This is a genomic window from Sphingomonas sp. SFZ2018-12, from assembly GCF_022496715.1.
GTDB lineage: Bacteria > Pseudomonadota > Alphaproteobacteria > Sphingomonadales > Sphingomonadaceae > Sphingomonas.
Map to the genome: position 1 here is coordinate 1 of NZ_WTFM01000003.1, position 54,045 is coordinate 54,045.

Genomic DNA, 54,045 nt, shown 5'->3' on the forward strand with positions numbered 1-54,045 from the left:
CCGTCACCCCCACCGCCGAAATCACCTCCGATCGCAGCTCGTCCGCCAACTGGCGCAACTGGCCAGGCTTCAGCCTGCGAAGATCCTCGGGCGTGGCAACCGTATCCAGCAACGGCGTGTCGGGCGTGGTCGGCATGACGACTTCTCCGCATTCGTCCTTGACCCGGCGGCGACGCGGCCTGCCGGAATGCCGAAAGCTACCGAAACCGAGCCCGGCAAGTCCATGTCAACCGCACGGGACTTGCGGTTTGTCATCGCTTTTTGACAATAATCGACCAAGCGCCCGCCCGGGGTCGGGCCGCTACCGCTCGCGACGTGCCGCGACCGAGCGCAACTCGCCCAGCTGCCAAACAAGAAGCGCGGGGACATCGACGATCAGGTCGCGGGCACGCTTGGCAAGCGACAGCGCGAGTGCTGCCTCCGGCGGCAGGCCGAACAGCGGGCCGATCAGGACGTAAGCCCCCTCCTGCACCCCGACCCCGCCGGGGATGAGGAAGGCGGCGGTGCGCAGCGTGAAGATCAGGCTTTCGATGACGATCACCGCATGCAGCGAGATCTCGATCCCGATAAAGTCGAGGACGATCGCCGCGCCCGCCCCGCTCGCCACCCAGGCGAGAAGGTGGAGCAGGAAGCACGCGATCAGCCGCCCGCGCCGCGCATAGATCGCATCGAGCCGGGCGCGCACCTCGATCAGGGTCGCCGCCGATCCCGGCAGCATCGCGCCGCCGATCCGTGCGGCCAGCGCGAGCATCGGCCGCTGCGCGAACGCGAACGCCAGGATGATCGCGACGCTGGCCGCCAGCCCGACCAGCGCGAGCCGGCGCACGTCGCCGCCGCCGCCCGCCCCGTTGAGGACGAGCAGCAGCGCGGCGACGCCATAGAGCGTGTAGACCAGCTGCGCGGCCAGTTCGGCGGTCTGGTCCGCGACCTGGGACGCATAGGCGACCGGCTGGGGCACGCGCCCGGCCACCAGGACGCGCAGCCCGACGACGATCCCGCCGAATTGCGAAAAGGGCAGCAAGTTGGTCGCCGCCTCGCGCAGCGTCCGCGCCCAGACGAAGGTGGCGACGGGCAGGCCGGGGGTCAGCACCTGCCACGCCAGGCCGAGCACTGAGAGGATGAACAGCGTGTAGGCGGCGTAGACGAGGAAAGGGACGGCGCCGATCCGCGCCAGCACCGCCAGCACGTCACGCGCGCCGACCGCGCCGATCAGTGCCAGCGTGACCGCCAGGCCGAGCATGGTCACGCCAACGGCGGCGAGCAGCGCCCAATTGGCCCGGCTCATGTCGGAACGGCCCGGCCGCGACGGGTCAGGCCGCTTCCTTGCGGTCGCGCAGGAAGCGGAAGAATTCGACTCCTTCACGCAGCCGCCGCTTCATCATGTCGCCGTCGCGCACCATTTCGCCCACGATCGAGGCGATCTTGCTCGGGCGGAAATAGAAGCTCTTGTAGAAGACCTCGACCGCGTCGAAGATCTCGCCTGCCGACAGGTGATCGTAGCTCAGCTGCGCGATCTGGTTACCGTCGTCGTTGAGCAGATCGCCCGACGAATCGAACCAGCCATTCTCGGTCGCCTGGCGATGCAGGAAGGTGCCGGGATAGGGCGCGGCCAGCGACACCTGGATGGTGTGCGGATTGACCTCGCGCGCAAAGGCCATGGTCTCGCGGATCGTCTCATGCGTTTCGCCCGGCAGACCCAGGATGAAGGTGCCGTGGACGGCGATGCCGAGCTGGCGACAGTCTTTCGCGAACTGACGCGCGACTTCGACCCGCATCCCCTTTTTGATGTTGTGGAGGATCTGCTGGTTGCCGCTTTCGAAGCCGACGAGCAGCAAGCGCAGGCCGTTGTCGCGCATGATCTTCAACGTGCGGTACGGCACGTTCGCCTTGGCATTGCACGACCAGGTGACGCCGAGCTTGCCGAGTTCGACCGCAAGCGCCTCGACGCGCTGGGTATTGTCGGTCAGCGTGTCGTCGTCGAAGAACAATTCCTTCATCTGCGGGAAGGCGCCGAGGACGTACTTTACCTCGTCGATGACATGGCCGATCGAACGGACGCGGTAGTTGTGCCCGCCCACCGTCTGCGGCCACAGGCAGAAGGTGCAGCGCGATTTGCACCCCCGCCCGGTATAGAAGCTGACATATGGGTGCTTCAGATAGCCGCCATAATATTTCTCGATCACCAGGTCCCGCTTGTAGACCGGCGTCACGAAGGGCAGCTGATCCATATCGGTCAGCACGGCACGGTCGGGATTGTGGACGATCGCGCCGTTGCGGTCGCGATAGCTGATCCCGTCGACCCGGTCCCAGTCCATGCCGTCGGCGATGTCCTTGATCGTGAAGTCGAATTCGTTGCGACACACGAAGTCGATCGCATCGGAGGCCTTCAGGCTGCCCTCCGCCTCGACCGCGACCTTCGATCCGATCATGCCGATCTTGAGCGCGGGATTGAGCGCCTTCAGCATTTCGGCCGCGCGCACGTCCTGGCGGAACGACGGCGTCGAGGTATGGAGCACGACGAGATCGCGGCGCATCGCCTCCGGCGCGATGTCCTCGAACGACAGGTCGTGGGCCGGCGCGTCGATCAGCTTCGACCCCTCGACCAGCGCGGCGGGCTGCGCCAGCCAGGTCGGGTACCAGAAGGATTTCACCTCCCGCTTCATCTGATAGCGGGCGCCCGCGCCGCCGTCATAACCGTCAAACGACGGAGCCTGAAGGAAAAGCGCGCGCATCGTCATCGGGACCTCGTCGGGATCAGCCTGCCGTCGCGGGTCACCCTAAAGCGTGACCCGCGCCAATCAACGCGGCGCGTGAAAAACGTAGCAAGAAACACGGCAAATGAGAGCAGGTCGCGTGCGGGAAGCCACCAGGCGGGTGCCGCCCGAAAGCAGGCGACACGGTCGATCCGCCATTTGACCAGGTAACGGGCGGCCAGCGCGGCGACGACCAGCGCCGCCGCCGGCACGCTCCACCCCATCGCCGTCGCGGCGAGCAGCGCATTGGGCAGGACATGGGTGATCAGGCTGCCCGCAAAACCCGGCCGGTCGATCGTGAAGATCGTGCGCGACCAGCGCAGTTCGTGCCGGACCAATGCGGCCAGGCTGTCCTCGCTGCACCCATGGAGAACGAAGGGCCCGGTGAGCGCGACGCGGAGCCCCAGGGCCCGCACCGCCCGACCGAGTTCGAAATCGTCGGCCAGCACGTCCCTGAACCGGTCGAAGCCGCCGATCCGTTCGAGCGTGTCGGCCCGCAGCGCCATCATCGGGCCGAGCACGGGATGCGCGAGCCCGGCGCGCTGGCCCAGAATGACGCTGGGCATGAACCGATAACTGATGTCCATCGCCGCCAGCCGCGACCACCCGCCATTGTCGCCGCGCCCGAGATGCAGGCAGCTGACGATCCCGACCGCGGGATCGGCGAGCGTCGCCGCCAGCGCATCGAGCGTCCCGGGCGGCGTCGCCACGTCGCTGTCGCTGACGACGACCAGCGGATAGCGCACCCGGCCAGCCATGTTGAGCAGGTTCGACAGCTTGTTGTTGGCCCCGTGGCGCGCCGGATCCACGACCAACGCGACGTCGGCGTCGGGAAATTCGCGCCGGACATCGGCGAGGATGCCGAGCGCGGGATCATCCGCGTCGCGGGTGCCGAACACGAACTGGAGGCCGCCGGCATGGGTCTGGGCGAACAGCGTGCGCAGGTTCTCGGCGAGGGCGGGCTCGGCACCATGGAGCGGCTTCAGCACGCTGATCCCGACCTGACCGTCCCCCGCTCGGGGCGGGGGCGGGGCGCGCACCAGCATCGCCGCCACGAGCGTGTAGGCCAGCCCGAGACCCGCGAGCATTAGCAGCAGGATTTCAATAAAAAGCCCCAATTTCCGCCCTTTTCATCGGCTGTGCGGACCCGCCACCGGTTGCCATTGCACCGTCGCGAAGTCTAGTCTTCGGCGGCGACGGCAGCAGGAAAGCACGCTTGCGGCAGGCGCAGGCGGCGCGCGTGCCGACAGCGCGGGCGGCGCGTCCGCATGTCGTTCACGACGAATGGAATCGGGGTCCGCGACGGGAAGAATCGGGGTCGATGACGGCGCGAAAAATCCTTGTCACGGGCGCATCCGGTTTCGTCGGTTCGGCGGTGGCGCGTGCGTTGATCGCCCGGGGGGATCGCGTGCGGTTGGCCGTTCGCACGACGAGCCCGCGGACCAACATCGCCGAACTCGATGCCGAGATCGTGGCCTGCGACCTCAACGACGCCACGGCGGTCGATGCCGCGATGGCCGGGATGGAGGGCGTGTTCCACGTCGCCGCGGATTATCGCATCTGGGCCGCCGATCCGGGGGAGATCGTCCGCAACAACCTGACCACCACGCGCAACGTCATGGCGGCCGCGCGCGCGCATGCGGTGGACCGCATCGTCTATACCAGCAGCGTCGCCACGCTGAAGCCGTCTGCCGACGGCGCCCCGGTCGACGAGGAGGCCGCCGCGACCGCCGATCAGGCCGTCGGCAGCTACAAACGCTCAAAGGTCGAGGCCGAACGACTGGTCGAGGCGATGGTGGCGCGCGACGGGCTGCCGGCGGTCATCGTCAACCCGTCGACCCCGGTCGGACCGCGCGACGTCCGCCCGACGCCCACCGGCCGGATCATCGTCGCGGCTGCGTCGGGCCGGATGCCCGCCTATGTCGACAGCGGGCTGAACCTGGTCCATGTCGACGATGTCGCGGCGGGGCATCTAGCCGCATTCGATCATGGCCGGATCGGCGAGCGATACATTCTGGGCGGCCAGAATGTCAGCCTGAAAGCGCTGCTCGCCACCATCGCCGCCGCGGTCGGGCGCAAGCCGCCCAGCGTCGCGCTACCGCGCGCGCCGCTCTATCCCGTCGCAGTGGCCAGCGAGATCGCGGCCCGGATGACCGGACGCGAACCAATGCTGACCCGCGATTCGCTGCGAATGGCGGGCGACAGGATGTATTTCCGGTCGACCAAGGCGGAAACCGAACTGGGCTATCGCGCGCGGCCCTATGCGCGCGGCATCGAGGACGCGGTCGCCTGGTTTCGCGGCGCGGGGATGATCGCATGACAATCGCGCCGAACCTTCTGGGAGCCGTCGCGCTGGCGATCTGGCTGGCGATGCTGCTCGGACGCGACGGCTTCTGGCTGGCGCGGGCAACCGACCGCGTCTTGCCGCCCCTGCCCGACACACTGCCCAGCGTCACCGCGATCGTGCCGGCGCGCGACGAGGCGGAGTGCATCGGCGCAGCGGTCGCCAGCCTGGTGGCGCAACGCTATGCCGGGCGCTTCGACATTCTGGTCGTCGATGACGGGAGCAGCGACGGCACGGCACTGCTTGCACGGCGGGCGGCGGCGGGATCGCCGCGCCTGGCGGTGATGACCGCGGCACCGCTGGCCAATGGCTGGACCGGCAAGCTGGCGGCGATGGCGCAGGGCGTCGCGCATTCCGCGACGCATGAACCCAGCGACTTCATCTGGTTCACCGATGCCGATATCGTCCATGCGCCCGATACGCTGGCAAGTCTGGTCGCGCGCGCGCATCAGGACGGCCGGGTGCTCGTCTCGCTGATGGCGCGGCTGCGCTGCGAAAGCCTGGCAGAGCGAATGCTGGTCCCGGCCTTCGTCTTCTTCTTTCAGCTGCTCTATCCGTTCGCGGCGGTGTCCGATCCCCGACGGCGCGTGGCGGGGGCGGCGGGCGGGTGCATGCTGGTCGACCGTGCCGCGCTGGCGCGTGCGGGCGGGATCGCGGCGATCCGCAGCGCGCTGATCGACGACTGCGCGCTGGGTGCGCTGATGAAGCGCCAGGGACCGATCTGGCTCGGGCTGACCGATCGCGCGCGCAGCATCCGCCCCTATCCGGGGTTCGGCGACATCGGGGCGATGATCGCGCGATCGGCCTATGCCCAGCTCGGCTATCGCCCGTTGTGGCTGGCCGGCACCGTCGTCGGCATGGCGATCGTCTATGTCGCCCCGCCTGCGCTCGCGCTGTTCGCAACGGGATGGGCCCAGGCAGCCGGGCTGGCCGCCTGGACGCTGATGGCGCTGGCGCTGCTGCCGATGCTGCGCTTCTATCGCTGCTCGCCGCTCTGGGGGCTTGCCTTGCCGGGGATCGCCGCCTTCTACACCGGCGCGACGCTGTATTCGGCCTGGCAGTTCACGCGCGGTCGCGGCGGCGCGTGGAAGGGCCGCCATCAGGCGGTGATGCCATGATCGGCGCGCAGGGCCACGAACCGGCTATGCTGGCGTCGCACGATCTGGCGTCGGGCAAGGGGCATCGCGACGAGAATTTCCCGGTGGCGTCGCTGATCCTGCGCCCCGCGGTGCGCGCACCGGTGATGGCGTTCTATCGCTTTGCGCGCGCCGCCGACGACGTGGCGGATCATCCGGACGCGACTGCGCAGGAAAAGCTCGCTCTGCTCGCGACCATGCACGCGACGCTGGACGGGCGCAGCGACGCCGATCCTGCCGCGCTCGTGCTGCGCCGCGGATTGGCCGGGACCGGCGTGCCGCTCGACCATGCGCACGACCTGCTGCGCGCATTCGAACGCGATTGCGTCACGCCGCGCACCCGCGACTGGGACGCCCTGATCGATTATTGCCGGCTGTCGGCGATGCCGGTCGGGCGGTTCATGCTCGACGTGCATGGCGAAGCACGGACCTTGTGGCCGCAGTCCGACGCGCTGTGTGCCGCGCTTCAGGTCATCAACCATCTGCAGGATTGCGGGCGCGACCGTGCCGCGCTCGACCGTGTCTACCTGCCCGACGACTTGATGGCGGCGCATGGCGCGCGGATCGAGGATCTCGACGCGCCGACGGCGTCACCGGCCCTGCGCGCGGTGATCGTCGCGCTGGCGCGGCGCTGCGATGTGCTGCTCGACCAGGCATCGGGATTTGCGGGCGCGATCCGCGACCGGCGGCTCGGTGCGGAGGTCGCCGCGATGCTCGCGCTCGCCCGCGATCTCGTCCGCCTTCTGTCCACCCGCGACCCACTGGCGCAGCGCGTCCACCACCGCAAGTCGACCGCGGCGCGGATCGCGTTGTTCGCCGCCGGCCGCCATCTGGTGCTGGGCCGGTGAACGCGATCGCCCCGATCGACGCGGTGCCGGCGGCGCAGGCGGCGCGCAGTTCCTTTTATGCGGGGATGCGCGTGTTGCCGAAGGCGCGGCGCGAGGCGATGTACGCTATCTACGCCTTTTGCCGCGCGGTCGACGACATTGCCGACGATCAGGGCCGCGACCGGGCTGCGCGCGCTGCCGAGCTGCAGGCTTGGCGACGCGACATCGATGCGCTTTATGCCGGGGGGCCGCCCGGACGCGCCGCACTGCTCACCGCGGCGGTGGTGCGTTTCCAGCTTGATCGCGCCGATTTTCACGCGATCATCGACGGGATGATGATGGACGTGGACGCCGACATCCGCTGGCCCGATGCGGCGACGCTCGACCTCTATTGCGACCGGGTCGCCTCCGCGGTCGGGCGGCTTTCGGTGCGCACGTTCGGGATGGACGCAGAGCCCGGCCAGATGCTGGCCCACCATCTGGGCCGCGCGCTGCAACTGACCAACATCCTGCGCGACATCGACGAGGATGCCGCGATCGGCCGCGTCTACCTCCCGCGCGAAGCGCTGGCGGCGGCGGGGATTATCCCGACCACCCCTGCCCAGGTCGCCGCCGCGCCGGGGATCGACCCTGCCGCACGGTTGGTCGCGACCGAGGCGCGACGCCATTTCGCCGCCGCCCATGCCATCCTGACGACGAAGCCGCGCGGCCACCTGATCGCGCCCAGGCTGATGGACATCGCCTACGCCCGGCTGCTGCGGCGGATGGAGGAAACCGGCTGGGCTCCGCCGCGTCGCCGGCCGCGCACCAACAAGCTGTGGCTGATCGCAACGGTACTCAGGCTGCTCGTCTTCCGATGAGCGAAGGCGTCGTGCACATCATCGGCGCGGGCTTGGCGGGGCTGGGTGCGGCGGTGGCGATCAGCGCGCACGGCCGACAGGTCGTCGTGCACGAAAGCGCAGCGCACGCCGGCGGGCGATGCCGGTCCTATCACGACCCGCTGCTCGACCGGGTGATCGACAATGGCAATCACCTCGTCCTGTCGGGCAACCGCGCAGTGATGCGCTACCTTTGCGCCACCGGCGCCGCCGACACGCTGACCGGGCCGGCGGCGGCGTCCTACGACTTCTACGACGTCGGGTCGGGGGAACGCTGGACGGTGACCGCCAATGAGGGCGCGCTGCCCTGGTGGATCCTCGACCCCGCACGGCGGGTGCCGGGCACGCGCGCACGCGACTATCTGGGCCTCGCCCGGCTGTTCGTCGGCAATGACGGCGACGTGATCGCGGCGCGGGTCCGTCCGCAAGGGCGGCTGTGGTCGCACCTGATCGATCCGGTGCTGGTGGCCGCGCTCAACACCTCGGTCGCGGAAGCTTCCGCACCCCTCGCGGCGGCCGTGCTCCGCGAATCGCTTGCGCGCGGCGGCCGCGCCAGCCAGCCGCGGATCGCCGCGACCACCCTTGCCGCAACCTTCGTCGATCCCGCGCTTGCGACGCTCAACCGGCGGGGAGTGCGCGTGCGCTTCAACGCACGGCTGCACGGCATCGCGATGACCGACGATCGGGCGAGCGCGCTCGACTTCGCCGACGGCCCGGTCGGGCTGGGCCCGGCGGATCAGGTGGTCGTGGCAGTGCCCGCAGGCGTGGCGACCGACCTGTTGCCCGGCCTGTCCGCCCCCGACCAGTTCCGCGCGATCGTCAACGGCCACTTCGCGATGGCACCGCCCCCGGGAGCACCGGCGATGCTGGGACTGATCGGTGGAACGGCGGAATGGCTGTTCGCCTTTGGCGATCGCCTGTCGGTCACGGTCAGCGATGCCAACCGCCTGCTCGATCCGGATCGCGCGACACTGGCGGCGCGCTTCTGGGCGGATATCTGCGCCGCGCTGGCGATCGACGCGCCGATGCCGCCATGGCAGATCGTCAAGGAAAAGCGCGCCACCTTTGCCGCGACCCCCGATCAGGATGCCCGGCGGCCGGGTACCGCGACGCGCTGGCGCAACCTCGCGCTGGCGGGCGACTGGACCCGTACCGGACTGCCTGCGACGATCGAGGGGGCCTTGCGGTCGGGCGAGGCGGCCGCCGCACACGTCATGGCGCGCAGCTGATGCACATGATGACGGGTAACCGGGCCGCCACGCCCACCGATGACGACGCCATCGACCGCAGCGTCGATCGCGCGGCCGACGCACTTGCGCGCGCGCAGCGCGACGACGGCCACTGGGTATTCGAGCTGGAGGCGGACGCAACCATCCCGGCGGAATTCGTTCTGCTCAAACATTATCTGGGCGAACCGCGCGATCCGGTGCTCGAGGGCAAGATCGGCCATTATCTCCGCCGCATCCAGTCGGCGGAACATCATGGCTGGCCGCTGTTCCACGGCGGGGCGTTCGACACCTCCGCCAGCGTGAAGGCTTATTACGCGCTCAAGATGATCGGCGACGATCCACAGGCGCCGCACATGGCGCGCGCACGCGCGGCGATCCACGCGGCGGGCGGCGCGGCGGCGGTGAATGTCTTCACGCGCATCCAGCTGGCGCTGTTCGGCGCGGGCAGCTGGTCGGTGGTGCCGACGATGCCGGTCGAGCTGATCCTGCTGCCGCGCTGGTGCCCGGTGCATCTGTCGAAAATGAGCTATTGGGCGCGTACGGTCATCGTGCCGCTGCTCGTGCTCGCCGCAAAGCAGCCGGTGGCGAAGAACCCGTCGGGGGTGAAGGTCGATGAACTCTACACCCAAAGGGCAGCGCCGCTGAAAAGCCAGGCGGCGGGCGCGAAACGATCCTGGCAGATACTTTTCGGCGGACTCGACATCGTGCTCAAGCGGGTCGAGCCGCTGTGGCCCCGGGGATTAAGGGCGAAGGCGATGCAGGCCTGCGTCGATTTCGTCGTCGAACGGCTCAATGGCGAGGATGGCCTGGGCGCGATCTATCCGGCGATGGCGAACAGCGTGATGATGTTCGATTGCCTGGGCTATCCCGAAGATCATCCGCACCGGGCGATCGCGCGCAGGTCCGTGGAGAGGCTGCTCGTGGTGAAGGCCGACGAGGCCTATTGCCAGCCCTGCGTCTCGCCGGTCTGGGACACCGCGCTCGCTGCGCACGCGATGCTGGAGGCCGGTGGCGAAGCGAATGAGGCGCGCGCGAGGGCCGCACTCGCGTGGCTGAAACCGCTTCAGGTCACCGACGTGCGCGGCGACTGGGCAGAGGTGAAACCCGGCATTCGCCCCGGCGGCTGGGCGTTTCAGTACAACAACGCGCATTACCCCGATCTCGACGACACCGCCGTCGTGGTGATGGCGATGGATCGCGCGCGCGATAAGCTGGCACCTGCCGGTGTCGGTGCCGGGGGTTACGATGAGGCGATCGATCGCGGCAATGAATGGACGGTCGGGCTGCAATCGAAAAATGGCGGATTTGGCGCGTTCGATGCCGACAACACCCATGACTATCTCAACAACATCCCCTTTGCCGATCACGGCGCGCTGCTCGATCCGCCGACCAGCGACGTGACCGCGCGCTGCGTGTCGATGATGGCGCAGCTCGGCGAAACCGACAGCCCGCGAATGAAGGCTGCGCTCGGTTTCCTCGACGCCGAACAGATGGCGGATGGATCATGGTTCGGGCGCTGGGGGGTCAATTACATCTACGGCACCTGGTCGGTGATGTGCGCACTAAACGCAGCCGGGCGCGGCGGTGATCATCCGGGCATGCGCCGTGCCGCCGACTGGCTGGTGGCGATCCAGAATGCCGACGGCGGCTGGGGCGAGGATTGCGACAGCTATGCGCTCGACTATGCCGGCTACACTCCGGCACCGTCGACCGCATCGCAGACCGCCTGGGCGCTGCTCGCGCTCATGGCCGCGGGGTTGGTCGAACATCCCGCGGTCGCGCGCGGGGTCGAATGGCTGGTCGCCAACCAGGAAGCGGACGGGCTGTGGGGGCAGGAACAGCATACCGGCGGCGGCTTTCCGCGCGTGTTTTACCTGCGCTATCACGGCTACCCGAAATACTTCCCGCTCTGGGCAGTCGCGCGGTATCGGAATCTGAAGCGGTCGAACCAGAAGATCGTCGCATGGGGAATGTGAGCGGGCCGATCTTCGCGCTTTCCCCGACTCGTTTTCACCGTGATCCCGGGCTGGTTCCGGGGTGACGGCCGGGGCATGAGGGGCAGGCCGTGATCCTGATTGCCTGCGGGTTGCAGCGGGAAGCCAAGATCCTTGGCCGGCCCGGGGTCATCACCGTCCCCGGCGGCGGCGATGCGGCGCGGCTGGAGGCGATGCTCGAGGCACAAACGCCGGGCGCCACGATGGTGGTGTCGAGCGGCATCGCCGGCGCGCTCGATCCGGCGCTCATGGCGGGCGATATCGTGATCCACCTTCCAACCCCGTTCGTGCCGAGCGAAGTCGAGGGACGTGCCAGAAGCGCCGCGCCCGGAACACGCCCCTCGACTGCGCTCGGGGCGAACGGATCATGGAAGCACCGACTCAAAGCGGCCCTGCCCAACGCTCGCCAAGGCACGATCATCGGCCAGGATCGCATCGCCGCCACCGCCGCCGAAAAGGCCGCGCTTTACGCCGCCACGGGTGCGCTCGCGGTCGACATGGAATCGCACGTCGCCGCGCGGGTGGCGGCGCGGTACGGCCTGCCCTTCCTCGCCATCCGCGCCATATCCGACACGGCGCACGAAACCCTGCCCCCCGCCGCGCTGGTCGGGATGAACCCCGATGGATCGATGGCGCTGGGCAAGGTGCTGGCGTCGCTCGCACGGCGACCGGGGCAACTGCCGGCGCTGATCCGGACCGGGCGGAGCGCCGAGGCGGCGTTCACATCGCTGGCGCAGCTAAGTCAGGCCCTGCGCTTAACCCAACAGAACTGAGCGGTCATTGCGAGCGCAGCGAAGCAATCCAGCCGAGCCGCAAATGGTACCGCTGGATTGCTTCGCTGCGCTCGCAATGACGGTAATCTGGCTTCTGCCTCAAGCTGCGCGCTGCACCCGCTTGTAACCTTCGGGGTCCGCCGCCTTGATCCGCTCCAGCTCGCGCTCGACATGGCTGGAATGGACGTCCTGTGCCGGCCTTGCGTTGGACAGGTCGATATCGGGCGCCATCGGACCTTCGGTGCGCACGCCCTTGCGCCCGACCTTGAGCATCTTGAGCGGGTGGCGGATCGCATCGGTCGCCGCCGTGCCCTCGAACCCGCAATGGACCATGCAGTTCGAGCATTTCGCGTATTTGCCGACGCCATACTGGTCCCAGTCGGTGCCCTCCATCAGCTCGGCAAAGCTGTCGACATAGCCCTCGCCGACCAGATAGCAGGGTTTTTGCCAGCCGAACACGGTGCGCAACGGCATCGACCAGGGCGTGCATTCATAGGTCTGGTTGCCCGCGAGGAAATCGAGGAACAGGGGCGAGTTGGTGAACGCCCATTTGCGCCCGCCATCGCCCCGGCGGAACACGTCGCGGAAGAAATTCTTGGTGCGTTCGCGCGTCAGGAAATGCGCCTGATCGGCGGCACGCTCATAGGAATAGCCGGGCGAGATGGTGATCTCGACATCGCGCGCCGCCATTTCGTCGAAGAACGCCGCCAGCCGGTCGGGGTCTGCGCCGTCGAACACGGTGCAGTTGACCTGGACGCGAAAACCGCGCGCCTTTGCCATCTCGATCGCCTCAATCGCGACTTCATAGGTGCCGTCCTGATCGACCGCGTGGTCGTGCATGCCCTTGTCGCCATCGAGATGGATCGACCAGGTGAAAAAGGTCGACGGCCGGTAATCGTCGATCTTCTTCTTGAGCAGCAGCGCGTTGGTGCACAGGATCACGAACTTCTTCCGGCGCACATAACCTTCGACGATGCGCGGCATGTCGCGGTGGAGCAGCGGCTCGCCCCCCGCGATCGACACGGCGGGCGCGCCGCATTCGTCGATCGCCTGCATGCATTGGTCATAGCTCAGCCGCTGGTTGAGGATCGCGTCGGGATAATCGATCTTGCCACAGCCCGGGCAGGCGAGATTGCAGCGCAGCAGCGGCTCGAGCATCAGCACGAGTGGATATTTGCCCCCGGCCAGATGCCGCCGGAGCGTATAGCCGCCGATGCGGGCGAGGAGCGGAAGCGGCAGACCCATTTTTTCCAGCCCTATTCGGCGGCGATCGAGTTGGCCTGCACCACGTGGCGCAACTCGGGCGGCAGACTGAATTCCACCGTCTCGACGATGCCGTCGAGCGTCGAGACCTCGATCGGCGCAATCCGCCGCAACGCCGTGATGACATCCTCGACCAGCGTATCGGGGGCAGACGCACCTGCCGTCAAGCCGATGCGTTCGACCCCGTCGAACCAGGCGGGATCAAGCGCGCTGCCGTCGGCGACCAGATAGCTGGGCAAGCCGAGATCGACGCCGATCTCGCGCAGGCGATTGGAATTGGAGCTGTTCGGCGATCCGACGACCAGCAGTACGTCGGCGACGCGGCACAGGTCGCGCACCGCCGTCTGCCGGCTCTGCGTGGCATAGCAGATGTCGGAGACATTGGGGCCGACCACGTCGGAGAAGCGCCGCTCGAGCGCGGCGATGACATCGCGGGTGTCGTCGACGCTGAGCGTCGTTTGGGTGATGTACGCGATCGGTTCGTCGTCGGGCAGGTCGAGCTTCTCGATATCGGCACAGGTGCCGACCAGATGCACGGGCGCGTCGATCTGGCCGATCGTTCCCTCCACTTCGGCATGGCCCTCGTGCCCGATCAGCACGATGGTCCGTCCCGCCGCCGCATAGCGCCGCCCCTGCAGATGGACCTTGGTCACCAGCGGGCAGGTCGCGTCGAGGACCGGCAGCCGGCGTGACGCGGCCACCGCCTCCACCTCGCGCGCGACGCCATGGGCGCTGAAGATGGTGCGGCCGCCGTCCGGAATCTCGTCCAGTTCATCGACGAACACCGCGCCCTTGGCCTTCAGCGTGTCGACGACGTGCCGGTTGTGCACGATTTCATGGCGGACATAGACCGGCGCGCCGTAACGTTCGATCGCGCGCCCGACGATCTCGATCGCCCGCACCACCCCCGCGCAGAATCCACGCGGTTGCGCGAGGATGACCTGTATCGCCATTGCTCACCTCATTCCCCGCGCGGAGATGATCTCCGCGCCGTCGCATCCGAAACCCATTGCTCCGACGCGCCACTTTGCCCGTTTTTCAAAACAATGAACAAAATATTGCAATCGCAGACTAGAGCCGTCGTAAAAATTGTAGAACCAATCTATCCATGTCATCAATAGCGGTAGTCGAACGACGTGACAGGCTTACCGGACAGGCTATTCATTGGAGCAAGAAAATGAAACTTGCTGTTTTTTCGACAACGATCGTCGCTTTGACTTTGATATCTCCGACCATGGTCGCGGCCCAGACCGATGCGGCAGCGACGGTGCAGACGCTGAGCGACACCCTGATCGCGACGATGCGCGAGGGGCCGACGCTCGGTTTTGCCGGCCGGTCGGCGCGGCTGAAGCCCGTGATCGAACGCAGTTTCGACCTCGCCCTTGCCACCCGCCTGTCGATCGGCCCGAGCTGGACCAAGATGTCCGCGGCGGACCAGGCGGCGCTGACCGATGCGATCCGGCGCATGACGATCGCCGAATATGCCCGCAACTTCGCGCGCTGGAACGGCGAGGCGATCCGCGTCGATCCGCGCGTCACCACACGGGGTGCCGATGCGCTGGTTCGAACGACATTGACGCGGCGCGACGGCGATCCGGTCGTGCTCGCCTATCGCCTGCGCCAGACGGGCGGGACGTGGCGGATCATCGACGTCCTGTTCAACGGCTCGATCAGCCAGCTCGCGACGCGCCGCGCGGATTACGCGCGCATCCTGGCAAGCGGCGGCGCGCCCGCGCTGGTCCGTCACCTCGATCGAGCCACTGCCAATGCCGCGCGCTGAACGACGCCGCATCGCGACCGGCCGCAGCCTGATCCGCGACGCCGCGATCTGGCTGGCGCTGACGACGCTGGCGTTGGGTATGCCGGGATGCGCCAATCGGCCCGCGATCGAGCCGGCGGGTACGGCGGCACCCGCGGCACTGTCGGGCGATGCGGCGGCGCCGCGACCACCACGCACCCCGGGTGACCCGGTCGAGGCGACGAACCGCCGCTTCTTCCGTGCGCAAAGCGGCATCGATCGGGGCTTCTTCGGCCCGGTTGCGCGCTTCTACAAACGCGTCGTCCCGCGCGTCATCCGGTCGGGGCTGCGCAACATCATCCGCAACCTCACCGAGCCGGTGGTCTTCGTCAACGACGTGCTGCAGATCAAGCCGAAGCGCGCGGTGCGAACGCTCGGCCGTTTCGTCATCAATTCGACCGTCGGTGTGGCCGGCGCGATCGACGTCGCGAAGACCGCCGACCTGCCCTATCGCGCCAATGGCTTCGGCAACACGCTCGGGCGCTACGGCGTCGGCCCCGGCCCGTTCCTCTACCTGCCGCTGGTCGGCCCGACGACGCTGCGCGACCTGCTGGGCGGGCAGCTCGACGGACTGGTGCTGCCGGTCGGCGTCGGATTTCCGTTCGACCGGCTCGATTACCAGCTCAGTCGCGGGGTCGTGTCGACCCTGGACCGGCGGGCCGAGGCCGAGGACGACTTGAAGGCGCTGTTGTCGGGCGCCGCCGACCCCTATGCCACCCTTCGCTCGGTCTATCTGCAGAGCCGAGCCGCCGCGATCGCCGAGCTTCGCGGCAGCAGCGACGGAACGGAAGCCCTCGACGATCCGCTGCTCGATCCGGCGGAGTCCCCGCCCGACCCGACCGCCGGCGCCGCCCCCGAGGTGCCGGAGCAGACCGATTCGGCCGCGTGCGCCGATGCAGGCAGCTGTTCGCCCGCGCCCGCAGAGGGGGCAACGCCCGACGCGGCGCCGGAGACGCTGCCCGACCCGGCGGCCGGTGCGATCGCGGAGCCGATGGGGATGGCGGCGTGATGCCGCCCGGATCGGCGCGGATTATGCTGGCGGGCCGAGCGGGGCGGCCTCACTCCCACTCGATCGTGCCGGGCGGCTTGCTCGTATAGTCGTAGGTGACGCGGTTGATGCCGCGAACTTCGTTGATGATGCGCGTCGCGACGCGGGGCAGGAAGTCGCCGGGAAAGCTGAAAGCCTCCGCCGTCATCCCGTCGGTGCTAGTCACGGCACGCAGCGCCAGCACATTGTCGTACGTGCGCCCGTCGCCCATCACGCCGACGCTGCGCACCGGCAGCAGCACCGCGAACGCCTGCCAGATCGCATCGTACAGCCCGGCATTGCGGATTTCCTCCAGATAGATCGCATCCGCCTTGCGCAGGATGTCGCAGCGCGCCTTGGTGACTTCGCCGGGGATGCGGATGGCCAGGCCGGGCCCCGGAAACGGGTGCCGCCCGACGAAGATGTCGGGCAGCCCCAGCTCGCGACCCAGCGCGCGGACCTCGTCCTTGAACAGCTCGCGCAGCGGCTCGACCAGCTTCATGTTCATGCGTTCGGGCAGGCCACCGACATTGTGGTGGCTCTTGATCGTCACCGACGGGCCGCCCGTGAAGGAAACGCTCTCGATCACATCGGGATAGAGCGTGCCCTGCGCCAGGAACTCCGCCCCGCCGATCTTGCGCGCCTCGTCCTCGAACACGTCGATAAACGTCTTGCCGATGAACTTGCGCTTGGCCTCCGGGTCGGTGACGCCGGCCAGGCCATTGAGGAACAACGTCTCCGCATTCACATGGACGAGCGGGATGTTGTAATGGCCGCGGAACAGGCTGACGACCTGATCCGCCTCGCCCGCGCGCATCAGGCCATGGTCCACGAACACGCAGGTCAGCTGCTCGCCGATCGCCTCATGGATCAGCACCGCGGCGACCGCCGAGTCGACCCCGCCCGACAGGCCGCAGATCACCCGGCCCTTGCCGACCTGCGCGCGGATTTCGGCGATCTTGGCGGCGCGGAACTCGGCCATCGTCCAGTCGCCCTTGAGGCCGCAGACATGGCGGGCGAAATTGGCGATCAGCCGCGCGCCGTCGGGCGTATGAACCACCTCCGGGTGGAATTGCATCGCATAATAGCGCCGCGCATCGTCGGCGATCACGGCAAAGGGCGCGCCGGGGCTGGACGCGACGGCGCGGAACCCGGGGGCGAGCGCAGTAACCTTGTCGCCGTGGCTCATCCACACCTGGTGCGTCTCGCCTTCCGCCCACATGCCGTCGAACAGCGCGCAGCGATCGTCGATGGTGATGAAGGCGCGACCGAACTCGCCCGAATCGCCCAGCCGCACCTCGCCGCCCAGCTGATGCATCATCGTCTGCTGGCCGTAGCAGATGCCCAGCACCGGCAGGCCGCTGTCAAAGATCGCCTGGGGGGCGCGCGGGCTGCCCTCGTCCAGCACCGATGCCGGGCTGCCCGACAGGATGATGCCGGCGGGCTTCATCCGCGCAAAGGCGGCTTCCGCGGCGTTGAACGGTGCGATCTCGCTATAGACGCCGGCCTCGCGGACGCGGCGTGCGATCAACTGCGTCACCTGGCTGCCGAAATCGACGATCAGGATCGATTGCTGGGGAGTTTCCATGCCGCGACCCGATAACCGGGTCGCGGGCGTGTGGAAAGGGCGCAGGCGGATCAGCGAGACTGGGAAATGCCGTCCGCCCCGAAGTTGAAGTATCGCCGGGCACCGGGCTGCTGTGACCGCACGGGATGGGCGGTCACCTCAATCGCCACGCCGTCCAAATCGTCTGTCGGCTTGATGAAGCAATAGCCGAAGCGAATGTCGCGCGCGCGCTGCACTTCCATGAACTGGTTCAGCCAGCGGAGCCGCTCCGCGGGCAGCGGGACGTCATTCCATCTGAGCGACGTCACGCGCGTCCCTTGCAAGTCACGGGTCGATTCATATTTGATCTCGGCGATCCCGGCTGCGCAGCGCGCTGTCTCCGACCGCATTAGCCAGGGTATTTCGGGCTCATGCGTCGTGATGCCATGATAATCGCCACGAATCGTGACCGTCTGCACCGCTACCAGGAAAAACAGGCTCAACATCAACGCGACTCCGTGGGGCGGGTCGTCTACCCGATCATCGCGTCGACCTTAGATCAGCGCGCGGCGACGTCGAAGCCCTCGATCACCACGCGCGGATATTCGCCGGTCACGATCGTGCAGCGGAAACGCTGTTCCTGCCGATCCGCGTCGCGATAGCCGTCGCGCAGTTCGATCGTGCCCTGGACGTACCAGCTGCCGTCGCGGCGGGCGTCGACATCGGTGATGTCCTGCACGCGTGCGAGCGGCGCGAGGCGTCGGCCCTCGTCCTCCGCCGCGACCGCGCAGCTGTCGACGGCGGCGTCCTCGGTGTAGGTCGCGGGCGGTGCGGTGTCCTCGTTACCGGTTGCATCCCCAGCCAGGTCGGCGAAATCGTCGTCCGCCCGAGGATCGCGCGAACTGCGATCCCAGTCGGCGGGCGGCGGCAACGGCGGATCGATCGTGTCCCGCGGGATATTGCGGCGCTCACGGTCCGCGCGGCTCGCTGCCGAAATGGCGGCGATCAGGCCACCCGCGATGACCGCGCCCAGCAGCACGTCGCCCCCGTCGATCCGGTCGCCGCGATGATGCCAGCGCCCCCGCCCCCAGTCGCGCGCGTCCGCCGGGATCGCCGTCGCCAGCATCGCCGTCGTCGCCAACGCCGCACCCATGATCCGCAAGCTGTTCATTCGCGCGCCTCCCACTCGTCAGGACACTCCCATGCCCGATCCGCGCTGTCGCGCAGATGAACCGCCTCACAGCGCGTTGGCCGCCCACATAAATTGCGCGCGGAGCCAGGCGGTTGCGGAATCCGATCGAGCCATCGGATTCCACAGCATTTCGATATGCCATGCCGGCACGCCGACGGGCAGGTCAAAGCACTGAAGCCCCCACGCCGTCGCCCGATCAGCCATGCGCGACGGCAGCGCCCCGATCAGGTCGGTGCCGGCGATCACCGGGGGTAGCGCCAGCATGTGGGGCACGACCAGGGCGATCGTGCGGTGCAGGCCGGCATCGGCCAGCGCGCGATCGATCGCGCCGCGGCGGTCGCCACGAACCGACGTCAGCACGTGCCGCGCCTTTACGAAATCGTCGAGGCTGATCTTGCCGTCGCGGATGGCGGGATGCCCGGCCCGCGCGACGCCGACGAACCGTTCGGCGAGCAGCCGCTGCTGCACGGCATCTGGCGGTGGAGATGCAAAGGTGCCGATCGCAAGGTCGATATCGCCGCGCGCGACCATGGCTTCGATGTCGCGCTTGTCATAGCCGATGATCTCCACGCTCGATCCCGGGCTCAGCGCCGCGATCCGCGCCATGACGCGGGGAAGCAGCACCATCGTCGTATAATCGGTACTGGCGATGCGGAAACGCTGACTGGCGTGGGCGGGATCGAATGCCACGGCATCGTCCAGCGTTACGCGAAGCTGATCGAGCACAGCGGCGATAGGCATCATCAACCGCTGCGCAAGCGGTGTCGGCTGCATCGCACCATGGCTGCGCACGAACAGCCGGTCGCCGAACAGCGCCCTCAACCGCGCCAGCGTGGCGCTCATCGCGGGCTGACGTATGCCGAGGCGTTCGGCAGCGGCGCTGACGCTGCGCGTTTCGGCAAGCGCATGAAACGCAACGAGCAGATTCAGGTCGACACGCGCCAGATCCATCGACCCGATCGATACCAACTATTCGGGTGGCAGGATAGGGCGGCAATATCGTCCATGCTATTGCGCCGCGGGCAAAACCAGGAGGACCCGAACATGTCGAGCACCGTCGAACTCGTCACCCGCTTCATCACCCGTTTCCTCGGCGAAGCGGACCTGGCCGTCGCCGACGCGACCCTGCACGCGCGCGTACAGGGCATCACCGGCCTCAAGCCGACCGGGCCGATCGACGGGCGCGAAGAGTACAAGGCGACGATCGCCGGCTTTGTCGACGCCTTTCCCGCCGAATCGCCGGTCGAAATCATCGATCAATTCGCCTCCGCCGACGGCACCCGCGTCGTCACACGCTTTCACTCGCGCCAGCGTCACGCCAAGCCGTTCTTCGGAGTCGACGCGACCAACCGGGTCATCCTGTTCGACGAAACCCACGTCACGCGCGTCGAGGACGGCCTGATCGTCGAGAACATCGTCTCGGCAACCAATCTGGAGTTCGAGATGCTGATGGCGCCGGTGCTGACGCCGTTGATCCTGAAATGACCGCAGCCGGCGGCACGTCAGCTGGATGCGACGTGCCGCCTGGGTCGGAGGATCATTTCGCCGGCTTGATCTTCAGGCCGGTCCACTTGGCCGCAAACGCCCACAGGTCGGCATATTCCTCGATGATCTTGTCGGTGGGCTTGCCCGATCCGTGGCCGGCGCGGGTTTCGATGCGCACCAGATGCGGGCGATCGCCGATGTCGGTCGCCTGCAGCGCCGCGGTATATTTGAACGTGTGGCCCGGCACGACGCGGTCGTCGGTGTCGGCGGTGGTCGCAAGGATCGCGGGATAGCGCTGGCCCGCACGGATATTGTGATAGGGCGAATAGGCGTAGAGGTTCTTGAAATCGGCTTCCTTCGACGGATAGCCGTAATCGTCCACCCAGTAGCGCCCGGCGGTAAACCGGTCGAAACGGATCATGTCCATGACGCCCACCGCCGGCAGCGCCGCCGCGAACAGGTCGGGGCGCTGATTGGTCACCGCGCCGACGAGCAGCCCGCCGTTCGATCCGCCCTGGATCGCGAGCTGGTCCTTGCCGGTAATGCCCTTGGCGATCAGATATTCGCCCGCGGCGATGAAGTCGTCGAACACATTCTGCTTGTTGAGCAGGCGTCCGCCGTCATGCCACGCCTTGCCATATTCGCCGCCGCCGCGAATGTTGGCGACCGCGAGCACCCCGCCCTGTTCGATCCACGCCAGCCGCGTGACCGAAAATCCGGGGAGCTGGGGAATGTTGAATCCGCCATAGGCATAGAGCAGGGTCGGCGCGGGGCCGGTCACATCCTTGCGCTTGACGATGAAAATCGGCACCCGGGTGCCGTCCTTCGACGTATAGAATTGCTGGTCGACGACATAGTCCGCCGGGTCGAACGCGACCTTTGGCGCGGCCCAGGGCGTCGCCTGGCCGGTCTTTACGTCATAGCGATAGATGGTGGTCGGCGTCGCGAAGCTGGTGAAGGCGAAGAAGGTCTCGCTTTCATTCTGGTCGCCGCCGAAACCCGCGGCGGTGCCGATGCCGGGCAGCGCGACCTGGCCCAGCAGCTTGCCGTCGGGGGCATAGCGGCGCACCTCGGTCTTGGCGTCGACCAGATAGCTCGCGATGATCTGGCCGCCGATCAGCGTCGCGCCCTGCAGCACCGCCTGATCCTCGGGCACCACGTCGCGGGTGGCGAGGTCGGCGGATGCGACGTCCATCTCGACGATCTTCGATCGCGGTGCGCCCTTGTTGGTGTTCCACCAGAAACGGCTGCCGACATTGCCGACCACCGCCCATTCATTCTCCAGCCCCTTGACGATCGTCCGCGGCTTCGCGCCCGGCTTGGCCAGGTCGATCAGCGTCATTTCATAGCGATTGTCGGTGCCCTCGGTCGTGGTGATGACCAGCCATGCACCGTCATCGGTGACCTGCGCGAAATGGCCGCGCTTCGGCGTCTCCGGCGTCGCATAAACCAGCGTGTCGGCCGATTGCGGCGTGCCGAGCTTGTGGAAATAGACCGCCTGGTTCTCGTTCAGCGCCTGGAACTCCTGGCCCTTGGCGGGCTCCGGGAAGCGCGAATAGTAAAAACCGCTGCCGTCCTTGGCCCAGGCAAAGTTGGAGAACTTCACCCACTCGACCTTGTCGTCCATGGTCTTGCCGGTCGCGACGTCCAGCACCTTGACGATCCGCCAGTCGGTGCCGCCTTCCTGGATGGTATAGAGCAGCTTGGTGCCGTCCTCGCTCGGTGCCCATTCGCCCAGCGCGGTCGCGCCATCGGCCGACCAGCCATTGGGATCGATCAGCACCCGCCCCTCGCCATCCACACGGTCGCGGACGTACAGCACCGACTGGTTCTGCAGCCCCGAATTGCGGCTGTAGAAATAGCGCCCGCCCTGCTGCTGCGGGACGCCGAAGCGTTCATAATCATACAGCGCCTTCAGCCGCGCGGCGAACACGTCGCGGCCGGGCAGCGTCGCCAGATATGCGTCGGTCAGCTTGTTCTGTTCGGCAACCCAGTCGGCCACCGCCTTGTCGTTGCGGACGTCGTTTTCCAGCCAGCGATAGGGGTCGGCCACCTTCACGCCGAACTGCTCGTCGACCACGTCGACGCGGCGCGTGTCGGGATAGTCGATCGTGGCGGTCATGGCGGGGCGAGGCTCCGGGTCGGAAAGGGCAAAGGCGGGGGAAGCGAACAGCAGCGGCAGGGCGATCAGGGCGCGACGCATGGATGGACTCCAGCAGGAAATGAGAAAGGCCGCACCCTATGGGGGCGCGGCCTGTTGCTCAAGGGGCTGTCAACCATCACCGCCGTCACCGGCGGCGGGCACGATCACGCCGCGGCGTCGAAATCCTCGTCGTTCATCACCGGGCCCGAATCCTGGCCCTTGGCGCTGACGTCGCGATCGACGAACTCGATGATCGCCATCGGCGAGGCGTCCGACGCACGGATGCCCGCCTTGATGATGCGGGTATAGCCGCCGGCACGGTCGGCATAGCGCGGCGCGAGCACGTCGAACAGCTTGACCAGCTGCGCATCGTCCAGCAGGCGCGCATGCGCCAGGCGGCGATTGGACAGGCCGCCCTTCTTCGCCAGCGTCACCAGCTTTTCCACGTACGGACGCAGCTCCTTCGCCTTGGCGACGGTGGTGGTGATCTGCTCGTGCTTGATGAGCGCGGCCGCCATGTTGCGGAACAGGGCAATGCGGTGGGCCGAGGTCCGCTGCAGCTTACGACCGCCAACGCGATGACGCATGATCTTCTTCCTTCTCGTTCGTCTGGGGGCCGTGTCACGGAACCCCGAGCCAGGCGGCGCTTAAAAGGCGGCCGCCATCTGCCTTCTAGATCCTCCCCGAGCTTGCTCGGGGAGGGGGACCATCCAAAGGATGGTGGAGGGACGACGCGGGCAAAGCCCGCGTCGTCGGACGGGCCTTGCGGCCCGCCGGCCGGGCTCGGCGATCAACCCGAGATTAGCTGGCTAATCCCGGACGCCGAGCTCAGCCCATGATCTCCTGTTCCAGCTTCTTGGCCATTTCCTCGATATTCTCGGGCGGCCAGCCCGGGATTTCCATACCGAGGCGCAGGCCCATGCTGGACAGCACTTCCTTGATCTCGTTGAGCGACTTGCGGCCGAAATTCGGCGTGCGCAGCATCTCGGCTTCAGTCTTCTGGACTAGGTCGCCGATATAGATGATGTTGTCGTTCTTGAGGCAGTTGGCCGAACGGACCGACAGCTCGAGCTCGTCGACCTTCTTGAGCAGGTAACGGTTGATCGTCGCGGTGTCGCTGGTGCCTTCCGCCGCGGCGGGGGCCGCCGCCATGCCGATCGGCGCCGAACGCGTGATCGCCGAGTCGTCGAAATGGACGAACAGCGCCAGCTGGTCCTGAAGGATGCGCGCGGCATAGGCGAGCGCGTCCTCCGGCGACACCGTGCCGTCGGTCTCGATCGACAGCGTCAGCTTGTCATAATCGAGCTCCTGCCCAACGCGGGTGTTCTCGACCTTGTAGCTGACCTGGCGGACGGGCGAGTAGAGCGCGTCGACCGGGATCAGGCCGATCGGCGCGTCGGCCGGCCGGTTGGCGCTGGCGGGCAGATAGCCCTTCCCCGTGTCGGCGGTCAGCTCCATGTTGAGCGTCGCGCCTTCGTCGAGGTGGCAGATCAGCAGATTGGGGTTCATCACCTCGATGTCGCCCGACACCGCGATGTCGCCCGCGCGGACGTCCATCGGGCCGGTCGCCGACAGCTGGAGCCGCTTCGGCCCCTCGCCCTGCATGCGCAGTGCGATCTGCTTCACGTTCAGGACGATGTCGGTCACGTCCTCACGCACGCCGGCGAGCGACGAGAATTCGTGCAGGACGTTCTCGATCTTGATCGACGTCACCGCCGCGCCCTGCAGCGACGACAGCAGCACGCGACGCAGCGCGTTGCCGAGCGTCAGGCCGAAACCGCGCTCGAGCGGCTCGGCGACGAAGGTCGCCTTGCGCTTGGGATCGCCGCCGGGCTTCTTTTCGAGGCCATTGGGCTTCTTGAGTTCCTGCCAGTTCTTAGCGTTGACAGACACGGGCTTCCCCTAAGGTTGGGCGGGAAAGGAACAACTCCCGCCGATAAATCGGACCCGGCCGGCGCCGCCATCGCGACGCCCGGCCCGGCCAAGGCGGCAGATCAGACGCGACGGCGCTTGGACGGACGCACGCCATTATGCGGGATTGGCGTCACGTCGCGGATCGACGTGATCTGGAACCCGACCGCCTGCAGCGCGCGCAGCGCCGACTCGCGGCCCGATCCGGGACCCTTCACTTCGACTTCCAGCGTGCGAACGCCATGCTCGGCGGCCTTGCGGCCCGCATCCTCGGCGGCGACCTGCGCGGCATAGGGCGTCGACTTGCGGCTGCCCTTGAACCCCATCATGCCCGCCGACGACCAGCTGATCGCGTTGCCCTGGGCATCGGTGATCGTGATCATGGTGTTGTTGAAGCTGGCGTTGACGTGGGCGACGCCCGCCGTGATGTTCTTGCGTTCGCGCCGGCGAAGGCGCTGCGGTGCTTGAGCCATTTGATATTCCTGACCTTCTATCCAGTGATCCGGGCCGGGAGGCGGTTAGCCTCGATCCTTGCGCGGACGAGCAATGCGATCGGAAGCAAGGCGCGACGGGCGCGCGCTTACTTCTTCTTGCCGGCGATCGGCTTGGCCTTGCCCTTGCGGGTGCGCGCATTGGTGTGCGTGCGCTGGCCACGAACGGGCAGCCCCTTGCGATGACGCAGGCCGCGATAGCAGGCCAGGTCCATCAGACGCTTGATGTTCATCGCGGTCTGGCGGCGCAGGTCGCCCTCGACGGTGTGGCTGGCGTCGATCGTCTCGCGGATCTGCAGGACTTCCTGGTCCGACAGGTCCTGAACCCGGCGCTCGGGCGTGATGCCCAGCTGAGTCACGATTTCCTTCGCCTTGGTCGGGCCGATGCCGTGGATATATTGCAGCGCGATGATCACGCGCTTGTTGGTCGGGATGTTCACACCCGCGATACGTGCCATGTAGTCTGTTCTCCCAGCTCCACGGGGCACCGCATGGCAGCAGGCCCCATCTCGTCGCGTTGCACCGGAAACGCATGAACGCGGCGAGCGCGAATAATCGCGCCGCCGAAGCGAGCATGGTGCCGGAAGCGCGCGGCATACGGGTGCGAACCCGGCCTGTCAAGCGGGCGGTGCGCGCCCGGCACGATTTCTTCGCGGCCGCCCTGTCCGCCGGTCAACCCCCGTTGACGCGGCGAGCCAGCCCGTCGAACTGCCCGCCCAGCACCTGGTCGACCGGCCCGGCGATCCCCGCCAGGCCATCCGCCATATAGCCCCCGACGACATAGCGCACCGTCAGCTCGGTGCCGTTCCCGCCCGGCGTCAACGTCACGGTCATCGTGCCCGTCACCGCCCCCTCCTGCAGCGGACCCAGGCTCCCCCGCATCCGCAGCACGCGCCCGGGCTCGAAATAGACGACGCGCATATGCTCGACCGCGCCGCCACCCGCCAGCTTCTCGCACCAGCATCCGCCGGCGCGCAGATCGAGCGACAGGTTGGCGGCGTCGCCCGAATAGGTATGGCTGGCGTTCCACCAGCGTTGCGGCGCGACGAGCACCGACCACACACGGTCCGGGGTCGCGGCGATCGTGACGCGATGTTCGCTGACGAACCCCGAAGCGTCGCGCCGCACCAGCTCGCCCGTCGCCGGCGGTGCTCCCAACATCACGGCTCCCGCCGCCGCCAGCTGAACGATCCGCATGGTCTTCCCCCTTTCGCGGGGGATGCTGGCGCAGGCCCGCGCGGCTGACAAGGCCCCCGCGCGGCCTGAACCGCGCCGCGGGCGCCTCAGCGGTCCAGGATCGCCTCGATCGCGTCGGTCACGTCGCCGATCTCCGCCATGCCGTCGACGCGCGAGACCAGGCCGCGCGCCTCGTAAATCGGCAGGATCGGCGCGGTCTTGGCACGATATTCGGCCATGCGGGTGCGGACCGTTTCGGCATTGTCGTCGGCGCGCCGCTTGAACTCGGTCCCGCCGCACACATCGCACACCCCGGGGGTCGCGGGCAGCTTGTGCCGGTCATGATAGCCCGTGCCGCAGGTCGCGCAGGTGAAGCGGCCGGTGATGCGATCGACCAGCGCATCCTCGTCGACTTCCAGCTCGATCACATGATCGAGCGTGCGGTCGCGCGCGGCGAGCAGGCCGTCGAGCGCCTCGGCCTGCGCCGCGGTGCGCGGGTAGCCGTCGAAGATGACGCCCTGGTCCGGGTTCAATTCGTCCAGCCGCTCACCGATGATGCCCGACACGATGTCGTCGGAGACGAGCGCCCCGGCCTCCATCACCGCCTTCGCCTTCAGCCCGACCGGCGTACCCGCCTTGACCGCGGCGCGCAGCATGTCGCCCGTCGAAAGCTGGACCATCCCGCGGTCATCGACCAGGCGACCCGCCTGGGTGCCCTTGCCTGCGCCCGGAGGCCCCAACAAAATGATGTTCAAGGCTTATCCGTCCCCCGTTTCGATCCGCTGCGTTCAGCGTGCACGACCGCTCTTCAGCTTCGACTTCTTGATCAGGTCGCCATACTGGTGCGCCAGCAGGTGCGACTGGATCTGCGTCACCGTGTCCATGGTTACGTTGACGACGATCAGAAGGCTAGTGCCTCCGAGGTAGAAGGGGATGCCCAGCGCCGACACGAGATATTCGGGCAGCAGGCAGATGATGGTCAGGTACGCCGCGCCGAGCACGGTGATGCGCGTCAGCACGTAATCGAAATAGGCCTCGGTGTTCTTGCCGGGACGGATGCCGGGGATGAAGCCGCCATAGCGCTTCAGATTGTCGGCCGTCTCCTCCGGGTTGAACACGACCGCGGTGTAGAAGAACGAGAAGAAGATGATGCCGGCGCCATAAAGCAGCATGTACACCGGCGAACCGTGGGTCAGATACTGGTTGAGGCTGATCAGGAAATCGCCCCACACGCTGTCGCCGCTGGTCTGGCCCTGCCCCGCGAACTGGCTGATCGTCAGCGGCATCAGCAGCAGCGATGACGCGAAGATCGGCGGAATGACGCCGGCGGTGTTGATCTTGAGCGGCAAATGGCTGCGCTCCGCCTGCATCCCGCGCTGGGTCTGGCGCTTGGGATACTGGATCAGGATGCGGCGCTGCGCGCGCTCCATGAAGCAGATGAACAGAACGAGGCCGATCACCGCCAGGCCGATCGCCGCGATCGTCGCGGGATTGACCGAGCCCGACCGGCCGCCCTCGAACAGCTGGACCAGCGTCGTCGGCAGATGCGCGACGATCCCCGCCATGATGATCAGCGAGATGCCGTTGCCGATGCCGCGGCTGGTGATCTGTTCGCCCAGCCACATCAGGAACATCGTGCCGCCGATCAGCGAAATGACGGCCGCGATGCGGAACATGATGCCGGGTTCGATGACCGCGGCGACACCCTGGCTCGCGCCGAAGGCTTCCAGGCCGACCGCGATGAAATAGCCCTGGACCGCGGTCAGGCCGACGGTGCCATAGCGGGTATATTGGTTGAGCTTCTTGCGCCCGCTCTCACCTTCCTTCTTGATCGCGGCCAGCGTCGGCGACAGCGAGGTCGCGAGCTGCACCACGATCGAGGCGGTGATATAGGGCATGACGCCGAGCGCGATGACGCTCATCCGCTCCAGCGCGCCGCCCGAGAAATTGTTGAAGAAATCGAGCACGCCGCCCTGCGTCTGCTGAGCCAGCAGGTTCAACGCGGTCGGGTCGATGCCGGGCAGCGGCACATAGCTCAGCATCCGGAACACGATCAGCGCGCCGATGGTGAACCACAGGCGCTTCTTGAGCTCGGTCGCCTTGGAAAAGTTCGCGAGGCTGATGCTGGAGGCAAATTGGTCGGCTGCTGACGCCATGTCGGTGATCGTCCCGGAAACAGAAAGCGGCGGTGCGCGTTGTGCGCTCCCGCCGCTCATATAGGGGTGTCGGGCGGGTTGTCTAAGGGGGAAAGCGATCCCTTCCCCAAGAAGCGCTCGTCGAGGCCCGGTCGAACCGTCACCCCGGATCTCCCGACAAGCTCGGAAGCGCCTTGATCCGGGTCTCGCTGCCTGATCCGTCGCCGGAACCAGCGGGACCCCGGCGCGAGGCCGGGGTGACGATCAAACCGTCAGGCGTTCAGCCCTTCTTCTTCGCGTCCTTTGCGGCGATGCGTTCGGCGCGGGCCTTGCCCTTCTTCGCCGCGGCCTTTTCCGCGGCGGGGACGACGGCAATCACCTCGACCGAACCGCCGGCCTTCTCGACCGCCTCGACCGCGGTCTTCGACGCGCCGGCGACCAGGAACTTGAGCTTCGCGGTCAGCGTGCCCTTGGCGAGGAGGCGGACACCGTCCTTGCCGCCGCGCGCCAGATTGGCGGCCTTCAGCGCGGCGTGATCGATCGTGCCGTCGGTGCCAAGCTTGCCGGCATCGACCGCCTTCTGGATCGCGCCCAGGTTCACCTCGGCATAATCCTTGGCGAAGACATTGTTGAAGCCGCGCTTCGGGATCCGCATGTGGAGCGGCATCTGACCGCCCTCGAACCCGTTGATCGAGACGCCTTCGCGGCTCTTCTGGCCCTTCTGGCCACGCCCGGCGGTCTTGCCCTTGCCGGAACCGATGCCACGGCCGACCCGCATCTTGCGGTGACGGGCGCCTTCGTTGTCGCGGATGTCGTTCAGTTTCATGTCGTGCACTCGCTTTCGCTTTTGTCGCGCTAAAATCAAATCTCCCTCTCCCGCATGCGGGAGAGGGTCGGGGTGAGGGCCTGAAGGAACAAGCGTCGCGCACGCTGCGCACTTCGCTCCCTCTCCCAACCCTCTCCCGCAAGCGGGAGAGGGCTTTGGGGGACTTATCCCTCGACCGTCACCATGTGCTGCACCTTGCGGATCATGCCGCGCACTTCCGGGCTGTCTTCCAGCTCGACGGTGCGGTGCATCTTGTTCAGGCCCAGGCCTATCAGCGTCGCGCGCTGGTCCTTGGTGCGGCGGATCGGCGACCCGGTCTGGGTGATCTTCACCTTTGCCATGTTGCTCACTCCGTCACCGCCGCGGCTTCGGCCTCGGCCACGCCCTTGTCGGCGCCGCCGCGACCGAGCAGGTCGGCGATCTTTTTGCCACGACGCTGCGCGACGCTCTTGGGCGAGGTCTGCTCGCCCAGCGCCTCGAAGGTCGCCCGGATCATGTTGTACGGGTTCGACGTGCCGACCGACTTGGTGACCACATCGGCCACGCCCAGCGATTCGAACACGGCGCGCATCGGACCGCCGGCGATGATGCCGGTACCCTGGGGCGCGGAGCGGACATAGACGCGGCCCGCACCGAAATGCCCGGCACCGTCATGGTGCAGCGTCCGGCCCTCGCGCAGCGGCACGCGGACCATCTTCTTCTTGGCCGCCGCGGTCGCCTTGGAGATGGCTTCCGGCACTTCGCGCGCCTTGCCATGGCCGAAGCCGACCCGGCCCTTGCCGTCACCGACGACGACGAGCGCCGCAAAGCCGAAGCGCTTGCCGCCCTTCACCGTCTTGCTGACGCGGTTGATGTGGACGAGCTTTTCGATCAGCTCCTCGCCACCTTCCTCGCCACCGCGCGCGCCGCGCTCGTCACGACGGCCACGGCCACCGCGATCATTGCCCCGGCCACCGCCGCGGTCGTTGCCGCCCCGGCCGCGACCCCGGCCGCGGCCCTGGTTCTGGCCGGCGTCCTGCGCTTCGACGACGGGCGCGTCGGTCGTGTTGATTTCGTCCGCCATGCTTAGAACTCCAATCCGCCTTCGCGCGCGGCATCCGCCAGCGCCTTGACGCGACCATGATACAGGAAGCCGCCGCGGTCGAAGACGACCTGGGTCACGCCGGCCTGCTTCGCCGCTTCCGCAACGCGCTTGCCGACTTCCTTGGCAGCTTCGATGTTGGCGCTGGCCTGGCCGCGCAGATCCTTGTCGAGCGTCGACGCCGCCGCGACCGTGCGGCCGGCGGCATCATCGATCACCTGGGCATAGATGTGCTTGCCCGAACGATGCACCGAAAGGCGGGGACGGCCGGCGCCACGCGCACGCAGCGCGGTGCGGTTGCGGCGCCGCCGCTTTTCGAAGAGCGACATACCCTTGGTCGACATCACTTCTTCTTCCCTTCCTTGCGGAAGATATACTCGCCCGCATAACGAATGCCCTTGCCCTTATAGGGTTCGGGACGGCGCCATTCGCGGATTTCCGCCGCGAGCTGGCCGACCTTCTGCTTGTCGATGCCGCTGATCTCGATCGTCGTCTGATCCGGGGTCTTGACCTCCAGATCGGCCGGAACCTCGATGTCGACGTCGTGGCTGTAGCCGAGCTGAAGCTTCAGCTTCTTGCCCTGCATCGCCGCGCGATAGCCGACGCCGGTCATTTCCAGGCGCTTGGTGAAGCCCTCGGTCACGCCGGTGACCAGGTTCTGCACCAGCGTGCGCTGCATGCCCCAGAAGGCGCGGGCGCGCTTGGTGTCGTTGGCCGGCTGAACCGAAATGCCGCCGTCGACGACTTCATAACTGATGTCGTCGGCCAGCTTGAGCGTCAGCGCGCCCTTCGGGCCCTTCACATTCAGCTCGTCGCCCGCGATGTTGGCGGTCACGCCCGCCGGTACCGAAACCGGCTTCTTTCCGATGCGGCTCATCAGAACACCTCCGCCAGCACTTCGCCGCCGACATTCTGCTCGCGCGCTTCCGCGTCGGACAGAACGCCCTTGGGCGTCGAAACGATGGTGATGCCCAGGCCATTGCGCACGCGGGGCAGGTCCTGCGAACCCGAATAGACGCGGCGACCGGGCTTGGACACGCGCGCGACATGCTTGATCGCGGGCTGGCCCTCGAAATATTTCAGCTCGATGCGAATGCCCGCGGCGGGGCCCATCTGCTCTTCGCTGTAGCCGCGGATATAGCCTTCGCGCTGCAGCACATCGAGCACGCGGGCGCGCAGCTTCGACGCGGGCGTCAGCACGCTGTCCTTGCGGGCGCGCTGGCCGTTGCGGATGCGGGTGAGCATATCACCCAGGGGATCGGTCAATGCCATGTGCGTGATCCTTACCAGCTCGACTTGGTGACGCCGGGGATCAGGCCCTTGTTGGCCAGATCGCGCAGCATGACGCGGGCGAGACGGAACTTGCGGTAATAGGCGCGCGGACGGCCGGTCACTTCGCAACGGTTGCGGACCCGGGTCGGGTTCCCGTTGCGCGGGATTTCAGCCATCTTCAGGCGCGCGATCAGACGCTCGGTCTCATCGAGCGACTCGTCATTCGCGATTGCCTTCAGCTTCGCATATTTGCCGGCATACTTCTTGACCAGCAGCTTGCGACGCTCGTTCTTGTTGATCGAACTCAGTTTCGCCATCGGACTTAAGCTCTCTTCTTCCAATCCGTCGCCCCGGCGGAGGCCGGGGCCGCTCACTTCAGTGCGCGCTCCCGCTGGACGGGGCGGCCCCGGCCTCCGCCGGGACGACGCGCAGATGGATTACGCCGCCTGCTTTTCCTCGCCGGTCATCCCGATGAACGGGAAACCGAACAGGCGCAGCAGCTCGCGCGCCTCGTCATCGGTCTTGGCGGTGGTCGTGACGATGATGTCCAGACCACGCACCTTGTCGATGCGGTCGTAATTGATTTCCGGGAACACCAGCTGTTCCTTCAGGCCCATGGCATAGTTGCCACGGCCGTCGAACGACTTGGGGTTCAGACCACGAAAGTCGCGGATGCGCGGCATTGCGATCGTCACCAGGCGGTCGAGGAACTCGTACATCCGCTCGCGACGCAGCGTCACCTTGCAACCGATCGGCATGCCCTCGCGCAACTTGAACTGCGCGATCGACTTCTTCGCCTTGGTCACGACCGGCTTCTGGCCCGCGATCAGCTCCATTTCGGACGCGGCCTGTTCGACCTTCTTCTTGTCCTGGGTCGCTTCACCGACCCCCATGTTGAGGACGATCTTCTCGATCCTCGGCACTTCCATCGCGTTCTTGTAGCCGAACTTCTCCGTCATCGCCTTGGCGATGCGGTCGTCGTACAGCTTCTTCATGCGGGGCGTGTAGCGATCAGCCATTGATGACCTCCCCGGTCTTCACGGCAACGCGGACCTTCTTGCCGTCGCGAGTTTCAAAACGGACGCGGGTCGCCTTGCCGTCCTTGGTCACATGCGCGACCTTGGAAACGTGAAGCGGGGCTTCCGAACGCTCCAGGCCGCCCTGCGGGTTGGCCTGGGTGGGCTTCTTGTGGCGAACCGCGATGTTGACGCCCGACACGACGACCTTCTCGTCACGCGGCATCGACTTCACGACTTCGCCGGTCTTGCCCTTGTCCTTGCCGGACAGGACGACGACCTGGTCGCCCTTCTTGATCTTGGCGGCAGCCATCACAGCACCTCCGGCGCAAGGCTGATGATCTTCATATAGCCGCGGCCGCGCAGCTCGCGGACCACCGGGCCAAAGATACGGGTGCCGATCGGCTCCTCGTTCTTGTTGACCAGCACCGCGGCATTGCCGTCGAAACGAATGACCGAGCCATCGGCGCGGCGAATGTCCTTGGCGGTGCGCACGATCACCGCACGGTGCACGTCGCCCTTCTTCACACGACCACGCGGAGCAGCTTCCTTGATGCTGACGACGATGATGTCGCCCACACCGGCCGTGCGACGCTTCGAGCCGCCCAGCACCTTGATGCACTGCACCCGCTTCGCGCCGCTGTTGTCAGCGACGTCGAGATTGGACTGCATCTGGATCATCGATCCGGTTCCTTCTCAAATGGGGTGGATTCCGACCCAGCCCCGCCTTCTGATAAAGCCGCTCACCCCGTTTGGGTTGAGCTTGTCGAAGCCCCGCTCTTCTTCACTCAACCGTTGCCGGTAGAAGTGCAGCCCTTCGACAAGCTCAGGGCGAGCGGAACCTGTTTACGCTTCGGCCGCAGCCGCCGCGGTTTCGGCCGGCGTCGCGCGGGTGTTGACCCGACCGATCACCTTCCAGGTCTTGAGCTTCGAGATCGGCGCGGTCTCTTCGATGCGCACGGTCTCGCCCTCGCGATACTCGTTGCCCTCGTCATGGGCATGATACTTCTTCGAACGACGGATGATCTTGCCGTAGAGCGGGTGCTTCACCTTGCGCTCCACCAGCACCACGATCGTCTTGTCGCCCTTGTCGGAAACCACGTTCCCGGTCAGCACGCGCTTCGGCATGGTTTCGTCCTCTTACTTGGCAGCCGAGCGCGAACGCTCGTTCTGCCCCAGGGCGGCGGCAGCCGCCCGTTCGTTCTGCAGCGTCTTGATGCGGGCGATGTCGCGACGGACTTCGCGGACGCGGCTCGCCTTCTCCAGCTGGCTGGTCGCCGCCTGGAAACGCAGGTTGAACTGCTCGCGCTTCAGCTGGCCGAGTTCGTCGGTCAGCTGATCGTCGGTCTTCGCCCGGAAATCGGATACCTTGGTCATTGCTTAACCCTCCAGGTGCGACGTGTCGCCGAGGCGCGCGACGACCTTGGTCTTGATCGGCAGCTTCATCGCCGCGCGCTCGAACGCTTCGGCGGCGAGCGGGCCGGCCACGCCGTCCAGTTCGAACAGGATGCGGCCCGGCTTCACCCGCGCCACCCAGAATTCGGGCGAACCCTTGCCCGAGCCCATGCGGACTTCGGCGGGCTTCGACGAGACCGGCACGTCGGGGAAGATGCGGATCCACAAACGCCCCTGGCGCTTGATGTGACGCGTGATCGCGCGGCGCGCCGCTTCGATCTGGCGGGCGGTGATCCGCTCCGGCTCCATCGCCTTCAGGCCATAGGAGCCGAAGTTCAGGCTGGTGCCGCCCTTGGCATCGCCATGGATACGGCCCTTGAACGCCTTGCGGAACTTGGTGCGCTTCGGTTGCAGCATGTTACTTGTCCCTGGTCCCTATCAGCGCGCCGGACGGACGCCGGAGGTCTGTGCTTCCATCATCAGCCGGTCCTGCGCCATCGGATCGTGGCCCAGAATCTCGCCCTTGAAGATCCACACCTTGACGCCGCACACGCCATAGGCGGTGTGGGCCTGCGCCTCGGCATAATCGACGTTCGCGCGCAGCGTGTGCAGCGGCACGCGGCCCTCGCGATACCATTCGGTCCGCGCGATTTCCGCGCCGCCCAGACGGCCGCCGCAGGTGATCCGGATGCCTTCCGCACCCAGACGCAGCGCCGACTGCACCGCGCGCTTCATCGCGCGGCGGAACGCGATGCGGCGCTCAAGCTGGTCGGCGACGCCCTGGGCGACGAGCTTCGCGTCGATCTCGGGCTTGCGGATCTCGACGATGTTCAGGCTGACGTCGGACGAGGTCATCGAGGCGAGCTTCTTGCGCAGCTTCTCGATGTCGGCGCCCTTCTTGCCGATGATGACGCCGGGACGCGCCGCAAAGATCGACACGCGGCACAGCTTGGCCGGACGCTCGATCACCACCTTCGAAATCGCGGCCTGGGGCAGCGTCTCGAGGATGTACTTGCGGATCTTCAGGTCCTCCATGAGGAGGCGGCCATAGTCATGGCCTTCCGCGAACCAGCGGCTGTCCCAGGTGCGGTTGATCTGGAGACGCAGACCGATCGGATTGCTCTTCTGACCCATGACTTACGCCTCTTCCTGCTCGCGCACGACGATCCGCAGCCGCGAGAACGGCTTCAGGATGCGCGTCGACTTGCCGCGACCGCGCGTCGCGAACCGCTTCATCGTGATCGACTTGCCCACCGACGCTTCCGACACGACCAGCGCGTCGACGTCGAGGTTGTGGTTGTTCTCGGCGTTGGCGATGGCGGACGCCAGCACCTTGCGCGCGTCGACTGCCATCGCCTTCTTGCTGAAGGTGAGGATGTTCATCGCGTCGCCCGCCTTCTTGCCGCGGATCAGGCCCGCGACGAGGTTCAGCTTCTGGGCCGAACCGCGGATCGTCGTGCCGACCGCCAGCGCTTCCTTCTCACCGACGCGGCGCGGAGCTGCCTGCTTGCTCATCAGCGCTTACCCTTCTTGTCCGCGGCGTGGCCGGGGAAGAAGCGCGTCGGCGCAAATTCACCCAGCTTCATGCCGACCATGTCCTCATTGACCGAAACCGGCACGAACTTGCGGCCGTTATAGACGTTGAACGTCAGGCCGACGAACTGCGGCAGGATCGTCGAACGCCGCGACCAGGTCTTGATCGGACCGGCGCGCGTGCCCTGTTCCTGGGCGGTCTCCGCCTTCTTGAGCAGGTGGAGGTCGACGAACGGACCCTTCCAAACCGAACGAGCCATCTCGATTAGCCCTTCTTCTTCGCGTGACGCGAACGGATGATCATCTTGTCCGTCGCCTTGTTGTGACGGGTGCGCGCACCCTTGGTCGGCTTGCCCCACGGGGTGACCGGGTGACGGCCGCCCGAGGTCCGGCCTTCACCACCGCCATGCGGGTGGTCGACCGGGTTCTTGGCGACGCCGCGGGTCAGCGGGCGCTTGCCCAGCCAGCGATTGCGGCCGGCCTTGCCCAGGTTCTGGTTCTGGTTGTCGGGGTTCGACACCGCACCGACCGTGCCCATGCAATCGGCCCGGATGTACCGCTGCTCGCCCGAATTGAGGCGGACGATGACCATACCCTTGTCGCGGCCGACGACCTGCACATAGGTGCCCGCCGAACGTGCGATCTGGCCGCCCTTGCCCGGCTTCATCTCCACATTGTGGACGATGGTGCCGACCGGCATCTGGCCCAGTTCCATGGCGTTGCCCGGCTTCACGTCGGTCTTCTTGCCCGCGATCACCTTGTCGCCGACGCCCAGGCGCTGCGGCGCGATGATGTAGGCCAGGCGTTCCTTGCCCGCGTCATCCTTGCCGTAATTGACCAGCGCGATGAACGCGGTGCGGTTGGGATCATATTCGATCCGCTCGACCGTGCCCTCGACGTCCCACAGGCGGCGCTTGAAATCGACGATGCGATAACGCTGCTTGTGACCGCCCGCGATGCCGCGCGAGGTGACATGGCCCTTGTTGTTGCGGCCGCCGGTCTTGGTCTTGCCTTCGGTCAGCGCCTTGACGGGGCGACCCTTGTACAGGCCCGAACGGTCGACCAGGATCAGCCCGCGAACGCCGGGCGAGGTCGGATTATATTGCTTGAGCGCCATGGTCAGTTGACCCCCTGCGTCACGTCGATCGAGTCGCCGTCCTTCAGCGTCACGATCGCCTTCTTCATGTCGGTGCGGCGATAGGGGGTGCCCTTCCACCGCTTGGTCTTGCCCTTCTGGACGATCGTGTTGACGCCGGTGACGCTGACGTTGAACAGCGCTTCGACGGCGGCCTTGATCTCGGGCTTGGTCGCGTCGTTGGCGACCTTGAACACCACCGCGTTCGCCTCGCTCACCAGCGTGGCCTTTTCGGTGATGTGCGGCGCCAGGATGACGTCGTAGTGGCGGATGTCGACCGCCGCCTTGGACTGCTTAGCCATGGAAGCGGGCCTCCAGCTTTTCGACCGCGGCGCGGGTCAGCACCAGCGTGTCATGCTTCAGGATGTCATAGACGTTCGCGCCGACCGCCGGCAGGACGTTGACCTGCGTCAGGTTGCGCGAGGCGAGCGCGAAGCTGTTCTCGACCGCATCGCCGTCGATCACCAGCGCCGTCTTGCCAAAGCCCAGCTTGGCGAGCTGGCCCTTCAGCACCTTGGTCTTGGCATCGGCGACGGTCAGCGTGTCGACGACGATCAGCGAACCCGCCTTGGCGTGGCTCGACAGCGCCATCTTCAGGCCCAGCGCGCGGATCTTCTTGTTCAGCGACGGATTGAAGTCGCGAACGCGCGCACCGTGCGCCTTACCACCGCCGATGAACACCGGGGCGCGGCGATCGCCGTGACGGGCGGTGCCGCCGCCCTTCTGGCGACCGAACTTCTTGCCCGTGCGGGCGACGTCGGCGCGCTCACGCGTGCCACGAGCAGTGCCGCGGCGCTTTTCGAGCTGCCAGGTGACGACGCGGTGAAGCACGTCGGCGCGCGGCTCGACGCCGAACACCTCGTCCTTCAGGTCGATGTCGCCATTTTCCTTGGCGTCGAGGGTCTGTACCTTGACCTTCACTTGTCAGCCCTCCTGGCCGTCGGTCGCCTCGACCGTCGCCACGTCTTCAGCAGGCGTGGCGGCGGGGGCGTCATTGTTGTTGTGCGCGGTCTTGATCGACGCGGGGTACGGGGCGTCGGCATGACGCGGCACCTTCACCGCGTCCTTGACGATCAGCCAGGTGCCCTTGTGGCCCGGCACCGATCCCTTGACGAAGATCAGGCCGCGCTCGGCGTCGGTCGAAACGACTTCCAGATTCTGCTGGGTGCGGTTGCGGTCGCCCATGTGGCCGGCCATCTTCTTGTTCTTGAAGACGCGGCCCGGATCCTGGCGGTTACCGGTCGAACCATGCGAACGATGGCTGACCGACACGCCGTGGGTGGCACGCAGACCACCGAAGCCCCAGCGCTTCATGGCGCCCGCAAAGCCCTTGCCCTGCGTCTTGCCCGACACGTCGACCAGCTGGCCGGCGACGAAGTGGTCGGCGGCGATTTCCGCGCCGACATCGAGCAGCGCGTCTTCAGCGACGCGGAACTCGCACAGCTGCGCCTTGGGCTCGACTTCGGCCTTGCCGAAATGGCCGCGCTGCGGCTTGGCGACATTCTTGGCCTTGGCGACGCCGGCGCCGACCTGAACCGCGACATAGCCGTCGCGATCGGCGGTCCGCTGCGCCACCACCTGCACACCCTCCAGCGCCAGGACGGTGACGGGCACGTGGCGGCCGTCGTCCTGGAACAGGCGGGTCATCCCCATTTTCTTCGCGATCACGCCAGTGCGCATGACCCATGCTCCTTATACAGAGGCCCGCAACGGCACGATTGCCGGCGCGGGCGTGACGAGCCGCCGTCGGACACGAGGTCCAGCGGCAGCTCCCGCTTCAGCCCATGAATTACAACGAGCCCCGTCCGGGCTGAACTTCCCGACAAATGCCGGGAAAAAGACGGGGGACGCGAGACCCGGACAACACCCCCTTGCAAGGGCCAGCCCGGCGGTATCCCGATGTCGAAAGAGCCCTTGCGGCTCTTGAGCCTTGGTTCGTCACCCGAACCTGCGTCCGGGTCTCTTGAGGCTAGGCAGAACCTAGAGGCCAGAGGCTCCGGCGAACCGGAGCGACGATACCGACGCGAATCCCGCGCCGGTGAATCAGTGAGCGGCGCGCTTACGCCAATTTGATCTCAACATCAACACCCGCGGCGAGATCGAGCTTCATCAGCGCGTCGACCGTCTGCGGGGTCGGCTGAACGATGTCGAGCATCCGCTTGTAGGTGCGCACCTCGAACTGCTCGCGCGACTTCTTGTCGATGTGCGGACCGCGGTTGACGGTGAACTTCTCGATGCGCGTCGGCAACGGGATGGGACCACGGATGAGCGCGCCGGTACGACGGGCGGTGTCGGCGATGTCGCCGGTCGCCTGGTCGAGCACGCGATGATCGAACGCCTTCAGGCGGATGCGGATATTATTGTCCATAACGACTGACTCTGGGTCCCTACCGATGCGAAAGAGCGCGGCCCCGTTGCCGGGGCTCTTGCTGTTACTGCGTCAAACGAAGGCGCGCCGATACACGGGTGAGGCTTCGGGATCAAGCCCCCGACAGCGGAAAAAGGTCACGGGTTGCGCCGAACGAGCGGGACCCCGGGGCAACCCCGCGGCGATAAAAAAGGCAAATGGGCCAATCAAAGACCGCCGTCGCCCCGGCCTTGAGCCGGGGCCCCGCTGCCTTTTCAACCTATCGAGTCACACGAGCACGTCGAACAGATCGCGCCATTCGGGATTCCCCCGCTCGACCAGATCGAACTTCCACTGCCGCCGCCATCGCTTGAGACGCTTCTCGTGTGCGATGGCATCAAGAACCGATGGCGTGTGGTCCGCCCACACCAGGCGGTTGAGGCCGTATCGAGTGCAAAAGTCGGAACCCGTAACGTTGCGATGCTGGTGGACTCGGGCCGCAAGATCGGCGGTCACCCCGACATACATGGTGCCGCGATATCGATCCGCCATGATGTACACCCAGCCGCCGTCCGACATGCCGGCAACTCAAAGGCAGCGGGGCCCCGGGTCAAGCCCGGGGCGACGACAAAAGCGTTGCGAACATTTCTCCAGCCTCGTCACCCCGGGCTTGACCCGGAGTCCCGCTTCCCGCGCAACGCCCGCCACCCCGCACACTCCACCAACAAAAAACCCGGCCTCTCCTGAGAGAGACCGGGTTCCTTGTTCGCGTGGCGCCCCCAAAGGGAGCGTCAGATTACTTGTCGATCTGGCTCACGACGCCGGCGCCGACGGTGCGGCCGCCTTCGCGGATCGTGAAGCGCTGGCCGACGTCCATCGCGATCGGGGCGATCAGCTTGACGCCAAGGGCCACTTCGTCGCCCGGCATGACCATTTCGGTGCCGGCCGGCAGCTCGATCGTGCCGGTGACGTCGGTGGTGCGGAAGTAGAACTGCGGACGATAGTTCGCGAAGAACGGCGTGTGACGGCCGCCCTCGTCCTTCGACAGCACATAGACCGACGACTGGAAGTCGGTGTGCGGCTTGATCGAACCCGGCTTGGCCAGAACCTGGCCACGCTCGACTTCGTCACGGCCGACGCCGCGGATCAGCGCGCCGATATTGTCGCCCGCCTGGCCCTGGTCGAGCAGCTTGCGGAACATTTCGACGCCGGTCACGACGGTCTTGCGGGTTTCCTGCTGGATGCCGACGATCTCGACTTCCTCGCCGACCTTGATGATGCCGGTTTCGACACGGCCGGTGACGACGGTGCCGCGACCCGAGATCGAGAACACGTCTTCGATCGGCATCATGAACGGCTTGTCGAGCGGACGCTCGGGCTGCGGGATCGATTCGTCGACCGCCTTCATCAGCGCCAGGATCGCGTCCTTGCCCAGCGTCTCGTTCGAGCCGTCGAGCGCGCAGGTCGCCGAACCACGGATGATCGGGATATTGTCGCCGTCGAATTCACGCTTGGACAGTTCCTCGCGGATTTCCAGCTCGACCAGCTCGAGGATTTCCTCGTCGTCGACCAGGTCGACCTTGTTGAGGAACACGACCATCGTCGGCACGCCGACCTGACGGGCGAGCAGGATGTGCTCCTTGGTCTGGGGCATCGGGCCGTCGGTCGCGGCGACCACCAGGATCGCGCCGTCCATCTGCGCCGCGCCGGTGATCATGTTCTTCACATAGTCGGCGTGGCCGGGGCAGTCGACGTGCGCATAGTGGCGGTTCTCGGTCTCATACTCGACGTGCGCGGTCGAGATGGTGATGCCGCGCTCGCGCTCTTCCGGCGCCTTGTCGATGTTGGCAAAATCGACGGCCGCGTTGCCGGCGACGTTTTCAGCCAGAACCTTGGTGATCGCGGCGGTCAGCGACGTCTTGCCGTGGTCGACGTGACCGATGGTGCCGATATTGAGGTGCGGTTTGTTCCGCTCGAACTTTGCCTTCGCCATTGTGTCCTACCTTCTGATTCAGATTTCCCGGCCGCCGGGGCTACTCGCCGAAAGGCGCGCCCATAGCGACTGTTTTTCGATTACGCCAGCCCCGAGCGGGGTGACGTTCAGGCGAGCTTCGCCTTCACTTCGTCGGCCACGTTCTGCGGCACTTCGTCATAATGCGAGAACTGCATCGAGTATTGCGCACGGCCCTGCGTGAACGAGCGCAGCTGGTTCACATAGCCGAACATGTTGGCCAGCGGCACCATCGCCTCGACCACCTGGGCGTTGCCCCGGCTGTCGGTGCCCTGGATCTGGCCGCGGCGGCTGTTCATGTCGCCGATCACGTCGCCCATGAACTCTTCGGGCGTCACCACCTCGACCTTCATGATCGGCTCGAGCAGCTTGATGCCCGCCTTCTGCGCCGCTTCGCGCATCGCGCCGCGGGCACAGATTTCGAACGCCAGCGCCGACGAGTCGACGTCGTGATACTTGCCGTCGATCAGGTGGACGGCAAAGTCGATGATCGGGAAGCCGATCAGCGAACCCGTCTCGGCGGTCTCGCGCATCCCCTTCTCGACCGAGGGGATGTATTCGCGCGGGATGTTGCCGCCCTTGATCTCGTCGTGGAAGACGAAGCCCGAACCACGCTCGCCGGGGACGACCTTGACCTTCACTTCGCCGAACTGGCCCGAGCCGCCCGACTGCTTCTTGTGGGTGTAGGTCAGCTCGACCGGCTTCGCCAGATACTCGCGATACGCCACCTGCGGCGCGCCGACATTGGCCTCGACCTTGAACTCGCGACGCATGCGATCGACCAGGATTTCCAGGTGAAGCTCACCCATGCCCTTGATGATCGTCTGCCCCGATTCGTGATCGGTCGACACGCGGAACGACGGATCCTCGGCGGCCAGGCGGTTGAGCGCGATGCCCATCTTTTCCTGGTCGGCCTTGGTCTTGGGTTCGACCGACAGCTCGATGACGGGATCCGGGAACTCCATGCGCTCCAGGATGATCGGAGCGGCCGGCGCGCACAGCGTGTCGCCGGTCGTCGTTTCCTTCAGGCCCGCGATCGCGACGATGTCGCCGGCATAAGCCACGTCGATGTCCTCGCGATTGTTCGCATGCATCAGCAGCATGCGGCCGATCTTTTCCTTCTTGTCCTTCACCGTGTTCTGAACGGTGCCCTTTTCGAGCTTGCCCGAATAGATGCGCGCGAAGGTGAGCGAGCCGACGAACGGGTCGTTCATGATCTTGAAGGCGAGCGCCGAAAACGGCTCGTCGTCGGACGCCTTGCGGCTGTCCTTGGTCTCGCCGTCCATCTTGACGCCCTCGACCGGCGGAATGTCGAGCGGGCTCGGCAGATAGTCGACGACCGCGTCGAGCAGCGGCTGGACGCCCTTGTTCTTGAACGCCGAGCCGCAGACGATCGGCACGAACGCCATTTCGAGCGTGCCCTTGCGGATCAGCTTCTTCAGGTCGGCGACCGACGGCTCGTTGCCCTCCAGATACGCTTCCATCAGCGCATCGTCCTGCTCGACCGCCATTTCGATCAGCTCGCTGCGATACTTGGCGGCCTTTTCCGCCATATCGGCCGGAATATCCTGATATTCGAACTTCGCGCCCAGCGACTCCTCGAGCCAGATGATCGCGCGGTTGTTGACCAGGTCGACCAGGCCCTTGAACCCGCCCTCGATGCCGATCGGCAGATACAGCACCGCCGGACGCGCGCCCAGGCGCTCGATGATCGAGTTGACGCAATAATAGAAATCCGCGCCCGTGCGATCGAGCTTGTTGACGAAGCACATGCGCGGCACGCCGTACTTGTCGGCCTGGCGCCACACGGTTTCGGACTGCGGCTCCACGCCGGCAACCCCGTCGAAGCACGCGACCGCGCCGTCGAGCACGCGCAGCGAACGCTCGACCTCGATCGTGAAGTCGACGTGGCCGGGGGTATCGATGATGTTGATCCGGTGCTCTTCGCCCTGACCGTCCTCGGCGCGCCAGAAGCACGTGGTCGCCGCCGAGGTGATGGTGATCCCGCGCTCCTGCTCCTGCTCCATCCAGTCCATCGTCGCGGTGCCTTCGTGCACTTCGCCGATCTTGTAGGACTTTCCGGTGTAATAGAGGATACGCTCGGTCGTCGTCGTCTTGCCGGCATCGATGTGGGCCATGATGCCGATGTTGCGATAGCGGTCGAGCGGATGGCTGCGGGCCATGGTCGAGGTTCCTTAAGGATGTGGGGAGCCGGACCGTCCGGCTCCCCAATATGTAGGTAACGGATGCGTCGTTGCCAGACCGCCGGCGAACCGGCGACCGCGGCGATTACCAGCGATAGTGACTGAAGGCGCGATTGGCCTCGGCCATGCGGTGCGTGTCTTCACGCTTCTTGACCGCATTGCCGCGATTGTTGGCGGCATCCATCAGCTCGCCCGACAGGCGCGCGGCCATGGTGTGCTCGCTGCGGTTGCGCGCCGACGCGATCAGCCAGCGGATCGCCAGCGCCTGGGCACGCTCGGGACGCACCTCGACCGGGACCTGATAGGTCGCGCCGCCGACGCGGCGGCTACGGACTTCGATGCCCGGCTTGATGTTGTTGAGCGCATCGTGGAACACGCCCAGCGGCTCGCGCTTGGCACGGGTTTCCACCGTCTCCAGCGCGCCATAGACGATCGCTTCCGCAACCGACTTCTTGCCGTCCAGCATCACGCTGTTCATGAACTTGGACAGGACGATATCCCCGAACTTGGGATCGGGCAGAATTTCCCGCTTCTCGGGACGACGACGACGAGCCATCTCAGATTTCCTTCTAGAACTTCGGTCGATCCGGAACCTGTCCGGGACCTACTCTGGCTGAACTTACTTCGGACGCTTGGCGCCGTACTTCGAACGCGACTGCTTGCGGTCCTTGACGCCCTGGGTGTCGAGCACGCCGCGCAGCACGTGGTAGCGCACGCCCGGCAAGTCGCGCACGCGGCCGCCGCGGATCAGCACCACCGAGTGCTCCTGCAGGTTGTGGCCTTCGCCCGGGATGTACGAAATGACCTCGCGCTGGTTGGTCAGGCGGACCTTGGCCACCTTGCGCAGCGCCGAGTTCGGCTTCTTCGGCGTCGTCGTATAAACGCGCGTGCAGACCCCGCGCTTTTGCGGGTTCTGGTCCATCGCAGGGACCTTTGACTTGGCCTTCTGCGGGTCACGGCCCTTGCGGACCAACTGGTTGATCGTCGGCATGAAGCCCTTCACCTTTTCTCGTCGGTTACTTTGCTGGAGTCGTGCAGCGGAAAATACGAAAAGACCCTGGCGGCCTTCACCGGCCTCCGGGCCCTGGCGTCTCCAACAACGTTCAGCTCAATGACCCGCGACAACCAAAATTGACCGGAAAGCCGGGTGTCGGCCTGCCGTGGGCTGGCGCGCCTATATCGCCGCCCCGCCCGGCGGTCAATGGGGATGAACACGCCGCCTGCGCTCCGGGGGCTTTGACCGCAACAACATCCGCGGGCACCATCGCGGCCGATCAGCCGGCCGATTCGGTCGCGTCGGGGTGGGGAGGCCCTTTCGCCATGTTCAACAGCAGCAGCAACCGCTCACGCAGCCCGTCCGCACCCGGCGGATCGACGTCGCGGAAGGGCGGACTGTCGATCATCGGCGCGGACATGGTGGTCACCGGCAACCTCACCGCCACCGCCGACCTGCACATCGACGGGCGGATCGAGGGCGATGTCGCCTGCGCGATGCTGATCCAGGGTGCCGACAGCCACATCGTCGGCGCGGTCGCCGCCGACAGCGCGCGGATCGCGGGCGCGATCGAAGGCGCGGTGCGCGTGCGCGAGCTGATCGTCGAACGCAGCGCGCGGATCGTCGGCGACGTCGAATATGAAAGCATCACCATCGAACAGGGCGGACATGTCGACGGCCGGATGCGCCATCTGGGCGGAGTCGCGGTCCCGGCGACCGCCGCCGCGCTCGCTGGCCCCAGCGGCGACGAACCCGGCCTGCGCATCGTCGGCGAGGCGGGCTGACCCCGCCCCGGCCTCAGCGCACCGCCGGGTTCACTTCACCTTCGCGCCGCCCTTGATGACGTCGGTCACCCGCGTCATCACGCCGATGTCGCTCAGCGGATCGCCCTCGACCGCGATGATGTCGCCATATCGGCCGACCGCGATCGCGCCGACATCCTTGGTCCGGTCCAGCGCCTCGGCGGCGTTGCGCGTCGCCGCCTGCAGCGCCTGCATCGGCGTCATGCCATATTCGACCATCGTCTTGAGCTGGCCCGCCGCCGTCCCGTGGGGCATCACGCCCGCGTCGGTGCCCATCACCATGCGGACGCCGGCACGGTGCGCCTTGCGGAAATTGTCGCGCTGCGCCTGCGCGATCTCGCGGTCCTTGCGCAGATTGTCCTCGAGCACGCCGTTCTTCTTGCCCTCGGCCTGGGTGTAGTCGGTGTTGAAGATGTCCATCGAGAACCACACCGGCTGCTTGCGCTCGACCGCCAGGCGGATCCCCTCGTCATCGACCAGGCTGGCATGCTCGATGGTGTCGATGCCGGCGCGGATCGACGCCTTGATCCCGGCGGCGCCGTGCGCGTGGGCGGCGACGCGCAGCCCCCATTGATGCGCCTCGTCGGCGATTGCGCGCAGCTCGTCTTCGGACAATTGCTGCTGGCCCGGCTCGGTGTTGCGCGAAAACACGCCGCCGGTCGCGCAGACCTTGATCACTTCCGCGCCATATTTGCGCTGCTCACGCACCCGGGTGCGCAGTTCCTGCACGCCGTCGCCGACCGCGGGCGACTTCGCCTTGAACGACGGCGGCAGATAGGTGCTGTCGCAATGCCCGCCCGTCGCGCCCAGCGCATAGGCGGCCGGCACGATGCGCGGACCGGGGATCAGCCCTTCGTCGATCGCCTGCTTGTACGCCACGTCGGCATAGTTTTCCGACCCGACGTTGCGCACCGTGGTGAAGCCCGCATCCAGCATCGCCTTCACATTGGCGGTGCCCTGCACGGCCCAGAAGGAATCGGTGAACTGCAGGTTGGTATAGCCGCCATAGCGCGGATTGCTGTCGAGATGGACGTGCATGTCGATCAGGCCGGGCAGGATCGTCTTGCCGGGCAGGTCGATGCGCTTCGCCTCCGCCGGGATCGCAGGCCGCCCGCCGTTGCGCCCGACCACGCTGGTGATGCGGCCGTCGGTGATGACGATCACGGGCTCCTCGACCACCCGGCCCGCCAGCACGTCGATCATGCGGTCCGCGGTGACCACGACCGTCTCTGCCCGCGCCGTGCCCGTCCACGCCAGCGCGGCCACCGCCGCGACGCCAAATCCAACTGTCCGCATTTTCGTTTTTGCCCCGATGATTAGGACGGCATTGCTCCCGCCTAACGGCTGCCGGGTCAAGCCCTGTTCACGCCGGAATTGCGGCCAGATCGATCGCCAGCCCGATCCACATCGCCGCCAGCACGATGCACGAGGTCAGGTAGACGAGGAAGCGCGGCTGCACCGCCGGGGTCGCGATATGGATCGCGCTGTGCACCGCGCGCAGTCCGACAAAGGTCCAGGCGAGCGCGACCTGTGCTGCCCCCGCCCGGCCGGTGACGACCAGCAGCGGCACGAGCGCCAGGAAAAGCACCGGCATCTCGAACAGGTTGGTCAGGTTGTTGGCCGGCCGTTCGACCGGGCGGAAATAGGCGGCGGTGCCGTCGCGCGTCGCCAGCTCGCCGTCGCGCGGCGGCGTCCGCGCGATATGGCGGGCACGCAACACGAACAGCAGGAACCACACGACGAACACCAGCGCCGCAAAGGCAAACACCGGCCACAGGATCGCAGGATTCATTGCTGACGCTTTCCCCACTGTCGTCCCCTTGCTCCGCCCCGCACGGTTGCCAGCTTCGCCCGATCGTGGATGCGGTCAAGCCGCACGTGAGCCAGAGCCGCAGCTTTCGGAAAAAAATCCGGCAGCGGCTCCCCTATCCGCGCGCCGGGCAGCTCGGCGTTGGGATCGGCACGAAATCCTCGCGCGGGCGGCCATCGATCGCGTAAAGCCGCTCCGCCGGCAGTTTGACCACCAGCCCCGACGCGGGCAGCGCAAAGTCGTAGACCGCACCCAGCAATCCGGCCATGCGGTCGCCGCACACCGGGACCCCGATCGCGGCAAAGGCGATGGCGATCCCCTCCCCCATGCTGCCCGTCCAGCGACCGACCCGGATCGCGACGGGCTTGGGCCGCGACTTGCTGGCGCGGGGCAGCACCTGCTCGATCCATTGCCGGGGGATGCCCGTCTCGCGCTCCTCCGCGGGATAGCGATGGACCTGATAACCGGTCGGCGCCGTCACGAACCAGCCGATCATCGCCCGCGCGACGCTCGTATTGCCGCCGCCCGGCGTATCGGTCAGATCGATCGTCAGTCGCGCCGAGGCCGGGATCGCAGCGACCGCGCGGTCGAACGCGGCGATCGTCGCCTGATCACCCAGCGCATTGTTGATCCGGATGGTCACGCCCCCGTCCGCGTCAGTAATCACGCGCAGCGGCGGCCGTGGCGGCGCGTCGGCATAGAGCGTGGCGAGCGTCAGCTCCCGGGTCCCGCCGCGACCTGCGAAGGTCAGCCGACGGGGCCGGTCGCGCCGGCCCGCCGCCAGCACGCGCGCGGCATAGCTGCGCGCCTCCGCACCACCGCGCGCGACCCCGACCGATTGCCAGAACGCCGCGATCGCCCGGTCGATCGGCACATCGTCGACCGCGACCAGTCGGTCGCCGGCCACCACCCCCGCGCGCGCCGCCGGGGTGTCGGGACGCACCGCATCGACGCGATATGCGCCGTCGCGCTCGACGATCCACAGGTCGGCATAGCTCGGCACGAGCGCCCAGCTGTCGTCGAACGCGCTGCCGGTGATCGCATGGTGATCCGCCAGGGTGGCGATGCGGTTCTCGGCATAGCGCAGCAGCGAGTCGGGGTCATCCACCGCCGCCCGCTGCGCCGCCAACTGCGGTGAATCGGGCAGCCGGCCATCGGGTCCCAGCCGTTCGGTATAGGCGTAATTCTCGACGATGATCCGGTCGAGCGCCGCGGCGTCGCCGGCATAGTCCGGCGTGGCCGCGCCAATCAGGACCGGCGCCGCGACCAGCGCCAGCATCCCCCGAACCCGGTCGAATCGCTCCCTAGATGTGAAGCGCCCGCCCATAGGCCCCCAGCACGCTTTCATGCATCATCTCGCTCAGCGTCGGGTGCGGGAACACCGTGTTCATCAACTCGGCCTCGGTCGTCTCCAGCGTCTTTCCGACGGTATAGCCCTGGATCAGCTCGGTGACTTCGGCGCCGACCATGTGTGCGCCCAGCAGCTCGCCGGTCCTGGCGTCGAACACCGTCTTGATGAAGCCTTCGGCCTCGCCCAGCGCGATGGCCTTGCCGTTGCCGATGAAGGGGAAATTGCCGACCTTGACCTCGTAACCCGCCTCCTTCGCCTTCGCCTCGGTCAGGCCGACGCTGGCGACCTGCGGGTGGCAATAGGTGCAGCCGGGGATGTTGCGCGGATCCATCGCGTGCGGATGGCCGCCGGCGATCGCCTCGACCGCAATCACGCCCTCGTGGCTCGCCTTGTGCGCCAGCCACGGCGGCGCGGTGATGTCGCCGATCGCCCAGATGCCGGGGACATTGGTGGCGCAATCCGGCCCGGTCTTCAGGAAGCCGCGATCGTCCATCGCGACGCCGAGCTCCCTCAGGCCGATATTCTCGGTATTGGGCACGATGCCGACCGCGACGATGACGTGGCTGAACTCCTCGGTCGTTTCCTTGCCCGCCTTGTCCTTCAGCTTGGCCTTCACGCCATTCGCGCCGACTTCCAGCCCGTTGACGCCCGCGCCGGTCATGATCGTCATGCCCTGCTTGGTCAGCGCCTTTTCGAGGAAGGTCGACACGTCATGGTCCTCGACGGGCACGATGCGGTCCATCATTTCGACCACGGTCACCTTGGCGCCCATGTCGTTGTAGAAGCTGGCGAACTCGATCCCGATCGCACCCGATCCGATGACCAGCAGCCTGGTCGGCATCTCGGTCGGCACCATGGCGTGGCGATAGGTCCACACCCGCTTGCCGTCCGACTTGGCAAAGGGCAGCTCGCGCGCCCGCGCGCCGGTGGCGACGATGATGTTCTTCGCGGTCAGCTCGGTCGCCTTGCCCTCCTTGTCGGTGACGGTCAGCTTGCCGGGCGCGGTCAGCTTGCCCTCGCCCATGTGCACGGCGATCTTGTTCTTCTTCATCAGGTGGGTGACGCCCTGATTGAGCTGCTTGGCGACGCCGCGCGACCGCTTCACCACCGCGTCCAGGTCCGCGCTGATCTTCTCCGCCGCCAGCCCGTAATCCTTGGCGTGCTGCATATAGTGAAAGATCTCGGCCGAACGCAGCAGCGCCTTGGTGGGGATGCAGCCCCAGTTGAGGCAGATGCCGCCCAGCGTCTCGCGCTCGACGATCGCGGTCTTCAGCCCCAGCTGGCTCGCCCGGATCGCCGCGACATAGCCCCCCGGCCCGGAGCCAAGGACGATCAGGTCATAGGTGTCAGTCATTCGATTGCCTCCGAGCAAGCAAGAACATGAGAGCAAACCCGCCAATCCCTGTGATTGTCCCCGTTACAGAACTTACGATCGTCCATGGTCGTCCTGTAATCTGTGAATACAATTCCAACGCCTGCAGCTTTTGCTCTCCGTTTAAAGACCTATCTTTGAGAATCGTAAGCAAATCAGCCCCAGCAGCAGGCAAACATGTTTGTCCCTGGATTAAAGAAGTGATGAAGGCGCCTGCTGCAGCGGCGACAATAGGGACGATCGCTAAATACAGGATCTTCTCTCGGGTAGTTTCTATCGACATAAATCGTCTCCAGAGGGACGGCTCGCAGAGCATGCACAACTGGCATTTGGCCACGCCCTCTCACTTGGCAATCACCCGCGGCCGCTTGTGCGCGTCGATCGCGACGAACACGAACCGCGCCTGCGTCACCCGGCATTGTTCTTCCTGGTGGCGGTCGCGCCGCCAGGCTTCGACCTCGATCGTCATCGACGTGCGGCCGACGCGGACCAGTTCGGCATAGACCGACACTTCGTCGCCGACCGCGACGGGCGCGTGGAACTGCATCCCGTCCATCGCGATCGTCACCGCCCGCCCCTTGGCATAGCGCGCCGCGACCAGGCCGGCGGCCATGTCCATCTGGCTCATCAGCCAGCCGCCGAAAATGTCGCCATAGGCATTGGCATCCGCGGGCATCGTCGTCACCCTGATCGCGGGCTGGCCCGATGGCGGCGTCGCGGCGTCGGGATCAGCCACGCGCGGCGCGGTCCTTGGCCCGATCCTTCGCCAGCGCCTCGCGCACCGGGCGCACCCCCATCAGCAGGACGACGACGAACGCGACCGAACCGACCAGCCAGATGTCGTTGCGCCCGAGCGGATAGGACCAGGCCGACGCCCAGGTAATCGCCACCGTCGCCACCAGCCCGGCGGCGATGTGGAGCAACTCGACCAGCGTGTGACGGCCCATCGCCCGCCCTCCCCCGTGATCAGGCGATGAAGCTCAGCGGCTGTTCCACCAGCGCCTTGAACGCCTGCATCAGCTGCGCGCCGTCCGCACCATCGATCGCGCGGTGGTCGAAGCTGCCGGTCGCCGACATGACGGTTGCGACCTGCAACGCATCGTCGATCACCACCGGCCGCTTCTCGCCCGCGCCGACCGCCAAGATCATGCCCTGCGGCGGATTGATGACCGCATCGAACTGGGTGATGCCGAACATGCCCATGTTGGAGATGCTGGCGGTACCGCCCTGATATTCCTCGGGCTTGAGCTTGTTGTCCTTGGCGCGTGCGGCCAGTTCCTTCATCTCGGTGGAGATCGCCGACAGGCTCTTGCTCGCGGCATCGCGGATGATCGGGGTGATCAGGCCCGACGGCGTCGATACCGCCACCGACACGTCGGCGCGGCTGTACTTGACCAGCGTGTCGCCGGCGAAGGTGACATTGCACTTCGGCGTCTGGATCAGCGCCACGCCCAGTGCCTTGATGAGCATGTCGTTGACGCTCAGCTTGACCCCGCGCGCCTCGAGCGACTTGTTCAGCTCGCCGCGCAGCTTGAGCAGCGCGTCCAGCCGGACATCGACGGTCAGGTAGATGTGCGGGATCGTCTGTTTCGCCTCGGTCAGGCGGCGCGCGATCGTCTTGCGGATGTTGGAAAGCTTCTCGACCTCGTGCGGGATCGTCTCGTCATACCACACCGCCTTGGACTCGGCAGGCGCAGCCGATGCCGGCGCAGGCGTGGCGGCCGGCGCGGGCGCGGGGGCCGCCGATTTGGCCGGTGCGGGGGCAGCGCCCGGTTTCGCGCCGTCCAGGTCCGCCTTGACGATGCGGCCGGCCGGTCCGCTGCCCGCCAGAGCGGACAGGTCGATCCCCTTTTCGGCGGCGATGCGGCGCGCGAGCGGGCTCGCCTTGACGCGATCACCCGCCGCGGCCGGTGCCGATGGGGCCGGAGCCGGGGCGGGCGCACTGGCTTGCGCTTCGGCGGCAGGCGCAGGCGCGGGGCTCGCGGCGGGGGCGGGCGCAAGTTTGGCGGCGGGCGCGGCGGCATCCTCGCCCTCGCCGGCCAGCAGCGCGATGACCGTGCCGACCTTCACCCCGTCGGTCCCCTCGGCGACCAGGATCTGCGTGATCGTGCCCTCGTCGACCGCTTCGAACTCCATCGTCGCCTTGTCGGTCTCGATCTCCGCCATCAGGTCGCCGGCGCTCACCGTATCGCCTTCCTTGACCAGCCAGCGGGCCAGCGTGCCCTCCTCCATGGTCGGGGACAAAGCGGGCATCTTGATTTCGATCGGCATCGGCGGTGGCTTCCGTTGCGTGGTCCTGGGGAGCGCCTTCCTTTGCCGCGCGGGGACGCCCGGTCAACCCCATCACCTTGCGCATACGTCTTCGACTCGCCACGTTCGGCGCGGCGGGATCGCAATTCCGGGGGGAGGAACACAATATGCGCACCTATCTGGTGGTGGTCGACGAGAGCCCGGAGTCCGAAGTCGCGCTGCGCTTCGCCGCCCGACGCGCGGTCAAGACCGGCGGCAATGTCGAGATCCTGGCGCTGATTCCCAAGGCGGAGTTCGTCCACTGGGGCGGCGTGATGGCGACGATCGAGGACGAGGCGCGCCAGCGCGCCGAGGCACTGGTCGCGGGTGCCGCGGGCACCTTGCTGGAGGAATCGGGGATCAAGCCGACGATCACGGTGCGCGAAGGCGACGGGCCAAAGGTCGTGCGCGAGGCGATCGAGGTCAATCCGGAGATCGCCGCCCTCGTCCTCGGCGCGGCGGCGAGCGGCGCGCCCGGCCCGCTGGTCGCGCATTTTTCCGGCGCCGACGCGGGCAAGCTGCCCGTGCCGATCATGATCATCCCCGGCAGCCTGGAGGTCGAGGCGATCGACCGGCTGAGCTAGCCGGCGTTCCGCCGGTCAGGCGGCGCGTAAGGTCGCCGGCCGGCCGAGGTCGTTCGCGGCATGGCGCGGCGCGGGCCCCGGTCGATCGCCGTCCGCCCCGCCCCCCGGTCGCTTGATCCGCGTCCGCGTGCGGCGCTGGCGCGCACGCGAGCGGCGGACCGACCGTGCGCGTCGCGCGCTGCGCACGACCGCGGCGATCCCGCGCATCCGGGCCAGCCCGGCCAGCAATGCGGTGGCCATCATCGCGTCGTAATAGGCCGCCGTTTGCCAAGCCATCAGCATCAGCGCATCGGCCGCACCGAAGATGAGCATGAGCTCGCCGCCGACCGGCAGCAGCATCACCAGTGCGACCATGAACAGCAACTGCTGGCGCGACAGTGCCGAAAGCCGCCGCGCGGGTGCCGCCACCAGTGTCCGGCGCAGCCACCGCGCGATCGGCGTCTCTGGCCAAAGGCGCAGGATCATCATCACGAAAACGGTCGTCGCAAACAGCATGGCAGCCCCCTCCCGGCTCGAAAGTGGCGTGCGCATCCCCGCCGTGCAAGCTGGCGCGCAACGAGGGGATTGAGCCGGGCGCCGATCGCGTCCACGATCGCACGATGCGCCACCTGATCCTGCTCGCTCCGCTCCTCCTCCCCCTTCCCGCCATCGCCCGCGACGCGCCCGATCCCGCGCGGATGAAGGCCGATGTCGAGAAAATGGTCAGCTTCGGCACCCGCCACACGCTGTCCAGCCCCGATGATCCCAAGCGCGGCATCGGCGCGGCGCGCAAATGGGCGGCGGACGAATTGAACCGGATCAGCGCAAAGTGCGGCGGCTGCATCACCGTCGCCAACATCGCGCGCACCTTTACCGGGCCGCGCGCGCCCAACGGCGTCAACGTCGTCAATGTGCTGGGCTTTCAGGCCGGACGCGACCCCAACCGCGTCATCATCGTGCAGGGCCATATCGACAGCCGGGTCAGCGACGTGATGGACTTCACCAGCGATTCGCCCGGCGCCAATGACGATGCCTCCGGCGTCGCGGTGGTGCTGGCGGCGGCGCGCATCCTGTCGAAGCAAAAGTTCGACGCGACGATCATCTATGCCGCCTTGTCCGGCGAGGAACAGGGGCTGTGGGGCGGCACGCTGCTGGCCGAGACCGCCAGGGAGCGCGGCTGGGTGGTCAGCGCGGTGCTCAACAACGACATTGTCGGCAACACCCTCGGCACCAATGGCGCGCGCGTCGCCGACCGGGTGCGCGTGTTTTCCGAAGGCATTCGCGCGTCGGAAACGATCGAGCAGCAGATCGCCCGGCGCGGCAATGGCGGCGAGGATGATGGCCCGTCGCGCGCATTGGCCAAGGCGATCGACGGCGTCGCAGCGGCGATGCCGGGCGCGCTCGACGTCTTCGTCGACCGGCGGCCCGACCGCTTCGGGCGCGGCGGCGACCACGAACCGTTCCTGCGGCTGGGCTATCCGGCGGTGCGCTTTTCGGTCGGCATCGAGAATTACGACCAGCAGCACCAGGATCTGCGCACCGAAGCCGGTCGCGAATATGGCGACACCGTCGACAAGATGGACTTCCCCTATCTGGCCAGGGTCGCGGCGATCAACGTGGCCACGATTGCCCGGCTCGCCAGCGCGCCCGCCGCGCCCGACGGCGTGTCAGTGGGCGGCGCGGTCTCCTCCGACACGACGGTCAAGTGGCAAGCCGTGCCGGGTGCGACGGGCTACCGCGTCCATTGGCGGCGCAACGATGCGCAGGACTGGACCGACCATCGCGACGTGCCCGCATCCGCCACCGAATGGGTGCTGAAGGACGTGATCGTCGACGACCACTTCATCGGCGTGTCGTCGCTGGCTGCCGACGGCGCGGAGAGCATCGTCACCTTCGCCGGGCGGGCTGCGGCGCGGTAATCCAAAACTGCCGTCACTCGGGC

General features: G+C 66.9%; 67 protein-coding genes. 13 read left to right on the top strand and 54 right to left on the bottom strand.

What is annotated here, in order from left to right:
- The 4 genes from GO308_RS18645 to hpnI all read right to left on the bottom strand — a co-directional run.
- A partial coding sequence (locus GO308_RS18645; RefSeq protein WP_276616587.1) for a 1-deoxy-D-xylulose-5-phosphate synthase N-terminal domain-containing protein occupies nt 1-136 on the bottom strand: 136 nt, incomplete at its 3' end.
- Between the two features lie 165 nt (nt 137-301).
- On the bottom strand, nt 302-1,285 hold the full coding sequence (locus GO308_RS13310; RefSeq protein WP_066476878.1) for a lysylphosphatidylglycerol synthase domain-containing protein: 984 nt from the start codon (nt 1,283-1,285) through the stop codon (nt 302-304).
- 25 nt (nt 1,286-1,310) lie between these two features.
- The gene (gene hpnJ, locus GO308_RS13315; RefSeq protein WP_197417149.1) at nt 1,311-2,738 is read right to left on the bottom strand and encodes a hopanoid biosynthesis associated radical SAM protein HpnJ; all 1,428 of its coding nucleotides are present in this window, start codon (nt 2,736-2,738) and stop codon (nt 1,311-1,313) included.
- Entirely contained in the window at nt 2,735-3,871 is a 1,137-nt protein-coding gene (gene hpnI, locus GO308_RS13320; protein ID WP_276616583.1) for a bacteriohopanetetrol glucosamine biosynthesis glycosyltransferase HpnI, read from the bottom strand. Before hpnI ends, hpnJ begins: the two co-directional genes overlap by 4 nt.
- A gap of 203 nt (nt 3,872-4,074) precedes the next feature.
- Between hpnI and hpnA the strand changes: the two genes are divergently transcribed.
- From hpnA to GO308_RS13355, 7 genes are all read left to right on the top strand, one after another.
- On the top strand, nt 4,075-5,073 hold the full coding sequence (hpnA, locus tag GO308_RS13325; protein WP_066476873.1) for a hopanoid-associated sugar epimerase: 999 nt from the start codon (nt 4,075-4,077) through the stop codon (nt 5,071-5,073).
- Nucleotides 5,070-6,215, top strand: a complete 1,146-nt coding sequence (locus GO308_RS13330) for a glycosyltransferase (protein ID WP_240885828.1) — start codon at nt 5,070-5,072, stop codon at nt 6,213-6,215. Before hpnA ends, GO308_RS13330 begins: the two co-directional genes overlap by 4 nt.
- On the top strand, nt 6,212-7,081 hold the full coding sequence (gene hpnC, locus GO308_RS13335; protein WP_240885829.1) for a squalene synthase HpnC: 870 nt from the start codon (nt 6,212-6,214) through the stop codon (nt 7,079-7,081). Before GO308_RS13330 ends, hpnC begins: the two co-directional genes overlap by 4 nt.
- Nucleotides 7,078-7,920, top strand: coding sequence for a presqualene diphosphate synthase HpnD (gene hpnD / locus GO308_RS13340; RefSeq protein WP_346769091.1), 843 nt, complete (start codon nt 7,078-7,080; stop codon nt 7,918-7,920). Before hpnC ends, hpnD begins: the two co-directional genes overlap by 4 nt.
- On the top strand, nt 7,917-9,167 hold the full coding sequence (gene hpnE, locus GO308_RS13345) for a hydroxysqualene dehydroxylase HpnE (protein ID WP_240885830.1): 1,251 nt from the start codon (nt 7,917-7,919) through the stop codon (nt 9,165-9,167). The genes hpnD and hpnE overlap by 4 nt, the downstream gene beginning before the upstream one ends.
- A gap of 8 nt (nt 9,168-9,175) precedes the next feature.
- Nucleotides 9,176-11,143: a squalene--hopene cyclase gene (gene shc, locus GO308_RS13350; RefSeq protein WP_240885945.1), complete on the top strand. Its 1,968-nt coding sequence runs from the start codon at nt 9,176-9,178 to the stop codon at nt 11,141-11,143.
- Nucleotides 11,144-11,232: 89 nt separating this feature from the next.
- Entirely contained in the window at nt 11,233-11,934 is a 702-nt protein-coding gene (locus GO308_RS13355; RefSeq protein WP_240885831.1) for a phosphorylase, read from the top strand.
- A 99-nt stretch (nt 11,935-12,033) separates the two neighbouring features.
- Here GO308_RS13355 and hpnH read toward each other — a convergent pair whose 3' ends face one another.
- On the bottom strand, nt 12,034-13,179 hold the full coding sequence (gene hpnH / locus GO308_RS13360; RefSeq protein ID WP_066476862.1) for an adenosyl-hopene transferase HpnH: 1,146 nt from the start codon (nt 13,177-13,179) through the stop codon (nt 12,034-12,036).
- 11 nt (nt 13,180-13,190) lie between these two features.
- Nucleotides 13,191-14,150, bottom strand: coding sequence for a 4-hydroxy-3-methylbut-2-enyl diphosphate reductase (ispH, locus tag GO308_RS13365; protein WP_066476859.1), 960 nt, complete (start codon nt 14,148-14,150; stop codon nt 13,191-13,193).
- A 281-nt stretch (nt 14,151-14,431) separates the two neighbouring features.
- Between ispH and GO308_RS13370 the strand changes: the two genes are divergently transcribed.
- Together GO308_RS13370 and GO308_RS13375 are read left to right on the top strand one after the other, a co-directional pair.
- Nucleotides 14,432-14,977 (top strand): ABC transporter substrate-binding protein, encoded by a 546-nt coding sequence (locus GO308_RS13370; RefSeq protein WP_240885832.1) that lies wholly within the window; start codon nt 14,432-14,434, stop codon nt 14,975-14,977.
- Complete coding sequence (locus tag GO308_RS13375; RefSeq protein ID WP_240885834.1) at nt 14,964-16,004, top strand: VacJ family lipoprotein; 1,041 nt, start codon at nt 14,964-14,966, stop codon at nt 16,002-16,004. Before GO308_RS13370 ends, GO308_RS13375 begins: the two co-directional genes overlap by 14 nt.
- A gap of 49 nt (nt 16,005-16,053) precedes the next feature.
- Here the strand turns inward: GO308_RS13375 and guaA are convergent, their stop codons facing one another.
- From guaA to GO308_RS13395, 4 genes are all read right to left on the bottom strand, one after another.
- Nucleotides 16,054-17,610, bottom strand: coding sequence for a glutamine-hydrolyzing GMP synthase (guaA, locus tag GO308_RS13380; protein WP_066476856.1), 1,557 nt, complete (start codon nt 17,608-17,610; stop codon nt 16,054-16,056).
- Nucleotides 17,611-17,660: 50 nt separating this feature from the next.
- Entirely contained in the window at nt 17,661-18,074 is a 414-nt protein-coding gene (locus GO308_RS13385; RefSeq protein WP_240885835.1) for a hypothetical protein, read from the bottom strand.
- Nucleotides 18,075-18,127: 53 nt separating this feature from the next.
- A complete protein-coding gene (locus tag GO308_RS13390; RefSeq protein WP_240885836.1) occupies nt 18,128-18,739 on the bottom strand; it encodes a hypothetical protein in 612 nt (203 codons plus the stop codon).
- 66 nt (nt 18,740-18,805) lie between these two features.
- Complete coding sequence (locus GO308_RS13395) at nt 18,806-19,711, bottom strand: LysR family transcriptional regulator (RefSeq protein WP_240885838.1); 906 nt, start codon at nt 19,709-19,711, stop codon at nt 18,806-18,808.
- A 93-nt stretch (nt 19,712-19,804) separates the two neighbouring features.
- Between GO308_RS13395 and GO308_RS13400 the strand changes: the two genes are divergently transcribed.
- Complete coding sequence (locus GO308_RS13400) at nt 19,805-20,245, top strand: ester cyclase (protein WP_066476848.1); 441 nt, start codon at nt 19,805-19,807, stop codon at nt 20,243-20,245.
- A 52-nt stretch (nt 20,246-20,297) separates the two neighbouring features.
- Here GO308_RS13400 and GO308_RS13405 read toward each other — a convergent pair whose 3' ends face one another.
- The 35 genes from GO308_RS13405 to GO308_RS13575 all read right to left on the bottom strand — a co-directional run bounded on the left by GO308_RS13405 (nt 20,298) and on the right by GO308_RS13575 (nt 44,345).
- Nucleotides 20,298-22,448, bottom strand: a complete 2,151-nt coding sequence (locus tag GO308_RS13405) for a prolyl oligopeptidase family serine peptidase (protein WP_240885839.1) — start codon at nt 22,446-22,448, stop codon at nt 20,298-20,300.
- A gap of 104 nt (nt 22,449-22,552) precedes the next feature.
- On the bottom strand, nt 22,553-22,975 hold the full coding sequence (gene rplQ, locus GO308_RS13410; protein ID WP_066549368.1) for a 50S ribosomal protein L17: 423 nt from the start codon (nt 22,973-22,975) through the stop codon (nt 22,553-22,555).
- 241 nt (nt 22,976-23,216) lie between these two features.
- Entirely contained in the window at nt 23,217-24,281 is a 1,065-nt protein-coding gene (locus GO308_RS13415) for a DNA-directed RNA polymerase subunit alpha (RefSeq protein ID WP_066476842.1), read from the bottom strand.
- Nucleotides 24,282-24,382: 101 nt separating this feature from the next.
- Nucleotides 24,383-24,772 (bottom strand): 30S ribosomal protein S11, encoded by a 390-nt coding sequence (gene rpsK, locus GO308_RS13420; protein WP_066476841.1) that lies wholly within the window; start codon nt 24,770-24,772, stop codon nt 24,383-24,385.
- Between the two features lie 107 nt (nt 24,773-24,879).
- Nucleotides 24,880-25,248 carry a 30S ribosomal protein S13 gene (rpsM, locus tag GO308_RS13425; RefSeq protein WP_066476840.1) on the bottom strand — a complete coding sequence of 123 codons (369 nt, stop codon included), beginning with the start codon at nt 25,246-25,248 and terminating at the stop codon, nt 24,880-24,882.
- 214 nt (nt 25,249-25,462) lie between these two features.
- On the bottom strand, nt 25,463-25,987 hold the full coding sequence (locus GO308_RS13430) for an SRPBCC domain-containing protein (RefSeq protein WP_066644345.1): 525 nt from the start codon (nt 25,985-25,987) through the stop codon (nt 25,463-25,465).
- Nucleotides 25,988-26,073: 86 nt separating this feature from the next.
- A complete protein-coding gene (locus GO308_RS13435) occupies nt 26,074-26,721 on the bottom strand; it encodes an adenylate kinase (RefSeq protein WP_066476838.1) in 648 nt (215 codons plus the stop codon).
- A 33-nt stretch (nt 26,722-26,754) separates the two neighbouring features.
- Nucleotides 26,755-28,122 carry a preprotein translocase subunit SecY gene (gene secY / locus GO308_RS13440; RefSeq protein ID WP_240885841.1) on the bottom strand — a complete coding sequence of 456 codons (1,368 nt, stop codon included), beginning with the start codon at nt 28,120-28,122 and terminating at the stop codon, nt 26,755-26,757.
- A gap of 259 nt (nt 28,123-28,381) precedes the next feature.
- Nucleotides 28,382-28,927 (bottom strand): 50S ribosomal protein L15, encoded by a 546-nt coding sequence (gene rplO, locus GO308_RS13445; RefSeq protein ID WP_066549363.1) that lies wholly within the window; start codon nt 28,925-28,927, stop codon nt 28,382-28,384.
- Nucleotides 28,928-29,091: 164 nt separating this feature from the next.
- Nucleotides 29,092-29,268 (bottom strand): 50S ribosomal protein L30, encoded by a 177-nt coding sequence (rpmD, locus tag GO308_RS13450; RefSeq protein ID WP_066476908.1) that lies wholly within the window; start codon nt 29,266-29,268, stop codon nt 29,092-29,094.
- 5 nt (nt 29,269-29,273) lie between these two features.
- A complete protein-coding gene (gene rpsE / locus GO308_RS13455; protein ID WP_066476831.1) occupies nt 29,274-29,990 on the bottom strand; it encodes a 30S ribosomal protein S5 in 717 nt (238 codons plus the stop codon).
- Between the two features lie 2 nt (nt 29,991-29,992).
- Nucleotides 29,993-30,352, bottom strand: coding sequence for a 50S ribosomal protein L18 (rplR, locus tag GO308_RS13460; RefSeq protein WP_066476828.1), 360 nt, complete (start codon nt 30,350-30,352; stop codon nt 29,993-29,995).
- Nucleotides 30,352-30,885 carry a 50S ribosomal protein L6 gene (gene rplF / locus GO308_RS13465; protein ID WP_066476827.1) on the bottom strand — a complete coding sequence of 178 codons (534 nt, stop codon included), beginning with the start codon at nt 30,883-30,885 and terminating at the stop codon, nt 30,352-30,354. The genes rplR and rplF overlap by 1 nt, the downstream gene beginning before the upstream one ends.
- Nucleotides 30,885-31,280 (bottom strand): 30S ribosomal protein S8, encoded by a 396-nt coding sequence (rpsH, locus tag GO308_RS13470; protein WP_066476825.1) that lies wholly within the window; start codon nt 31,278-31,280, stop codon nt 30,885-30,887. The genes rplF and rpsH overlap by 1 nt, the downstream gene beginning before the upstream one ends.
- A gap of 11 nt (nt 31,281-31,291) precedes the next feature.
- Entirely contained in the window at nt 31,292-31,597 is a 306-nt protein-coding gene (gene rpsN, locus GO308_RS13475; protein ID WP_066476823.1) for a 30S ribosomal protein S14, read from the bottom strand.
- Nucleotides 31,598-31,717: 120 nt separating this feature from the next.
- Nucleotides 31,718-32,299 (bottom strand): 50S ribosomal protein L5, encoded by a 582-nt coding sequence (gene rplE, locus GO308_RS13480; RefSeq protein ID WP_066476821.1) that lies wholly within the window; start codon nt 32,297-32,299, stop codon nt 31,718-31,720.
- Entirely contained in the window at nt 32,292-32,609 is a 318-nt protein-coding gene (gene rplX, locus GO308_RS13485; protein WP_066476817.1) for a 50S ribosomal protein L24, read from the bottom strand. Before rplX ends, rplE begins: the two co-directional genes overlap by 8 nt.
- On the bottom strand, nt 32,609-32,977 hold the full coding sequence (rplN, locus tag GO308_RS13490; protein WP_066476814.1) for a 50S ribosomal protein L14: 369 nt from the start codon (nt 32,975-32,977) through the stop codon (nt 32,609-32,611). Before rplN ends, rplX begins: the two co-directional genes overlap by 1 nt.
- A gap of 165 nt (nt 32,978-33,142) precedes the next feature.
- The gene (gene rpsQ, locus GO308_RS13495; RefSeq protein WP_066476812.1) at nt 33,143-33,424 is read right to left on the bottom strand and encodes a 30S ribosomal protein S17; all 282 of its coding nucleotides are present in this window, start codon (nt 33,422-33,424) and stop codon (nt 33,143-33,145) included.
- Between the two features lie 12 nt (nt 33,425-33,436).
- Nucleotides 33,437-33,673: a 50S ribosomal protein L29 gene (gene rpmC, locus GO308_RS13500; RefSeq protein WP_240885842.1), complete on the bottom strand. Its 237-nt coding sequence runs from the start codon at nt 33,671-33,673 to the stop codon at nt 33,437-33,439.
- Nucleotides 33,674-33,676: 3 nt separating this feature from the next.
- Nucleotides 33,677-34,108, bottom strand: a complete 432-nt coding sequence (rplP, locus tag GO308_RS13505; protein WP_066476809.1) for a 50S ribosomal protein L16 — start codon at nt 34,106-34,108, stop codon at nt 33,677-33,679.
- A 21-nt stretch (nt 34,109-34,129) separates the two neighbouring features.
- Entirely contained in the window at nt 34,130-34,825 is a 696-nt protein-coding gene (gene rpsC / locus GO308_RS13510; protein WP_066476804.1) for a 30S ribosomal protein S3, read from the bottom strand.
- A gap of 3 nt (nt 34,826-34,828) precedes the next feature.
- Complete coding sequence (rplV, locus tag GO308_RS13515) at nt 34,829-35,206, bottom strand: 50S ribosomal protein L22 (RefSeq protein ID WP_066476802.1); 378 nt, start codon at nt 35,204-35,206, stop codon at nt 34,829-34,831.
- Nucleotides 35,206-35,484, bottom strand: coding sequence for a 30S ribosomal protein S19 (rpsS, locus tag GO308_RS13520; protein WP_066476799.1), 279 nt, complete (start codon nt 35,482-35,484; stop codon nt 35,206-35,208). Before rpsS ends, rplV begins: the two co-directional genes overlap by 1 nt.
- A gap of 5 nt (nt 35,485-35,489) precedes the next feature.
- Entirely contained in the window at nt 35,490-36,341 is an 852-nt protein-coding gene (gene rplB / locus GO308_RS13525; protein ID WP_066476798.1) for a 50S ribosomal protein L2, read from the bottom strand.
- Between the two features lie 2 nt (nt 36,342-36,343).
- Entirely contained in the window at nt 36,344-36,661 is a 318-nt protein-coding gene (locus GO308_RS13530) for a 50S ribosomal protein L23 (protein WP_066476795.1), read from the bottom strand.
- Nucleotides 36,654-37,280, bottom strand: coding sequence for a 50S ribosomal protein L4 (rplD, locus tag GO308_RS13535; RefSeq protein WP_066549362.1), 627 nt, complete (start codon nt 37,278-37,280; stop codon nt 36,654-36,656). The genes GO308_RS13530 and rplD overlap by 8 nt, the downstream gene beginning before the upstream one ends.
- A gap of 3 nt (nt 37,281-37,283) precedes the next feature.
- Nucleotides 37,284-38,039 carry a 50S ribosomal protein L3 gene (rplC, locus tag GO308_RS13540; RefSeq protein ID WP_240885843.1) on the bottom strand — a complete coding sequence of 252 codons (756 nt, stop codon included), beginning with the start codon at nt 38,037-38,039 and terminating at the stop codon, nt 37,284-37,286.
- A 379-nt stretch (nt 38,040-38,418) separates the two neighbouring features.
- A complete protein-coding gene (gene rpsJ, locus GO308_RS13545; protein WP_066476792.1) occupies nt 38,419-38,727 on the bottom strand; it encodes a 30S ribosomal protein S10 in 309 nt (102 codons plus the stop codon).
- 267 nt (nt 38,728-38,994) lie between these two features.
- Nucleotides 38,995-39,285, bottom strand: a complete 291-nt coding sequence (locus GO308_RS13550) for a GIY-YIG nuclease family protein (RefSeq protein ID WP_240885844.1) — start codon at nt 39,283-39,285, stop codon at nt 38,995-38,997.
- A gap of 217 nt (nt 39,286-39,502) precedes the next feature.
- Nucleotides 39,503-40,699 (bottom strand): elongation factor Tu, encoded by a 1,197-nt coding sequence (gene tuf, locus GO308_RS13555; RefSeq protein WP_066476787.1) that lies wholly within the window; start codon nt 40,697-40,699, stop codon nt 39,503-39,505.
- A 107-nt stretch (nt 40,700-40,806) separates the two neighbouring features.
- Nucleotides 40,807-42,900: an elongation factor G gene (gene fusA / locus GO308_RS13560; RefSeq protein ID WP_066476785.1), complete on the bottom strand. Its 2,094-nt coding sequence runs from the start codon at nt 42,898-42,900 to the stop codon at nt 40,807-40,809.
- 106 nt (nt 42,901-43,006) lie between these two features.
- Nucleotides 43,007-43,477 (bottom strand): 30S ribosomal protein S7, encoded by a 471-nt coding sequence (rpsG, locus tag GO308_RS13565; protein WP_066476780.1) that lies wholly within the window; start codon nt 43,475-43,477, stop codon nt 43,007-43,009.
- Nucleotides 43,478-43,540: 63 nt separating this feature from the next.
- Complete coding sequence (gene rpsL, locus GO308_RS13570) at nt 43,541-43,912, bottom strand: 30S ribosomal protein S12 (RefSeq protein ID WP_066476904.1); 372 nt, start codon at nt 43,910-43,912, stop codon at nt 43,541-43,543.
- 283 nt (nt 43,913-44,195) lie between these two features.
- A complete protein-coding gene (locus GO308_RS13575) occupies nt 44,196-44,345 on the bottom strand; it encodes a hypothetical protein (protein WP_240885845.1) in 150 nt (49 codons plus the stop codon).
- Here GO308_RS13575 and GO308_RS13580 point away from each other — a divergent pair.
- Entirely contained in the window at nt 44,335-44,700 is a 366-nt protein-coding gene (locus tag GO308_RS13580) for a polymer-forming cytoskeletal protein (RefSeq protein WP_240885846.1), read from the top strand. The two genes, GO308_RS13575 and GO308_RS13580, sit on opposite strands and share 11 nt — an antisense overlap.
- Nucleotides 44,701-44,730: 30 nt before the next feature.
- Here the strand turns inward: GO308_RS13580 and GO308_RS13585 are convergent, their stop codons facing one another.
- The 8 genes from GO308_RS13585 to GO308_RS13620 all read right to left on the bottom strand — a co-directional run bounded on the left by GO308_RS13585 (nt 44,731) and on the right by GO308_RS13620 (nt 51,522).
- Complete coding sequence (locus GO308_RS13585; protein ID WP_066476777.1) at nt 44,731-46,014, bottom strand: amidohydrolase family protein; 1,284 nt, start codon at nt 46,012-46,014, stop codon at nt 44,731-44,733.
- 67 nt (nt 46,015-46,081) lie between these two features.
- A complete protein-coding gene (locus GO308_RS13590) occupies nt 46,082-46,510 on the bottom strand; it encodes an MAPEG family protein (protein ID WP_240885847.1) in 429 nt (142 codons plus the stop codon).
- 133 nt (nt 46,511-46,643) lie between these two features.
- On the bottom strand, nt 46,644-47,807 hold the full coding sequence (locus GO308_RS13595; protein WP_240885848.1) for a PDZ domain-containing protein: 1,164 nt from the start codon (nt 47,805-47,807) through the stop codon (nt 46,644-46,646).
- Between the two features lie 25 nt (nt 47,808-47,832).
- Nucleotides 47,833-49,233, bottom strand: a complete 1,401-nt coding sequence (lpdA, locus tag GO308_RS13600; RefSeq protein WP_240885849.1) for a dihydrolipoyl dehydrogenase — start codon at nt 49,231-49,233, stop codon at nt 47,833-47,835.
- Nucleotides 49,226-49,534 (bottom strand): hypothetical protein, encoded by a 309-nt coding sequence (locus GO308_RS13605; RefSeq protein ID WP_240885850.1) that lies wholly within the window; start codon nt 49,532-49,534, stop codon nt 49,226-49,228. The genes lpdA and GO308_RS13605 overlap by 8 nt, the downstream gene beginning before the upstream one ends.
- Before the next feature lie 60 nt (nt 49,535-49,594).
- On the bottom strand, nt 49,595-49,927 hold the full coding sequence (locus GO308_RS13610) for an acyl-CoA thioesterase (RefSeq protein ID WP_240885946.1): 333 nt from the start codon (nt 49,925-49,927) through the stop codon (nt 49,595-49,597).
- Between the two features lie 52 nt (nt 49,928-49,979).
- Nucleotides 49,980-50,198 (bottom strand): hypothetical protein, encoded by a 219-nt coding sequence (locus GO308_RS13615; RefSeq protein WP_066549346.1) that lies wholly within the window; start codon nt 50,196-50,198, stop codon nt 49,980-49,982.
- 19 nt (nt 50,199-50,217) lie between these two features.
- Nucleotides 50,218-51,522: a pyruvate dehydrogenase complex dihydrolipoamide acetyltransferase gene (locus GO308_RS13620; protein ID WP_240885851.1), complete on the bottom strand. Its 1,305-nt coding sequence runs from the start codon at nt 51,520-51,522 to the stop codon at nt 50,218-50,220.
- A gap of 146 nt (nt 51,523-51,668) precedes the next feature.
- On the opposite strand from GO308_RS13620, the gene GO308_RS13625 reads away from it, so the two are divergent.
- Entirely contained in the window at nt 51,669-52,124 is a 456-nt protein-coding gene (locus GO308_RS13625) for a universal stress protein (protein WP_066476756.1), read from the top strand.
- Nucleotides 52,125-52,139: 15 nt separating this feature from the next.
- Here the strand turns inward: GO308_RS13625 and GO308_RS13630 are convergent, their stop codons facing one another.
- Nucleotides 52,140-52,619 carry a hypothetical protein gene (locus GO308_RS13630; protein ID WP_240885852.1) on the bottom strand — a complete coding sequence of 160 codons (480 nt, stop codon included), beginning with the start codon at nt 52,617-52,619 and terminating at the stop codon, nt 52,140-52,142.
- 104 nt (nt 52,620-52,723) lie between these two features.
- On the opposite strand from GO308_RS13630, the gene GO308_RS13635 reads away from it, so the two are divergent.
- On the top strand, nt 52,724-54,022 hold the full coding sequence (locus GO308_RS13635; protein ID WP_240885853.1) for a M28 family metallopeptidase: 1,299 nt from the start codon (nt 52,724-52,726) through the stop codon (nt 54,020-54,022).
- Nucleotides 54,023-54,045 lie beyond the last annotated feature (23 nt).

Excerpts from the sequence above, each read along its gene's own strand:
- GO308_RS13310 (WP_066476878.1), bottom strand. The coding sequence starts at position 1,285 with ATGAGCCGGGCCAATTGGGCGCTGCTCGCCGCCGTTGGCGTGACCATG.
- hpnJ (WP_197417149.1), bottom strand. The coding sequence starts at position 2,738 with ATGACGATGCGCGCGCTTTTCCTTCAGGCTCCGTCGTTTGACGGTTAT.
- hpnA (WP_066476873.1), top strand. The coding sequence starts at position 4,075 with ATGACGGCGCGAAAAATCCTTGTCACGGGCGCATCCGGTTTCGTCGGT.
- GO308_RS13330 (WP_240885828.1), top strand. The coding sequence starts at position 5,070 with ATGACAATCGCGCCGAACCTTCTGGGAGCCGTCGCGCTGGCGATCTGG.
- hpnC (WP_240885829.1), top strand. The coding sequence starts at position 6,212 with ATGATCGGCGCGCAGGGCCACGAACCGGCTATGCTGGCGTCGCACGAT.
- hpnE (WP_240885830.1), top strand. The coding sequence starts at position 7,917 with ATGAGCGAAGGCGTCGTGCACATCATCGGCGCGGGCTTGGCGGGGCTG.
- shc (WP_240885945.1), top strand. The coding sequence starts at position 9,176 with ATGACGGGTAACCGGGCCGCCACGCCCACCGATGACGACGCCATCGAC.
- hpnH (WP_066476862.1), bottom strand. The coding sequence starts at position 13,179 with ATGGGTCTGCCGCTTCCGCTCCTCGCCCGCATCGGCGGCTATACGCTC.
- ispH (WP_066476859.1), bottom strand. The coding sequence starts at position 14,150 with ATGGCGATACAGGTCATCCTCGCGCAACCGCGTGGATTCTGCGCGGGG.
- GO308_RS13370 (WP_240885832.1), top strand. The coding sequence starts at position 14,432 with ATGGTCGCGGCCCAGACCGATGCGGCAGCGACGGTGCAGACGCTGAGC.
- GO308_RS13375 (WP_240885834.1), top strand. The coding sequence starts at position 14,964 with ATGCCGCGCGCTGAACGACGCCGCATCGCGACCGGCCGCAGCCTGATC.
- guaA (WP_066476856.1), bottom strand. The coding sequence starts at position 17,610 with ATGGAAACTCCCCAGCAATCGATCCTGATCGTCGATTTCGGCAGCCAG.
- GO308_RS13385 (WP_240885835.1), bottom strand. The coding sequence starts at position 18,074 with ATGTTGAGCCTGTTTTTCCTGGTAGCGGTGCAGACGGTCACGATTCGT.
- GO308_RS13390 (WP_240885836.1), bottom strand. The coding sequence starts at position 18,739 with ATGAACAGCTTGCGGATCATGGGTGCGGCGTTGGCGACGACGGCGATG.
- GO308_RS13395 (WP_240885838.1), bottom strand. The coding sequence starts at position 19,711 with ATGGATCTGGCGCGTGTCGACCTGAATCTGCTCGTTGCGTTTCATGCG.
- GO308_RS13400 (WP_066476848.1), top strand. The coding sequence starts at position 19,805 with ATGTCGAGCACCGTCGAACTCGTCACCCGCTTCATCACCCGTTTCCTC.
- GO308_RS13405 (WP_240885839.1), bottom strand. The coding sequence starts at position 22,448 with ATGCGTCGCGCCCTGATCGCCCTGCCGCTGCTGTTCGCTTCCCCCGCC.
- rplQ (WP_066549368.1), bottom strand. The coding sequence starts at position 22,975 with ATGCGTCATCGCGTTGGCGGTCGTAAGCTGCAGCGGACCTCGGCCCAC.
- rpsK (WP_066476841.1), bottom strand. The coding sequence starts at position 24,772 with ATGGCTCAAGCACCGCAGCGCCTTCGCCGGCGCGAACGCAAGAACATC.
- rpsM (WP_066476840.1), bottom strand. The coding sequence starts at position 25,248 with ATGGCACGTATCGCGGGTGTGAACATCCCGACCAACAAGCGCGTGATC.
- GO308_RS13430 (WP_066644345.1), bottom strand. The coding sequence starts at position 25,987 with ATGCGGATCGTTCAGCTGGCGGCGGCGGGAGCCGTGATGTTGGGAGCA.
- secY (WP_240885841.1), bottom strand. The coding sequence starts at position 28,122 with ATGGCGTCAGCAGCCGACCAATTTGCCTCCAGCATCAGCCTCGCGAAC.
- rplO (WP_066549363.1), bottom strand. The coding sequence starts at position 28,927 with ATGAAACTGAACGACATCCGCGACAACGAAGGCGCCCGTCACCGCAAG.
- rpmD (WP_066476908.1), bottom strand. The coding sequence starts at position 29,268 with ATGGCAAAGGTGAAGATCACCCAGACCGGGTCGCCGATCCGCCGCACC.
- rpsE (WP_066476831.1), bottom strand. The coding sequence starts at position 29,990 with ATGGCGGACGAAATCAACACGACCGACGCGCCCGTCGTCGAAGCGCAG.
- rplR (WP_066476828.1), bottom strand. The coding sequence starts at position 30,352 with ATGTCGACCAAGGGTATGTCGCTCTTCGAAAAGCGGCGGCGCCGCAAC.
- rplF (WP_066476827.1), bottom strand. The coding sequence starts at position 30,885 with ATGAGCCGCATCGGAAAGAAGCCGGTTTCGGTACCGGCGGGCGTGACC.
- rpsH (WP_066476825.1), bottom strand. The coding sequence starts at position 31,280 with ATGGCATTGACCGATCCCCTGGGTGATATGCTCACCCGCATCCGCAAC.
- rpsN (WP_066476823.1), bottom strand. The coding sequence starts at position 31,597 with ATGGCGAAACTGAGTTCGATCAACAAGAACGAGCGTCGCAAGCTGCTG.
- rplE (WP_066476821.1), bottom strand. The coding sequence starts at position 32,299 with ATGGCTGATCGCTACACGCCCCGCATGAAGAAGCTGTACGACGACCGC.
- rplX (WP_066476817.1), bottom strand. The coding sequence starts at position 32,609 with ATGGCTGCCGCCAAGATCAAGAAGGGCGACCAGGTCGTCGTCCTGTCC.
- rplN (WP_066476814.1), bottom strand. The coding sequence starts at position 32,977 with ATGATCCAGATGCAGTCCAATCTCGACGTCGCTGACAACAGCGGCGCG.
- rpsQ (WP_066476812.1), bottom strand. The coding sequence starts at position 33,424 with ATGCCGAAGCGCGTGCTGACCGGGAACGTGGTTTCCGACAAGGGCGAC.
- rpmC (WP_240885842.1), bottom strand. The coding sequence starts at position 33,673 with ATGACCAAGGTATCCGATTTCCGGGCGAAGACCGACGATCAGCTGACC.
- rplP (WP_066476809.1), bottom strand. The coding sequence starts at position 34,108 with ATGCTGCAACCGAAGCGCACCAAGTTCCGCAAGGCGTTCAAGGGCCGT.
- rpsC (WP_066476804.1), bottom strand. The coding sequence starts at position 34,825 with ATGGGTCAGAAGAGCAATCCGATCGGTCTGCGTCTCCAGATCAACCGC.
- rplV (WP_066476802.1), bottom strand. The coding sequence starts at position 35,206 with ATGAGCAAGCAGGCAGCTCCGCGCCGCGTCGGTGAGAAGGAAGCGCTG.
- rpsS (WP_066476799.1), bottom strand. The coding sequence starts at position 35,484 with ATGGCTCGTTCGGTTTGGAAGGGTCCGTTCGTCGACCTCCACCTGCTC.
- rplB (WP_066476798.1), bottom strand. The coding sequence starts at position 36,341 with ATGGCGCTCAAGCAATATAATCCGACCTCGCCCGGCGTTCGCGGGCTG.
- GO308_RS13530 (WP_066476795.1), bottom strand. The coding sequence starts at position 36,661 with ATGGCTAAGCAGTCCAAGGCGGCGGTCGACATCCGCCACTACGACGTC.
- rplC (WP_240885843.1), bottom strand. The coding sequence starts at position 38,039 with ATGCGCACTGGCGTGATCGCGAAGAAAATGGGGATGACCCGCCTGTTC.
- rpsJ (WP_066476792.1), bottom strand. The coding sequence starts at position 38,727 with ATGGACAATAATATCCGCATCCGCCTGAAGGCGTTCGATCATCGCGTG.
- GO308_RS13550 (WP_240885844.1), bottom strand. The coding sequence starts at position 39,285 with ATGTCGGACGGCGGCTGGGTGTACATCATGGCGGATCGATATCGCGGC.
- tuf (WP_066476787.1), bottom strand. The coding sequence starts at position 40,699 with ATGGCGAAGGCAAAGTTCGAGCGGAACAAACCGCACCTCAATATCGGC.
- fusA (WP_066476785.1), bottom strand. The coding sequence starts at position 42,900 with ATGGCCCGCAGCCATCCGCTCGACCGCTATCGCAACATCGGCATCATG.
- rpsG (WP_066476780.1), bottom strand. The coding sequence starts at position 43,477 with ATGGCTCGTCGTCGTCGTCCCGAGAAGCGGGAAATTCTGCCCGATCCC.
- rpsL (WP_066476904.1), bottom strand. The coding sequence starts at position 43,912 with ATGCCGACGATCAACCAGTTGGTCCGCAAGGGCCGTGACCCGCAGAAG.
- GO308_RS13580 (WP_240885846.1), top strand. The coding sequence starts at position 44,335 with ATGGTGGTCACCGGCAACCTCACCGCCACCGCCGACCTGCACATCGAC.
- GO308_RS13585 (WP_066476777.1), bottom strand. The coding sequence starts at position 46,014 with ATGCGGACAGTTGGATTTGGCGTCGCGGCGGTGGCCGCGCTGGCGTGG.
- GO308_RS13590 (WP_240885847.1), bottom strand. The coding sequence starts at position 46,510 with ATGAATCCTGCGATCCTGTGGCCGGTGTTTGCCTTTGCGGCGCTGGTG.
- GO308_RS13595 (WP_240885848.1), bottom strand. The coding sequence starts at position 47,807 with ATGCTGGCGCTGGTCGCGGCGCCGGTCCTGATTGGCGCGGCCACGCCG.
- lpdA (WP_240885849.1), bottom strand. The coding sequence starts at position 49,233 with ATGACTGACACCTATGACCTGATCGTCCTTGGCTCCGGGCCGGGGGGC.
- GO308_RS13605 (WP_240885850.1), bottom strand. The coding sequence starts at position 49,534 with ATGTCGATAGAAACTACCCGAGAGAAGATCCTGTATTTAGCGATCGTC.
- GO308_RS13610 (WP_240885946.1), bottom strand. The coding sequence starts at position 49,927 with ATGCCCGCGGATGCCAATGCCTATGGCGACATTTTCGGCGGCTGGCTG.
- GO308_RS13615 (WP_066549346.1), bottom strand. The coding sequence starts at position 50,198 with ATGGGCCGTCACACGCTGGTCGAGTTGCTCCACATCGCCGCCGGGCTG.
- GO308_RS13620 (WP_240885851.1), bottom strand. The coding sequence starts at position 51,522 with ATGCCGATCGAAATCAAGATGCCCGCTTTGTCCCCGACCATGGAGGAG.
- GO308_RS13625 (WP_066476756.1), top strand. The coding sequence starts at position 51,669 with ATGCGCACCTATCTGGTGGTGGTCGACGAGAGCCCGGAGTCCGAAGTC.
- GO308_RS13630 (WP_240885852.1), bottom strand. The coding sequence starts at position 52,619 with ATGCTGTTTGCGACGACCGTTTTCGTGATGATGATCCTGCGCCTTTGG.
- GO308_RS13635 (WP_240885853.1), top strand. The coding sequence starts at position 52,724 with ATGCGCCACCTGATCCTGCTCGCTCCGCTCCTCCTCCCCCTTCCCGCC.